The organism is Salegentibacter tibetensis, assembly GCF_020164485.1.
GTDB classification, from domain to species: domain Bacteria; phylum Bacteroidota; class Bacteroidia; order Flavobacteriales; family Flavobacteriaceae; genus Salegentibacter; species Salegentibacter tibetensis.
Window position 1 is genome coordinate 1 of record NZ_JAIQZA010000020.1, and the last position, 57,671, is coordinate 57,671.

A 57,671-nucleotide genomic window follows, 5' to 3' on the forward strand; every position below is an offset into this window, starting at 1 on the left:
CATACTCAGCAACAGGTATGAAACACTATACTTATATCGGTTAACTCGTGGTTCATTATATTTACCATTAAAATTACGTCAAAATCCTACGCTAGGTAATTTTTTTACCGCAGGTCTCAGCTTGACGGAAACTGAATAGTTCAAATAACCTTTATTAATAATTTTGTTAAAAGGGATGTTCTAAAAAAAAATAAGCAATAAACTAACCCCTCCTCCACTTACTGGTTTCTTCGAAAACGTGTTCCAGGATTTTTTTATCTTCTTCTGAGAATTCAATATTTCGACGTCCCAAAACGATTTCAGCAACTTCAAAAGCTTTTTGGGTTTTGTAAGTTGTCATTCCGGCGCTGCCACCCCAACTAAAGCTGGGAACAAAATTCCGTGGAAAGCCGGCCCCAAAGATATTAGCGCTTACACCTACTACCGTTCCGGTGTTGAACATTGTATTTATTCCGCATTTACTGTGGTCCCCCATCATTAATCCACAAAACTGTAATCCGGTTTTAGCAAAACCTTCAGTCTCATAATCCCAAATACGAACTTCAGCATAATTATTTTTCAGGTTGGAATTGTTGGTATCCGCGCCAAGATTGCACCATTCGCCTAAAACTGAATTCCCCAAATATCCGTCGTGACCTTTATTGGAATTCGCAAAAAGCACAGCATTATTAATTTCACCGCCACCTCGACATCCTGGGCCTAAAGTTGTAGGCCCGTAGATTTTAGCGCCCATTTTTACCAAAGCACCTTCGCAAACCGCCAAAGCACCTTTTATAAGGCTACCCTCCAGGACTTTCGCATTTTTTCCAATATAAATTGGCCCGGTGGAAGCGTTAAGGGAGCAGTTCTCTACCTCCGCACCTTCTTCCAGGAAAATCCTTTCCGGATTTTTAACGTAATTGGAACCGTGAATGGGTTGAGATTCTCTGTCTTTGGTTATAATTTCAAAATCAGCTTCTATAGCTTCACCGTTTTTTGAAAAAATATCCCACGAATTATTTATTTGAATCACCCCTTCAGCCAGTTCTATTTGTTCATAATCATCCAAAGCCACTTCCTGATCTTCGTAAGCGTGAAAAGCTACAATATCTTCCTTATGGAAAATCGCCTGATTGGGTTTCAGGTTTTGTATTTGCAGTAAAAATTCAGGATTTGGTAAAAAGGAAGCATTTATCATCACGTTTTCCTCCAGTTCTACCATTGGCCATTTTTCGGCTAAATAATCTTCAGTAACTGTAGAGGTGGTAGATTTTAAGAGGAATTCCCATTTTTCCCGTATAGTAAGGATCCCAATCCTTATATCGGCAACAGGCCGTGTAAAGGTGAAAGGAAGCAAGCGGTTCCTGGCAGAACCGTCAAATAATATATAATTCATCCGCACAAATTTAGGGTTCAAAAATACAAATAAACTGTCTTGGAGCAAGCTTACCGGGCTTTAAGTTGAAATATTCAAGACAATTTCGGCCCATTTGGCAAGAACAACTCAAAACCCTTAAGTGAATTTTTAAAAATTTTGCACAAAAAAAGTCGCCTTTAAAAAAGCGACTTTTTGAAATTATATATAACAAAAAACTTATTTCTTAAATTTCTTGTACTTGTTCTTAAACTTGTCAATACGTCCGGCGCTATCAACCAACTTGGTTTGCCCGGTATAGTATGGGTGAGAAGTTCTGGAGATTTCCAACTTGATAAGTGGATATTCTGTACCGTCTACTTCTATAGTTTCTTTAGTGTTTGCGGTAGATTTGGTAATAAATACGTCTTCGTTAGACATATCTTTAAATGCTACCAATCTATAATTTTCCGGATGGATTCCCTGCTTCATCGCTTTAGTTCTTTTAATTTTCGAGGTGCAAATTTAAGTAATTCAATTATAAAAACAAGGGATAGACAAAATTATTTTTAATTCTTCTGCAATGTAACGTTTTCTTATATTTGCTTACTAACCGGTTACAACTAAACAATCTTAATATATGGAAAATTCTACCTCAGTCAAATCGGTTGCCTATCCTTATGGGATGGTTCTTGCAATTTATTCTATCTTAGTCCTTGTTCTTATTTATGCTTTTAATGTAGCCCAGGATAATTGGATAGTTGGAGTTATAAACACTCTTGTCTCAATAGCTATATTTGTCTTAGCGATTAAAAAATTCAAGGAAGACAACAATGGTTTTTTAAGTCTCAAGGAAGCCTTAAAAGTTGGTTTAGCGGTAGCGGTAATAAGCGGAGTAATTACTGCAATTTATTCATTGATTCATTATAACTTTGTATACCCTGAGTTTTCAGAAATGATGTATGATAAAGCAGTTTTGGAAATGAGCGAACAAGGCGTCCCTGAATCTCAGCAATCCCAGGCTCTGGAAATGACAAAAATGTTTACTAGCCCCTGGTTTTTCGCCACTATGGCCCTTGTAGGAAGTTTATTCTTCGGGTTTATAATATCATTAATTACAGGGTTAATTCTAAAAAGAGAAAATCCTGCACATCAATAGAAATAAAATAATGCAGATTTCCGTCGTTATTCCTCTTTTAAACGAAGAACAATCTTTAACCGAATTATATAATTGGATCGCAAAAGTAATGCGATCCAATTCCTTTTCATACGAGATCATTTTTATTGATGATGGCAGTACCGACGATTCCTGGAAAACCATTGAAGCTCTGCAAGAGAACGACAAGGCGGTTAAAGGAATAAAATTCAACAGAAACTATGGGAAATCCCAGGCACTTCATGCTGGTTTCCTTAGAGCTCAGGGCGATGTCATCATCACTATGGACGCCGATCTACAGGATAATCCTGAAGAAATCCCCGATCTCTACAAAATGATTACCGAAGAAGATTACGACCTGGTTTCGGGATGGAAAAAGAAACGATACGATTCTGTGGTTTCTAAAAATATACCTTCAAAGATTTTTAACGCTGCGGCGCGTAAAACTTCTGGAGTAAAATTGCACGATTTTAACTGTGGTTTAAAAGCCTACCGACAGGCAGTAGTAAAGAATATAGACGTTTATGGCGAAATGCATCGGTATATTCCGGTATTGGCAAAAAACTCGGGTTTCACTAAAATCACCGAAAAAGAAGTACAACATCAAGCCCGTAAATACGGAAAAACAAAGTTTGGCGCCGAAAGATTTATCAACGGTTTTTTAGATTTAATAAGCATTTGGTTTCTTTCCAAATTTGGTCGCCGGCCTATGCACCTTTTTGGAGCTTTAGGCGTGTTGATGTTTATTTTCGGTTTTCTTTCCGCAGGCTGGATTGGTGTCTCCAAACTTTACAAACTCTATAATGGTTTACCCAACGTTCTGGTAACCTCAAACCCCTGGTTCTATATCGCCCTGGCGGTAATGATTATTGGTACACAACTTTTCCTCGCCGGTTTTTTGGGGGAACTCATTTTACGTTCTAAACGCGAAAAGGACCGCTACCTCATCAATAAAACCACCCCAAATTTATAATGCTATTAAGGCATTAATCCTTATTTTTGTTTATCTAAAACTATAATTATGGCTAAAAACAAACCAGAAATCATGGCTAAGGCTCAAGCCTGGCTTACCGATATTTTCGACGTAGACACCCATAAAGAGATTAACCGCCTTATAGAAAATAACCCAAAAGAGCTGGAAGAATCCTTCTACAAAAATGCCGATTTTGGAACCGGTGGTATGCGCGGCATTATGGGCGTAGGCACCAACCGGATTAATAAATATACCCTCGGAAAAAACACCCAGGGACTTTCAAACTTACTGAAGAGTGAATTTAAAGGCGAAAAGCTTAAAACTGCCATCGCTTATGATTGCAGAAAAAACTCCAAAGAATTAGCACAAATGGTGGCTGAAGTATTTTCAGCAAACGATATTGAAGTCTACCTTTTTTCTGAGCTTCGTCCTACCCCGGAACTTTCTTTCGCGGTAAAATATTTAAATTGTCATGCGGGCATTGTACTTACCGCAAGCCACAATCCGCCGGAATATAATGGTTACAAAGTTTATTGGCAGGATGGTGGTCAGTTGGTGCCGCCACAAGACACTAAGCTTGTAGATATTATCAATAATCTTGAATTTGATGAAGTTAATTTTAAAGCCCAGCCAGATTTAATTCACAGTATCGATAAAGAAGTTGATGAAGCTTTTCAAAATGACTCAGTTAAAAACGGAAGCTTTGATACCCCGACTTCAGCAAAAGACAATTTAAAAATAGTTTTCACTTCTTTGCACGGGACTTCCTCTACTACCAATCCACAAGTTTTAGAAAAAGCCGGTTATAAAAATGTATTTATAGTAAAGGCACAGGAAAAACCAGATGGGCAGTTTCCAACTGTAAAATCTCCAAACCCTGAAGAACCGGAAGCATTGAAAATGGCGCTTAAACTTGCCGAAGAAAAAAATGCCGATATCGTAATTGGCACCGACCCCGATGGTGACCGTTTAGGTGTTGCCGTTCGTGATTTAAACGGAAAAATGATTCTCCTTAACGGAAACCAGACTATGCTGGTAATGACCTGGTTCTTGCTGGAACAGCATAAAAAACAGAATAAACTTTCTGATAATTCTTTCGTGGCTTCTACGATTGTTTCCACGCCAATGCTTAAAAACATTACCGAAGATTTCGGCGCCCAATATCACGAGGTCTTAACCGGATTTAAATGGATAGCGAAATTAATAAAAGACAATCCTTCATTGGATTTTGTTGGTGGTGGCGAAGAAAGTTTCGGCTATATGGTTGGGGATTTTGTTCGCGATAAAGATGCTGCAACCGCTACCCTTCTGGCATGCGAGATCGCAGCACAAATGAAAGCGAAAGGAAGTTCTTTCTACGAGCAACTTCTAAAACTTTATACCGAATATGGCCTTTACCGGGAAGAGCTTATTTCTTTAGTTAAGAAAGGCATTGAAGGCGAAGCTGAAATAAAGCAAATGCTCATCGATTTAAGGGAAAATCCGTGGAAAGAAATCGACGGGGAAAAAGTTGTTTTAATTGAAGATTATCATACTTCTAAGGCAAAAAATCTGCAGGAAAAAATTGAAGAAGAAATTCATATTCCTAAATCTAACGTGCTTATTTATTATACCGAAAACGGAACTAAGATCGCCGCAAGACCAAGTGGTACCGAGCCAAAGATCAAGTTTTATATCAGTGTGAACTCTCAGTTAGATAAAATTGAAAATTTTGATGCCGAAAATGCTAAACTTGCAGAAAAGATTAAGCGCATTAAAAACGAATTACAACTGGGCTAAGGCGCTCTAATCTATGACGTATTTAAAGAAGATTCTTCAGTTTGCAAAACCCTACAAACGTTTTGCAATACTAAACATCATCAGTAATATATTTTACGCCCTCTTTAGCACCCTGGCGTTTATTTCATTTATTCCAATGCTTAGGGTGCTTTTTCAGGAAGAAGAGCCTATTAGCACAAAACCGGTGTGGAATGGAGAATTTGGCGGATTAAAAGATTTCGCAAACGATTATTCTAATTACTTTCTTAACCAACAGGTAGAAGAACACGGCCAACTTGCGGCGCTGGTGAGTATTTGCATCACGGTAATCGTTCTCTTCTTTTTAAAAAACCTTTTCAATTATCTGGCGTTATATTTTATAGCCAATCTCAGAAACGGAATGCTTAAAGATATTCGAAACCGTATCTACGACAAGATCGTGGATCTACCTATTTCCTTTTTTTCTGAAAAACGAAAGGGAGACTTTATTTCAAGAATTACCAGTGATGTTCAGGAAATACAGACTTCCTTTTTAAGTATGCTCGAGCTTTTTGTAAAAGAACCGCTTACCCTAATTTTCACATTAGCAGCAATGATCGCACTTAGTCCGAAATTAACGCTGTTTGTTTTGGTTTTTTTACCGCTTTCTGGTTTATTAATATCCACCATAGGAAAAAAATTAAAATCGCAATCTACCCGGGCGCAACAGGAAAATGCAAATTTTCTAACTATTGTAGAAGAATCACTTTCAAGTTTAAAAATTATTAAGGGTTTTAATGCTGAAGAAAAATTTAAATCTAAATTCTACGATAGCACCGGTCGTTTAAACCGAATTTTAAATACACTCTTACATCGCCAGAACTTAGCTTCTCCCATGAGTGAGTTTTTAGGTGTGGTTGTAATCACTATAATTTTATGGTTTGGCGGAAGAATGGTCTTGATAGATAATACTATGGATGCTTCAACTTTTATAGGATTCCTGGTATTGACCTACAATATTTTAACTCCGGCCAAAGCGATTTCAAAAGCTACCTATTCCATCCAAAAAGGAAATGCCAGTGCAGAGCGTATCCTGGAAATCCTGGAAACAGAATCCACAATTCAGGATCATAAAAACGCGATAAAGAAGCAAAGCTTTGATGAAAATATTGAAGTAGAAAACATCAACTTTAGGTACGAAAAGGAGAACGTGCTTAAAAATTTTTCCATGCAGGTAGAAAAAGGAAAAATGGTTGCGCTTGTTGGCCAGTCAGGTAGCGGGAAGTCTACTATCGCTAACCTTATAACCCGTTTTTACGATGTTAATGAAGGTATGATTAAACTTGACGGACACAATATTAAAAGAATTACAAAAAAATCCCTTCGTAATTTAATGGGACTCGTAACTCAGGATTCTATACTTTTCAACGATACGGTAAAAAACAATATTGCGTTAGGAAAAAATAATGCAACCGAAGAAGAAATAATTGAAGCCTTAAAAATCGCCAATGCCTGGGAGTTTGTAAAGGAGCTTCCTAATGGACTTGAAACTAATATTGGTGATAGTGGTAACAAATTGAGCGGTGGACAAAAACAGCGCCTTTCAATTGCCCGTGCAGTGCTTAAAAACCCACCCATTATGATTCTTGACGAAGCTACCTCTGCCCTGGATACCGAAAGTGAAAAACTGGTACAAAAAGCCCTGGAGAATATGATGAAGAACAGAACTTCTATTGTGATCGCTCACCGACTTTCCACTATTCAAAATGCCGATAAGATTATCGTACTTCACCGAGGCCAAATTGTAGAACAGGGAAAACATTTGGAGTTGCTCGCTAAAAAAGGTACTTATCAGAAACTCGTAGAAATGCAGTCTTTTGAGTAAAGAGCTAAAATAATGCCTCTCGGGGCAAGCCCCAAGAGGCATTATTGGAAAATATATCTTGATTTCAAGGCTAGCCCGCCTGATTAGGGCAGTCCTCGGAACTCCCGATATTTATCGGGATAAATCTGGATTATCGGGTAAATAACAAAACATAAAATCTCATTAAATAAAAATGCCTTTATTAAACGGATATTTCCGCAGTAAAGGCATTTTCAATAATAGTAACTTAAAAAGACTATTCTTCTACAATAAATTTACCTTTCATCACAGAATAGTGACCTGGGAAGCTACATATAAATTCGTATTCTCCGGCTTCTGGAGCTTCAAATTCTATGGTTACTTCTTCTCCGCCACCAATCATTTTAGTGTGCGCGATAACTGCATCAGTTCCTTCAGGAATATAATCGTTATCCTTTGCCTGAACCGCTTTTTGTCCAAATTCATTAATTACGGTACCCTGAGTTAATAAAACCCAGTTGTGACCCATAACGCTTTTTTCCATCTCCCCAACGTGTTTTAAAGTAAGTCGAACGGTTTTCCCAGCCTTTACTCTAATCTCGTCTTTGTTAAAACGCATCTGGTCGTTTCCTTCAATAGTAACTTCAACCACATCCTCATCTGCAGAAGTACCGCTTTCCGAAGATTTAGTGGTAGTTTGCGATTGTGGGCTGGCGCCATCACCAATCGTGATTTTATCTTCTTTTTCTTCTTTTTTATCTCCGCAGGCAATCATTGCCACGGCTCCCAAGACCAAAATAGATTTACTTAAAAATTTCATTCTTAATTATTTAATGTTTGTATTTAGTTTTTATGCTTTATCAAAGATAAATTAATTTTACTTGTTAAATGATTTCAGTAACGTTTTTTCATAAAAGCGCAATAATCAAAATGCCTATTATACCCTCATTTTGCTAAAATCCATTATCTTCATAGATTGAAAACAAAACCACATTCAATGAAAAAAGGAATTATAAAAAGCCTGGGGATCTTTGCGCTGGTAGCAGGATTTCAAACAAATGCCCAGGAACAAACCGAAGACTTAAAAACTATGGATAATATTTTACTTGCCGAATGGACCGGACCCTATGCCGGAGTTCCCGCTTTTGATGAAATGAAGGTAGATCTGGTAAAACCGGCTATGCTTAAAGCGATGAAAATGCACCTGGCGGAAATTGATGAAATCACCGGCAATCCAGAACCGGCAACTTTTGAAAATACCATCGTGCCTTTTGAAGATTCGGGCGATCTTCTAGATCGTGTTTTCACTTACTATGGAATCTTTAGTAGCAATGTTTCCAGTCCCGAATTCAGGGAAGTTCAACGGGAACTTTCTCCTGAAATTTCTGAATATAGCTCAAAGATTTCACAAAATTCTAAACTTTTTCAAAGGATTAAAACAGTGTTTGAAAATTCACAGGAAAATCCTTTACCGGCACCCGAACAACGTGTAATTAATCTTATTTATGAAGAATTTGCAATGGAAGGTGCAAATCTTAATGAAGAGGATAAAAAGCGTTATGCTGAAATAAATAAAGAGCTTTCTGAATTATATACCAAATTCTCCAATAATGTCCTGGCGGAAGAAGAAAACTACATTGTTTATTTAAACGAAGATCAACTTAACGGGCTTCCGGAATCTTATGTAAAAGCTGCAGCCAGCACCGCTGAAGCCAACGGCGAAGCAGGAAAATATGCGGTAACCAACACCCGCTCTTCTATGGATCCGTTTTTAACCTATTCTGACGAAAGGGAATTGCGGGAGAAAGTATGGAATAATTATTATTCCCGTGGAGATAATGATGATGAGTTTGACAATAATGATGTCATAAAGAAGATCCTGAAACTTCGCGACGAACGTGTAGAATTATTAGGTTACGATAATTACGCCCAATGGCGCTTACAAAACCGAATGGCCAAAAATCCTGAAAATGCCATGGAGCTTATGGAAGCTGTTTGGCCTGCCGCACTGGCCCGGGTTGAGAAAGAAGTAAAAGATATGCAGGCAGTAGCCGATCGTGAAGGCACAGATATTACTATAAAGCCCTGGGATTATCGTTATTATGCTGAAAAAGTAAGAAAAGAAAAATACGATCTTGACAGTGAGGAAGTAAAACAATATTTAGAACTTGGCAACCTAACCGATGCACTTTTCTATACCGCCGGGGAACTTTTTAATTTCTCATTTAAACCGGTAGAGGAAGGCAGTGTTCCTGTTTTTCACGAAGATGTAAAAGTTTGGGAAGTAAACGATAAAGACTCAGGGGAACTTATCGGGCTTTGGTATTTAGATCCTTTTGCCCGCCAGGGAAAACGTTCCGGGGCCTGGGCAACTACCTATAGAAGTTATTCGGAACTGGAAGGAGCCAAACCTGTTTTGTCTTCCAACAATTCCAATTTTATTAAACCAGCACCGGGAGAACCCGTTTTGGTTTCCTGGGACGATGCTACCACATTCTTTCACGAATTCGGACATGCCTTACACTTTTTAGCGGCAGATATTAAATATCCTACCCTAAACAGCGGCGTTCGTGATTATACTGAATTCCAATCGCAATTACTCGAGCGCTGGTTATCCACAGATGAAGTGATAAACCGCTTCCTGAAACACCACGAAACCGGCGAGGTCATTCCTGAAGAATTAGTAGCTAAAATTAAAAAAGCTTCTACTTTTAACCAGGGATTTGAAACTACCGAATTTTTAGCCTCGGCTTTAATGGATATGAAATACCACACTACAGATCCTGATAAAATTGAACCCAGAGAGTTTGAAAAAGAAACTTTGGATGAACTTGGCATGCCAGATGAAATTGTGATGCGCCACCGTTCCCCACATTTTGGGCACGTATTTTCGGGTGAAGGTTATGCAACCGGATACTACGGTTATTTATGGGCAGATGTATTAACCTCTGATGCCGCCGAAGCTTTTGTTGAATCTCCCGGAGGATTCTACGATGAAAATATGGCAGAAAAACTGGTTAAATACCTGTTCGCTCCGCGAAACGCAATGGATCCGGCTGAAGCTTATCGTAAGTTTAGAGGCAGAGATGCTAAAATTGATGCTTTAATGCGCGATCGAGGTTTTCCTGTTCCTGAAACACAAGAATAGACTATTCAAACAAAGATTGAAAAAAACCTGCCAGGAAGATCTTTTCCCAGGCAGGTTTTTTTATACCCAAAAAGACTCTCCTAATTATTTTATGTTGCTCATTTTTTCCGTTGATGAAGAAACGACTGCATTCCTCTCGTTTTTACTCGTCGGATGCAATATAAATCAAGGCTTACGAAACTTTATCTAAATTTATCGCTCGATACCTAAATTTTAGGAACTCGTTTCTCTAAATTAATAAGATGAAAATTATAAATGTATATATAACAACATATTACCCTCACAAAGGCACAAAAAAAGCCATCAGCAAAAAACTGATGGCTTTAGTATAAAATAAAATTTGTTGCTTAGAACATCTCTCTTCCTGAGAAATGGAAAGCAGCTTCAATCTGTGCGTTTTCGTCGCTGTCACTTCCGTGAACGGCGTTTTCACCAACAGATTTCGCGTATTTCTTTCTTATTGTACCTTCAGCAGCATCTTCTGGATTCGTCGCTCCAATTAAAGCTCTGAAATCTTCTACAGCATTGTCTTTCTCCAATACAGCCGATACGATTGGCCCGCGAGTCATAAACTCTACCAACTCTCCAAAGAAAGGACGTTCGTTGTGTACTGCATAAAATTCCTCAGCATCAGTGGTAGTCATTTGAGTCATTTTCAAAGCTACGATTCTAAATCCTGAAGCGGTAATCTGCTCTAATATCGCACCTACATTCCCGGCTTCTACAGCATCGGGTTTTATCATGGTGAATGTTCTTTTTCCTGCCATTGTTTGGTTTTTTAAATTTCGGCAAAATTAATTAAATAAGCTGCAATTACAAGCTCCTTTAGGTTTTATATAAATTTAGCTCTCAGGCAGCTGCAGTAATAGAGCTTTTTTAATTTAATCTTTATACTTTACCGAATATTCCTGCTGAAGTTTATTACCTACACCACGCATTTCCATCTTAACTTCTCCTGAACCAAAATCAAATTTCAGCAAACCAAAACTCAAATTGCTTACCACCTCTCCTACTCTGTATTGGTTGGGTTCCCCATTAAAATTAGTATAAGAATGAGTCATCCCGCTGGAAGTAAAATCTACCAGCTTATAGTCCAATCCTTCCATTTTCTTTTCTGAAAATTCTGAAATATGCCGATCGCCGCTAAGGATAATCACATTTTTAGCTTCTGAAGTTTGCAAAAGCTTTTCCAGTTTTTCTACTTCTGAAGGAAAATTTCCCCAGGTTTCCCATCCGTGTTCTGCTGAAAGTACCTGGATTGAACTTAAGACCAAATTATAATCGGCGGTACTATTTAATTCATTCTCCAGCCATTCCCATTGCACAGCTCCTAAAATCGTTCCCGAAGTATCGGGATCGTATCTTTTGTTAGCATCTTTACTTTTTTGTAAATCTGATCTAAAATAACGTGTATCTAAAACAATTACTTTTAAAGTCTTTCCGGCTTCTTCAAAATCTGCTGAATGGTAAATACCTTTTCTCTCACGCCGGATATCATCTTGTGGGACATCAAAAAAATCAAGAAACAACTGCTGACTTTCTTCTTTATATTCCCAGTCTTTCCCGGCATCATTCTTACCATAATCATGGTCGTCCCAGGTTCCTATAACTGGAGTGTTCGCTAATAACTTTTTATAATCGGGATGGTTTTTCTGCGTTTGATAATCGGCTTCCAGCTTGGCCATATCATCTGTATCGGCATAAATATTATCGCCGCCCCAAATAAAAAGGTCAGGCTTTTCTTCTATGATTGCTTCCCATAATGGCTGGGGTTCACCCTGCCGGTTACAACTTCCGAACGCGATTATATAATCATAAGCTTCAGAAGCATTATTCGTTATATTTTGAGAGGCTTTTTGATTACTTCCGCAGGAAATAAATAGAAAAAAGCTTAAAAAGAGCGATAAAATTACCTTCATTTTTTGTTGATTTGTTGAATACAAAAATACAGATTGGTTTATTAACCGGGTATTATTAAATTGTATCTTTACTCAATGCTAGCTAAGCGAGGTTTTAGTATTTCTAAGCTTTGTGTGCCAATGTTATGAGTATTTAACTCAAAACCCTGGGGATTTACTCTAGGTAAATTATACTAAGTGAGATTTGAAATATTCTAACGAATACGTTGCTATATTTCATTTTTTCAACTTAATACCTTGAGAATATGCCTCAGGTGTTTTACATTACGATATGATAGAACAAGCAATTTTAGAGATCACCGCCGAACTTTCCCAGGCAAAAAACATAGTAATTGTACCGCATAAAGGACCCGATGGTGACGCCATGGGCTCTACTTTGGCACTTATGCATTTTTTAAGAAATAAAGGCCATAAGGTGCACGTGATCACACCGAACGATTATCCGAAATTTTTAAAATGGTTGCCCGGAAATGACGAGGTAATTATTTATGAAAAAGATAAAAGCAAAGCCGAAAACCTTATAAATGAAGCCGATCTTGTCTTTGCGCTGGATTTTAATCATTTAGACCGTTCTGGCGATATGCAGGAGATTTTAACAGCCTCTGAGGCAGTTTTCATCATGATAGATCATCACCGCGAACCTTCCGATTTTGCAAATTATACTTACAGCGATGCCGAAATGAGTTCAACCTGCGAGATGGTATATCATTTTATAGATAAATTGCGGGCAGTACCAAAAATTACTTCGGAAATCGCGACCTGTCTTTATGTAGGGATCATGACGGACACCGGATCTTTTAGGTTTAGCGCTACCAGCGCCAAAACCCACCGCGTGATCGCCGATCTTATTGATAAAGGAGCTGTGAATTATGAAATTCATAATAATGTTTTCGATACATTTAATGAAAGCAGGTTGCAACTTCTGGGAACTGCATTGCAAAATTTAAGGGTGAAGCCAGAATATAAAACAGCTTACATTAGTTTAACCCAGGAAGAACTGGATAAAAATAACTTTCAGAAAGGCGATACCGAAGGTTTTGTAAATTACGGCCTATCTATAGAAGGCGTGGTTTTTGCTGTTATTTTTATCGAAAATAAACAGGAAGAAATCATAAAAATTTCATTCAGATCCAAAGGTGAATTTAATGTGAATAAATTTGCCAGGACCCATTTTGGTGGAGGGGGGCACAACAATGCAGCCGGCGGAAAAAGCGACCTTTCTATGGAAAATACCATAGTAAAATTTAATAGTATCCTTCCAGAATATAAGGAATTACAAAAATGAAACCAGCATGATGTTAGACGCTAATAATTTGGCTACGTACAATTAGAATTTATTTTTCTGTAGTTAGATTATTATAAGCCTGTGACGAATTCCACATTGGGATAAAATAATAAACAGATGACAAGATATTTAGTCTTTATCGCAATTTTTACTTTGGGAGCCTGTAAATCTCCTGAAGCTCGGTATCCCGTAACCCAAAAATCGGGTTCGCACATCAGTGAGTCTATTGTAAAAAATCAGGAATTACTGGATAAAGAAATAAACCTTATCGAGGGTGTGATGAACGAAGATTCTACGAGCGAATACCAATCTTCGCAAGATGGATTTTGGTATACTTACAACAAAAAAAGCGAAGATACTGCTAACACAATCACTCCTGAATTTGGGGATATTGTAGAGTTCGATTACAGTATCTCCACATTAGACGGCCAGGTAATTTATGCCGAAGGTGAAAAGGCGACAAAAACTTATGCTATAGATCAGGAGCAACTTTTTAGCGGCCTGAGACAAGGTGTTAAACTAATGAAAGAAGGAGAAACGGTAACCTTTCTATTTCCTTCTTATAAAGCTTATGGATATTATGGTGATAAAAATAAAATAGGCACTAATTGGCCTATAAAAACCAAAGTCACGCTTAATAAGATTACAGAAAAAGAAGAAATACAAAATCAACAATAAGTTAAACCCAGGGCCAGAAAGGGCCTTTTAATTTTTATACTAAATGAGAACCAGTAAATTTCTATTACTTTTTGCCATGGCATTTACCATGATTTCGTGTAATGACGAATATCCCGATTTACAAGATGGGATGTATGCTGAATTTAAAACCAATTACGGAACTTTTGTAGCCGAGCTCTATCACGAGCAAACTCCAATTACCGTTGCCAGTTTTGTTTCCCTTGCTGAAGGCACAAACAAAATGGCAGACAGTACCCACAAAGGAAAAAATTATTATGACGGACTTACATTTCATAGAATTATAGACGGTTTTGTAATTCAGGGGGGCGATCCTACCGGTACTGGTAGCGGCGGCCCGGGTTATAAATTTCCCGATGAAATTGTAGACAGTTTAAGTCACGATTCTAAAGGAATTTTATCTATGGCCAATGCTGGTCCCGGCACTAACGGAAGTCAGTTTTTTGTAACTCTTGCTCCAACCCAAAATCTTGATGGCAGGCATACTGTTTTCGGTAAGGTTGTAGAAGGACAGGATGTTGTAGATTCTATTGGAAAAGTGGAAACCGGTCCCCGCGATAAGCCCGTAAAAACGGTTACCATGGAAGAGGTAAATATCATTAGAAAAGGAAAAGCTGCAAAGAATTTTGAGGCGCCAAAAGTTTTTGAAGCTGAATTGCAAGCAATAAAAGATAAGGAAGATGCTGAAGCTAAAAAACGCCAGGAAGCTAAAACTACTATGGCTCAGGAATTTGAAAGTCATGAAGATGAAGCTGAAACCTTAGATAGCGGATTAAAAATTTATTACGAAGAGGAAGGTGACGGCGAAAAGCCAAAAACCGGCCAAATGGTAGAAGTTATTTATGAAGGCTATTTTAGCGATGGTGATATCTTCGATACAAATAAAGAAGAATTAGCTAAAGACATGGGCTTGTTTAATGAAGCTAGAAAAAGCCAGGGCGGTTATGGTCCCATGACTGTAGTTTACGGTCCGGATGCGCCAATGATCCCAGGTTTTAAAGAAGGTATTCAACAACTTAAAGTTGGTGATAAAGTCCTGCTTTACATTCCAAGTCATTTAGGTTATGGTGAAAGAGGCGCCGGTGGCGTTATTCCTCCAAATACCGACCTTGTTTTTAGAGTTGAGTTGGTAGGAATACAGGAATAATTTCCTAATTAAAAATAAGAAAGGCTGTTTGAATTGTTGTCTCTTTCGTCATCCTGAATTTATTTCAGGATCTAGTTTCAAGAACTTAGAAGCTGAAATAAATTCAGCTTGACGTTAGAAAATGACTACTCAAACAGCCTTTTTACTTTTCAAATATTCCGTGTTATTTCTTCGGAATATTCTTTAAAACTTCAATTAAGAATTTCCAGTATTTTTGGGCTGAAGTAATACTTGCGCGTTCATCGGGGGAATGCGCTCCCCTAATTGTAGGTCCAAAAGAAATCATATCCATCTCCGGGTAATGATTTCCAATTATTCCACATTCCAATCCAGCGTGACAGGCAGCAACATCTGCTTTTTCATTATGCAGCTTTTGATACAACTCATCTACCACTTTTAAAATAGCCGAATTAGGATTTGGCGCCCAACCGGGATATTCCCCAGATAATTTCACCTTAAACTTTGCCAGTTCAAAAGTCGCCTCCAAACTATTGGCCAAATCGTCCTTAGAGGATTCTACCGATGATCTCGTAAGGCAATTGATCTTAACTTTCCCATCTCCAACTTTTACACTGGCGATGTTATTGGAAGCTTCAACTAAACCTTCAATGTCAGGACTCATTTTGTAAACGCCATTATGCGCTGCAGAAATCGCCTTAATAACCTCTTGCTGATCCTCAACTTTCATCACCTTATTTGGAACTTCGCTTTCAGAAATTTCAATATCCATATTGGGTTCCAGGGAAGCAAATTCGGCTTTAAACTCCCGAACCTGTTGAATAATTTCGGTTAAAAAAGTTTCGGTATTCGACTTATCTACAACCACAATAGCTTCACTTTCGCGTGGAATGGCATTTCTTAATCCGCCACCTTTTATGCTGGAAACCCGCAAACCGAAATCCCGGTTAGAATCAAAAAGCACCCGAGCCATAATCTTATTGGCATTAGCCAGACCTTTTATAATATCCATCCCTGAATGCCCGCCTTGCAAACCTTTCACTTTTATGATATAACCAACAGAGTTATCGGGTGTATGTTCTTCCTCATAATCCCTAACTGCAGTAATATCTACACCGCCAGCACATCCAATTCCTATTTCATCATCTTCTTCGGTATCCAGATTTAAGAGAATATCTCCCTGAAGTAAATTAGAATCCAAACCTTTGGCTCCGGTCATCCCGGTTTCTTCATCTATAGTAAATAAAGCTTCAAGAGCCGGATGCTCAATATCTTTACTTTCCAGGATTGCCATCATACTGGCAACTCCAAGACCGTTATCGGCACCAAGGGTTGTTCCTTTAGCACGCACCCAATCACCATCTACATACATATTAATCCCGCTGGTTTCAAAATCAAAATCGGTATCGTTGTTTTTTTGGTGCACCATATCTAAATGGGCCTGCAACACAATGGGCTTTCTATCTTCCATCCCCGAAGTGGCTGGTTTTTTTATTACCACATTTCCGGTTTCGTCTACCAGGGTCTCCAGGTTAAGATCGTTCCCAAACTTTTTCATAAACTCAATTACCCGCTCTTCTTTTTTAGAAGGTCGTGGTACTTCATTTAGATCAGTAAATTTATTCCATAAGATTTTCGGCTCTAATTCCCTTATTTCTTCGTTCATTGTTTTATATTTTGGTCTTTCACAAAGGTATTGGTAATAAACAAAGAAGGAAAATTTACAGGCTTTTTAAAACTTATTTAACCAAATGGAGAACAGTTATTTAAGATTTTAAGTCGTGTTTTGCTAATAATTGTATTTTTAAAAAGTAAACTACCTAGGAGAAACTCCTGAGGCATTTATAGGAAATAATGTTATTAATTTCGAGGCAAGCCTCGGAGAATCAAATCTCGATTATCGAGTGAAGAAAAAAGGACTTTATATTTTAGCATTACTGCTACCGGTGCAGATTGTTTTTATCATTTTCCTGGCAGGATATCCCGAGCTTGTTGAAAACTGGTATAGCCGACTCCTGTATCCTGAAATATCCAAATTAATGCGCTACGGGCACGGCTTTTTGCCGTTTTCACTTGGAGACCTTCTATATACTCTCTTCGGAATTTTATTAATTCGTTGGTTAATAAGGCGTATTCAACAAAAATTTAGAAATCCCAGGTATTGGGTGATAGACAGCCTTGCCGTTTTATCTGTAGTATATGCCTGTTTTCATATTTTCTGGGGTTTTAATTATTACCGCCTACCGCTTCACGAAACTTTGGAAATTGAGAATGATTACACTACTGAAGAACTCTACCTGCTTTCTGGAATATTAATTACCGAATCCAACAAACTCCATAGCCAGCTTGCCGAAAATGATTCGGTTAGCGTAATTATCCCCTATTCTAAACATGAAATCTTTGAAAAAACCATCACCGGTTATTCGAATATCAGCAAAGATTATCCGGAGCTCACGTACAAAGGTGAATCCCTTAAACGTTCTTTATATAGTGTGCCTCTTTCTTATATGGGATTTAACGGTTACCTCAACCCGCTTACCGGTGAGGCCCAGGTAAATACTCAAATTGTATCTTATAAAATTCCCACGACGGCCAGTCACGAAATTGGGCATCAACTGGGATTCGCCAAAGAAAATGAGGCTAACTTTATTGCCTGTCTAAGCACTATGAACCATCCCGATGCTTATTTCAGGTATTCCGGTTATACTTTTGCCCTGCGATATTGTTTAAATGAATTATACCGAAGGGAACCCCAAAAATTTGAAACCTTAAAAGCCAGGCTTAATCCAGGAATTTTGGAAAATTACCGCGAAGTAGAAGACTTCTGGCTTGCCCACCAGAATCCTTTTGAACCCATGTTTCAGGCAATTTATAATCGCTTTTTAATAGTAAATAATCAAGCGGACGGGATGAAAAGCTATAGTTATGTAGTAGCACTTTTGGTTAATTATTTTTCCGAAGAGAGAGATAAACTTTAAAATAAGAAAATCAATTTCAGTTATAGAAAAAATTAAATCTAACATAGCTTAAAAATCAATTCCTGCTTTGTTATAATTTTCTTAATTTACCACCCTTAAGAACAAAACCACATTTAATCCAACTACAATCTATGAGAGTAAGACTTTTACTATGTCTGGTATTTCTGGTCAGCTTACAGGCAAAAGCCCAGGAATACTTTCCAAAAAACGACGGGGTAAAAAATCCCCAAACCAATTACACAATATTCAAAAATGCTAAAATTCACCTAAGTCCGCAAGAAACTATTGAAAGCGGAATGTTTGTAGTGAAAGATGGCAAGATCACCGCCATAGGTAAATCGGTTGATGAGCCTACCAACAGTGTGGTCATAGATCTAGAAGGGAAAGAAGTTTACCCTTCATTTATTGATCTCTACAGCAGTTTTGGGATAAAAGAACCCGAAGAAGCCGGAAGCGGGAACGGCCAGCCGCAATACGAAGCAAGTCGCGAAGGTTATTACTGGAATGATCATATTAGACCAGAAACCGATGCCGTACAAACTTTTAATTATGACGAAAAAGCAGCTTCTTCACTTCATAAGGCCGGATTTGGTGCTGTAAACACACACGTCCCCGACGGAATTATTCGAGGCACCGGTATGCTTGTTGCCTTAAACCCTGAGGGCACCGAAGGTGATCGTATTTTAAAAGATCGTTCGGCACAATATCTTTCTTTTGATAAAAGCAAACAATCCAGGCAATCTTACCCCACTTCAATTATGGGGGCAATGGCGTTAATTCGCCAGGCATACCTGGATGCCGACTGGTATGGTAAAGGAAAATCTAAAAACAAGGATTTAGCTTTAGAAGCTTTAAACCGAAATAAAAACCTTACCCAAATCTTTGCTACAGACAATCTATTGGATGCATTAAGAGCGGGAAAAATTGGAAACGAATTCAATATAGATTATGTGATCCTGGGGGATGGAAAAGAATATGAACGTTTGCAGGAAATAAAAGAAACCGGAAGCACTTTTATCGTTCCGCTTAATTTTCCTGATGCTTTCGATGTGGAAAATCCTTTTATGGCCGAAAAGCTTACTTTGGCCGAAATGAAGGCCTGGAACCAGGCACCGGCCAATCTTAAAATGCTTGCCGAAAATGACATTCCGTTTACCATCACTGCCCACGATCTTGGTGATGAGAAAGATTTCAGGGATAATTTAATTAAAGCCGTTAATTATGGTTTAAGTAAAGAAGATGCGCTTGCAGCTTTAACTACTACTCCGGCACAAATACTGGGTGAAGGAAATCGTTTGGGAACTTTAAAAGAAGGTGCCTGGGCGAATTTTATAATAACATCAGGAGATTATTTTGATAAGGAAACTAGCGTTTTCGAAAACTGGATCCAGGGAGAAAGAACCGTAATCAACAAAATGAACACTACCGATATCACCGGAACCTATGATCTTAATTTAGAAGGCACTACTTATGAATTAAAAATTTCAGGAAAACCAGAAGCACCGAAAGCAAGCGTAAAATCTGGCGATACAAAACTGGGTGCCAAACTTAGTTTTTCAGATAACTGGATCAATTTATTGCTTTCTCCGGCCGATACCACAAAAACCGGTTTCACCCGTTTAGTGGCCAAAACCGATGAAAGTACAGAAGTGATTTCGGGCACAGCCTATTTAAGTGATGGTTTAGAAACCGATTTCAGCGCGACTAGAAAAGCTACAACTGAAATTGCCGAATCAGAAGAAGACGAGGAAGAAAATGGAGAAGAGGAAGAGGAAGAGGAAAAAATCCGCGAAATTATGCCGGTAAGTTTTCCGAATAAAGCTTACGGATTTTCAGAAATGCCGGAAGAAGAAACTATCCTTTTTCAAAACGCCACGGTTTGGACTAACGAGGAAGAAGGAATTTTAGAAAATACCGATGTATTGGTGAGAAACGGGAAGATTTCCAGGATTGGAGAAAACCTTAACGCTGGGAATGCACGGGTGGTTGATGCCACTGGAAAACACCTTACTTCTGGAATTATTGATGAACATTCTCATATTGCTGCTTCAGCAATTAACGAGGCCGGACATAATTCTACCGCCGAAGTAACTATGGAAGATGTGGTTGATCCTACTGATATGAATATCTACCGGAACCTTGCCGGTGGAGTAACCACTGTTCAGCTTTTACACGGTTCCGCAAACCCTATTGGTGGGCGTTCTGCTATTTTAAGGTTAAAATGGGGGGAAAACGCTGAGGATATGATCTTTGAAAATTCCCCGAAATTTATAAAATTCGCACTAGGGGAAAATGTGAAGCAATCTAACTGGGGAAGCCGTTCCAGGTTTCCACAAACCAGGATGGGTGTAGAACAGGTTTTTACCGATTATTTTACCAGGGCGAGAGAATATGAAGAAGCGAGAGAAAACGACAAGGATTTTAGAAGAGATCTTGAAATGGAAACCCTTCTGGAAATAATTAACAGCGAACGTTTTGTTTCAGCACATTCCTATGTTCAAAGTGAAATTAATATGCTGATGAAAGTTGCTGAAAATTTTGATTTCCGGATCAATACTTTCACCCATATTTTAGAAGGTTATAAAGTTGCCGATAAAATGAAAGAGCACGGCGCCGGGGGTTCAACTTTTTCTGACTGGTGGGCTTATAAATATGAGGTAAATGATGCCATTCCTTTTAATGCACCAATTATGCACAGCCAGGGCATTGTAACTGCAATAAACAGTGACGACGCCGAGATGAGTAGAAGGTTAAACCAGGAAGCAGCAAAATCTGTTAAATACGGAGGAGTTTCTGAAGAAGATGCCTGGAAATTCGTAACATTGAATCCGGCAAAATTATTGCATATAGACGATCGGGTTGGAAGTGTGAAAACAGGAAAAGACGCAGATCTTGTATTGTGGTCAGATAACCCGTTATCCATTTATGCTAAAGCCGAAAAAACCTTAATCCAGGGAAAAGTATTTTTTGATATTGAAAAGGACAAACAGTTGAGGGAAGAAATCCAGCAGCAAAGAAGTGAACTCATTACCCAGATGCTGGAGGCTAAAAATAAAGGCCTAAAAACGCAACCGGTAACGAAGAAAGAAGAACAACATATCCATTGTAACACCCTGGAGGCAATCAAATAAAAAAGAAAAATGAAGATGAAATATTTAGTAATACTTGCACTATTTACCTGTATAGGAAATTCTTTTGCACAGCAGACTCCGGCTTCAAAACAATCTGAAGCGATAACTATTGTTGGCGCCACAGCTCATCTGGGAAATGGTGAAATTATAGAAAACAGTTTAATTATTTTTAAAGACGGTAAAATCACCCAGGTAATGGATGCTACCGCTACAAAGATGCAATACCGTGGCCGCATTATTGAAGCCGAAGGAAAACACGTTTACCCGGGATTTATCGCTCCAAACGCTACTTTAGGTTTGGTAGAGATCGATGCTGTTCGTGCAACAGACGATGAGGATGAAATAGGATCTATGCTTCCCCATATTAGAAGTGTGATTGCTTATAATGCAGAAAGCAAAATTGTAGAAAGTATGCGGCCAAACGGAGTTCTTATGGGACAAATTGTTCCCCGTGGTGGCACGATTTCCGGAACATCTTCTATCGTGCAGTTTGATGCCTGGAACTGGGAAGACGCGACAATTAAAGAGGACGATGGTTTACATATTAATTGGCCAAGTAGCTTTAAAAGAGGCCGCTGGTGGGCCGGTGAAGATCCCGGTGTAAAACCAAGCGAAGATTACAAGGAAGATCTCTTAAAACTTGAAGAGTTTTTCGCTTCAGCTAAAGCTTATTCAGAAGGTAACAACGAAAAAACCAACCTGGCTTATGACGCGATGAAAAACGTTTTTACCGGTGAGAAGCGTGTTTATGTTCACGTAGACGGCAAAAAAGAAATCCTGGATGTTATAGACTTTAAGAAAGACCACGATTTAGAGCATTTGGTTATTGTTGGCGGTTATGAGGCACATAAGGCCATTGATGATCTAAAACAGAATAATATCCCGGTTTTGGTACAACGCCCACACGATCGGCCAAACAATGAAGACCACGATTATGATTTTCCTTATAAATTAGCCGGAATACTACATAATAAAGGTGTGTTGGTAGCCCTTGAAGGTAGTGGTAGTATGGAACGTATGAACACCAGAAACCTTCCTTTTTATGCAGGAACTACCGGGGCCTACGGATTGGGTAAAGAAGAAGCTTTAAAGTTAATTACTTCCAACACCGCGAAAATTTTAGGTATTGATGATATGGTTGGTACTTTGGAAAAAGGAAAAGTAGCTACTTTGTTTATAAGCGAAGGGGATGCGCTGGATATGCGCGGAAACATCCTAACACACGCCTTTATTCAGGGCCGTGAAGTAAGCTTGGAAACCCACCAAACCGAACTTTATAAGCGCTATATGGAGAAATACGATAGCGCCAGTAAATAGGAACAGCTATACAAGATTTAAAAGAGGTTAACATTTCTACCGGCCTGGTATTTTGTTAACCTCTTTTCTTTGCAATAGGTTTAAACTCCCTATTTTTACACTTATGGTTAAGCAAATTAGCAGTACACAAAACAAAGAGATAAAACACCTGCTCCAACTACAGGAAAAATCACGGCTACGGCGAAAAGAAGGTGTTTTTCTGGTTGAAGGTAAACGGGAAATTCAACTGGCTTTAAAGGGTGGATTTGAACTACAAACGGTTTATTTTTGCCCGGATTTGGTGAATTTTGAAGAAATCGAAAGATTAATTTCAGACGAAGTTCAAATCACTGAAATTTCTTCTGAAGTGTATGAAAAACTGGCCTATAGAAGTAGTACTGAAGGAGTTTTAGCGGTTTTTAAAACCAGGAAAAATAGCTTGGAGACCATTAAATTTCAAACTAAAAATCCACTGATTCTAATTGCTGAAGCCCCCGAAAAACCCGGAAACATAGGTGCGATCTTAAGAACTGCAGATGCTGCCAAAGTAGATGCTGTTTTTATCGCAAATCCAAAAACCGATCTTTACAACCCGAATATTATCCGCTCCAGTGTGGGCTGCGTATTTACTATTCAAATCGCTACGGGTAACACTTCAGAAATTATTGAATTTTTAAAAGAAAATAGTATTTCAATTTATGCTGCTGCTTTGCAGGCTTCAAAACCATATCACGAGATAGATTTCACAAAAGCTGCAGCTATTGTAGTGGGAACTGAAGCCACCGGCTTAAGCGAAGAATGGCGACAAAATTCAGCACAAAATATTATTATCCCTATGAGTGGCGAAATTGATTCTATGAATGTTTCAGTTGCAGCAGGAATACTTATTTTTGAAGCCAAAAGACAACGCGGTTTTTAAAACACAAAAGTTAGTAAGTATAATTCAGTAAAAATACCAGCATTTGAGCCCCGAAACCCTATTTTATATCATAATTGCCATTATTGTAATCGATTTTATAATCGATAAGATATTGGACACTTTAAACGCGAAACATTTTGATGATCCTGTGCCACCGGAACTCAGCGATGTTTACGATAAAGAAGAATACGAAAAGTCGCAACGCTACAAAAAGGAACGCTACCGCTTTGGAATAATCACTTCCACTTTTTCGGTTTTGCTCACCCTCGGTTTTATCATTTTTGACGGATTTGCCTGGGTAGATGGGATCTCGAGAAATTTTACCAATAATGCGATTCTGGTCGCCCTTATTTTCTTCGGAATTATAATGATTGGCAGTGATATTCTTACTTCGCCTTTTTCCTGGTACAGCACCTTCGTGATCGAGGAAAAATACGGTTTCAATAAAACCACGAAAAAAACTTTTTTCCTGGACAAATTAAAAGGTTTGCTAATGATGGCGATTCTTGGTGGCGGAATTTTAGCACTTATCGTCTGGTTCTATCAATTTGCCGGGAATGATTTCTGGTGGTATGCGTGGATTCTGGTAGCTGTTTTCTCTATAATCCTAAATATGTTTTACGCAAAACTCATCGTTCCCTTATTCAATAAGCAAAGTCCGCTGGAAGAAGGTTCCCTGCGCTCCAAAATCGAAACTTACGCCGAAAGCGTAGGTTTCACCTTAGATAATATTTTTATTATAGATGGTTCTAAAAGAAGCACAAAAGCTAATGCATATTTTTCAGGATTTGGAAAGGAAAAACGCATTACCCTTTTTGATACTTTGGTAAAAGATCTGGAAGAAGAGGAAATTGTAGCTGTACTTGCGCACGAGGTTGGGCATTATAAAAAAAATCATATCATAGTAAATTTGGTCGCTTCAATTTTAACCACCGGTTTTACATTATGGCTTCTTTCATTATTTGTAGGCAGCCCTGCCCTATCACAAGCTTTAGGAGTAGAAGAACCCAGTTTTCATATTGGCTTGATTGCATTCGGAATTTTATACAGCCCAATTTCAGAAATTACAGGTTTATTAATGAATTATTTATCCCGAAAATTTGAATATCAGGCCGATAACTATGCTAAAAACACTTACGGGGCAGAGCCTTTAATTTCGAGTTTAAAAAAACTTACAAAAAACAGCCTAAGCAATCTTACGCCGCATAAAGCTTATGTTTTTATGCATTATTCGCATCCAACACTTTTACAAAGATTCCGGAACTTAAAGCGCGGCTTGTAGTTGTTTCTTTACAATCTTAATTGTACTTTTAAATTATGACAGAAGCAGCTATAGAAGAAGAAAACAAGCAAATTGCAAGGCAGTATAAAGAACTCCTGCGCATAAGTTACCGCAGCTTAAGTGACGATGATAAAAAGCAAATTAGAAAAGCTTTTGATACCGCTGTAGATGCCCATAAAGACCAACGTAGAAAATCTGGGGAAGCTTATATCTTTCACCCAATCGCTGTGGCAAAAATCGTGGCTTCAGAGATTGGTTTGGACGCCACTTCTATAGTTGCAGCGCTTTTGCACGATGTTGTTGAAGACACTATTTATACGCTAGAGGATATTCATAAGATGTTTGGGGAAACCGTGGCAACGATTGTAGACGGACTCACAAAAATTTCCAGTTTAAAAAAAGATAAGGATGTTTCGCTACAGGCCGAAAACTTCCGGAAAATGCTGCTTACTTTAAATGATGATATCCGGGTAATTATTATCAAAATTGCCGATAGGTTGCACAATATGCAAACTATGGATGCGATGCGGCGTGACAAGCAGGAAAAGATTTCTTCAGAAACGCTTTATATTTATGCTCCGCTTGCTCATAGGATTGGGCTTTACAATATAAAAACCGAACTTGAGGATCTTGGTCTGAAATATACCGAACCCGAGGTTTACAATGAAATCCATACTAAAATAAAAGAAAGTAAGGAGGAACAGGATGCTTACATTAAAGAATTCTCCAGGATTATTGAAGACTCTCTAAACAAGGAAGATCTTAAATACGATATTAAGGGAAGACCAAAATCTATCTATTCAATAAATCGTAAAATGAAAGCTCAGAATGTGAGTTTTGATGAAGTTTACGACAAATTTGCAATTCGAATTATTTATAAAAGTGACCAGGCCAATGAAAAATTCCTTGCCTGGAAGATCTATTCTATAGTTACCGATCACTTTAGACCCAACCCTACCCGACTTCGGGATTGGATTTCTTCGCCAAAGTCTACAGGTTATGAAGCTTTACACATTACTGTAATGGGTCCAAAAGGCCGATGGGTAGAAGTTCAGATTAGAAGTCAGCGAATGAACGAGATCGCTGAAAAAGGATATGCGGCACATTACAAATACAAGCAAGGTGATGCCCAGGAAGACCGCGGAATTGAAGAATGGTTAAACAGGCTTCAGGAAGCTTTGGAAAATCCAGATGTAAATGCGGTAGATTTCGTAGAGCAATTTAAGCTGAACCTTTATTCAAAAGAAATATTCGTTTTTACCCCTCAGGGAGATTTGAAATCTTTACCAAAAGGTTCTACTCCTTTAGATTTTGCTTTCAGTATTCATACCGAAATTGGTTTAAAGACCCGTGGTGCCCGTGTTAACAACAAACTGGTACCATTGAGTCACGAGTTAAAAAGTGGGGATCAGGTAGAAATAATTACTTCAGAAAATGCTCAGCCAAATGTAAACTGGCTGGATTACGCCACAACTGCGAGGGCACGAGGCAAGATAAAATCTTCTTTAAAAGACGAAAAACGGGAAATTGCCGAAGAAGGAAAAGCAATCCTTACCAGAAAATTACGTGCGCAAAAAATACCTTTTAATGAGAAGGTGATCAATGAGCTTGTTGTTTATTTTAACCTAAAAACCAGCCTGGATCTATTTTACCGGGTAGGAATTGGTAAAATTGACAATCAGAAACTCAAGGAGTTTGCTTCTTCCAGAAGCAATGCACTGGTAAGTTATATTAAACGTAAGATCACTAAACCGGTTATAGCTGAAGATCTTAATAAAGATGAAATTACTTCTAAATACGATCAGCTTGTTTTTGGAAGGGATGAAGATGAAACTTTAGAATATAAACTGGCGAATTGCTGTAACCCAATCCCCGGAGACCAGGTTTTTGGTTTTGTAACGGTAAATGATGGAATTAAAGTCCATAAGAAGAACTGCCCTAATGCGCTTCAACTTCAAAGTAATTATGCCTATAGAATTATTCCTGCAAAATGGATAGATTCTTCACAGCAGGACTTTAAAGCAGTGGTAAAATTAACAGGAATTGATAATTTAGGCCTGGTAAGCGAGATCACTAAAGAGATCTCCAGCAACCTGAACGTGAATATGCAAAAGATTAATTTTGAAAGTGTAGATGGTGTCTTTAGCGGGCAAATAACGCTCAGGGTAAAGAACAATGCGATACTTACAAAAATCATAAACAGACTCAAAAAAATTAACGGCATCGATAAGGTTAGCCGTGAATAATCCTATACCTTTGTAAGGTACAAAGAACTATGAGCAAAAAAGTTGTAAATAAAAACGATCAGGCAGTAGTTAAAAACGTTTTCACCAAGTATTTGGAAGAAAAAGGGCACAGAAAAACTCCCGAGCGTTTTGCGATACTTCAGGAAATCTACAATAACGACGATCATTTTGATATAGAATCACTCTACATTAAGATGAAAAACAAGAAATACCGGGTAAGTCGTGCAACCCTCTATAATACCATAGAATTATTACTGGAATGCGGGCTTGTTAGAAAGCATCAATTTGGGCAAAATCAGGCACAATATGAGAAATCATATTTTGACAGGCAGCACGACCATGTTATTCTCACCGATACCGGCGAAGTGATAGAATTTTGCGACCCGCGTATCCAATCTATTAAAAAAACAATTGAAGAAGTGTTTGATATAGAAATTACCAAACATTCTTTATATTTTTACGGCAACAAAAAAACAACCAACTAACTTACTAACTTAAGATTTCAATGGCGGTAGATTTACTACTCGGTCTCCAATGGGGTGACGAAGGCAAAGGAAAAATCGTTGATGTGCTCACCTCTAAATACGATATTATTGCAAGATTTCAGGGCGGGCCAAATGCAGGACACACCCTCGAATTCGACGGGCAAAAACACGTACTCCACACCATCCCTTCCGGAATTTTTCACGATGAAACCATTAACCTTGTAGGAAATGGCGTAGTGATAGACCCCGTGATTTTTAAAAAGGAACTGGATAACCTCAGCAAAAACAATATAGACTACCTATCTAAATTGCTGATTTCCAGAAAAGCACATTTAATTTTACCAACACACCGGCTGTTAGATGCTGCTTCTGAAGCTTCCAAAGGAAAAGCCAAAATTGGCTCTACCTTAAAAGGTATTGGCCCAACTTATATGGACAAAACCGGAAGAAACGGAATTCGTGTAGGTGATTTAGAGCTGGACAACTGGAAAGAAAAATACAGAACCCTGTCTGATAAGCACGAGAAAATCATAAAATTTTACGATGTAGATGTGCAGTATGATCTTGCCGAATTGGAAAAGGAGTTTTTTGACGCGGTTAAAACGCTAAAATCACTAACCTTTATAGATAGTGAAGCTTATTTGCACGCAGCTCAGAAAGAAGGAAAAACTATTTTAGCCGAAGGTGCCCAGGGATCTTTACTTGATATTGATTTTGGAACCTATCCCTTTGTAACTTCATCTACTACCACTGCTGCAGGAGCCTGCACAGGTCTTGGAGTTGCACCGAATAAAATTAAAGAAGCCTACGGTATTTTCAAAGCGTATACCACCCGTGTTGGAAGCGGTCCCTTCCCTACCGAACTTTTTGATGAAGACGGTGAAACTATGGGACGTGTTGGTAACGAATTTGGTGCTACCACCGGTCGTGCGCGTAGATGTGGCTGGCTGGATCTAGTAGCTTTAAAATATGCAGTTCAGGTTAATGGGATCACCCAGTTAATTATGATGAAAGGTGATGTACTTAGCGGATTTAAAACCTTAAAAGTATGTACAGCATATAATTATAAAGGAAAAGAAATTTATCACTTACCTTATAATATTGAAGCGGAAAATGTAACCCCAATATATACCGAAATTAAAGGCTGGGCGGCAGATCTTACAGGAATGACCAAGGCTGATGAACTTCCGAAGGAATTTAATGAATATGTAGAGTTTTTGGAAAAAGAACTGGAAATACCAATTAAAGTGGTTTCAGTAGGACCCGATAGAACACAAACTATAGAACGCTAAATTAATCGTACAGATTATAAAAATCAAAAAGCCGTTTCCAAATGAAACGGCTTTTTCAATAACAAAAACTAAAAATCAATCATCAATCTAATCGTTAGAAACTATAAACAGGCTTGCAATAGCAACGGCTTCATCTCCGGTTAAAATTTCATCAAAAGCTTCGGTTGCAGCATCTGTAGCATTACCAACAAGTCCAGAACTAATAGAACTTACGTCTACCCCACCCTGAATTACATTTTCTTCTCCGTTGTAGACGGGTTGAGTAGCTTCAGGCATTCCTTCTCCACGTTGGTCCCGCACTATCCATCCTTTTAAGCCTCGTATTCTTCTAATTTCAGAAGCATGCCTGGCTTCTACAGAGTGTATTCTAAGAGCAGGTTCTAAAAATGGAGTTCCCATTAAATTTGCTGCCTGACCTTTATAAGCTCTTACCCCTGTATCTTCAAAAGCCTGGGCTAGTGCAAGCATTTGAGCCATAGCATCCATTTGGCCAATTCCATTTTCATTAAAGGGATCAAATGCACCTCCTGCAGTAAAATCAAATTCAGGAGATTCAACCGCATCATCACCAAGATTTTCCACTAAAAAATTAACATGTTGATCTTCGTGCTTAAAAAGTTGCATAAAGACTGTCTCCTCACGGCTTCCCCCTTCTAATACCCCAGAATCCAGAGCACGTCTGTAAAATGCTGCTTCTAAATATTCTAAGGTAAGCGCCAGGTTTAAAGAAGAAATTGGGCCTCCATTATCCTGAAACATAGCCGCTGCGTTTGCTTTAGACCCGGCTGCCATACCAAAAGGAATCGCTGCCAATGCAGCCTTTTTACCAAACGAACCCAATGTTCCAAACATCTCGCGCCTGGAAGTAGATTTCGTGACTAATTTTTCAGATGTAAATTCATCTAATAATTTTATAATACTCATAATTTTTTGCTTTAGAAGTTAGTAAGTAGTTTACGATCCTGTATTAGGCTCCGGCAATTCGTTTGCAGTGAATTCAGTTTCAATAAATGGCCCTGCAATTTCAAAAACCTCTGCTGGATCATATTCTATATCCAACCCATTTTCATCAATAATATCATCTCCAGCAAAATCTGCAGAATCAGGATTCAGTAACGATCTAATTGCAGATGCATGCCTTGCTTCTACAGAAACAATTTTACCGGCAATAGTTAGATAGGTTGCTGATTCCAAACGGTCTCCAGCACCATTGTAGGCACCAACACCGGTATCTTCTAATGCCATTGCAGTTTGCAAAACAGAATCTCTACTACTAAGGTCTACCGAATCCAGATTGAATTCCAGTTCTGGTAACACCTGGCTTTCGTCTCCCCCTACGGCTTCTAAAATAGCAGCTCTCAAGAAATCTCTGTGTATTACTTCGTGGTTATATAGATCGTCTATAACTTGCTGTTCCTCATCGGAGGCTCCTGCATAGTAATCTCCTTCTCTTACTGCTGTGTAAAATGCGGCTTCCAGTTGCTCCAAAGCCAGAGCATAATTAAGGATTCCAACATCCCCACTACCTAAATCGAAAGCCGTTGGCTCTTCCGGGTCTGGATCTGGTTCCGGTTCCGGCTCAGGTTCTGGGACCGGTGTTTCTCCGCCCGGATCAAAAACGTCATCAGTATCACAGGCCAGTAAAACACCCGAACCAGCAATGGCCAGTCCACTCATTTTAATAAACCTCCTACGAGATTTTGAATTTTTGTTTTTAGAAGTAGATTCCACCACTTCCATTTTTACGATTGGTTTTTTCATAATTTAATTTTTAAGCTGTTTCCCAAATTTACGCAGAATAAAGGGCTATGGTTTTTTGTCTGCAGTTAAAGTTTTCCAAAAAGAAACCCAAGTGCCTTAAATTATGTGAATTTTAATACAAATTTCACTTTTCATTATTATTTACTCAATTTTATTCATCATTTAGTATATATTTTTCTAAAAAAACAGTAATTTATACTTAATCAGATTCCTAAAAATTGATGGCAGAAATTTAATTACTTTTGAAAAAATTTTCAGTTTGAAAAAATTTACTCTTTTCGTTGTATTAGTCTTTTTGGTTTTTCCGGCTTTAACCCAGGCGCAGGATGCAAAAAAAATTGATTATGATTCCGATAGGAATATTCGGAACGAAAAATATCCGGGTGCTTTTGTTTTAAGCAAAGTAGAAAACCAGGTATATTTTAATCATGAAGGGATAGAAGTTTGGTGTGATCTCGCTATTCATTATAATGATGAAAATTTCTTTAGGGCTTTTGGGAATGTAAGGATGCAACAGGGTGATACTGTTACTCTAACTAGTAATTATGCCGAGTATAACGGAAACTCCCAGTTTGCCTTCGCCAGTGGAGATGTATTGATGAAACGCCCACAAACCACCCTGGAAACCGATAGTTTATTTTTTAATCGTTTAAAACAACAGGCCTATTATGTCAGTGGCGGTAAGGTTATAGATACCGGCGGCGTGATTACCAGTAACATAGGTCGTTATTTTATGGAGCAGGATAAGTATTCCTTCGTCTCAGATGTAGTACTTACCAATCCCGAATATATTATTAATTCTGAGCAACTGGACTTTTACGGAGAAACCGGCCACGCCTATCTCTACGGCCCTTCTACCATAGAGAGTGAAACCAGCACGGTTTATTGCGAACGCGGATTCTATGATACCCGCGGCGACACAGGGTACTTCGTGAAGAATTCAAAAATAGATTACGATAATAGAACGGTTAAAGGAGATAGCATGTATTTTAACCGGAATACCAATTTTGCTTCGGCCACCAATAATATTGAAGTTATAGATACCATCAATAAAAGTGTCGTCACGGGCCATTATGCTGAAGTTTTTAGGGATAAAGATTCGGTTTTTATTACTAAAAGAGCGGTTGCAACCAGCGTTCAGGATAATGATTCGCTGTTTATTCACGGAGACACAATAATGATCACGGGGAAACCCGATAAACGTATTATCCGCGGATTTTATGACGTTAGGCTTTATAAAAGCGATATGAGCGGGAAAAGTGATTCGGTTCACATCAACCAGGCTACAGGGCTTACAAAAATGATCAACATTATCAGCGGTCCGGTTACTTCTGTAACTAAGCGACGAAGTCCCGTACTTTGGAGTGGACTCAGCCAAATGACGGGAGATACCATCCATTTGCAAAGCAACAATAAAACCGAGCAGCTGGATTCTATGCGGGTTTTTAATAATGCATTTTTAATTCAAAAAGATACTATTGAGGGCTACAACCAGGTGAAAGGAATGGATCTGGTTGGTTTGTTTGAGGATAATGAATTACACCAGGTAGATATTAATAAAAATACAGAAACACTGTATTACAGTCGAAATAGCGAGCAGGAACTCATAGGAATTAATAAGACTCTGTCCAGTTCTATTAGAATCCTTTTTGAAGAACAGGAAATTGATGAGATATATTATTACCAGAATGTAGACGGAAATTTAACTCCGGAAGAGGATTTCCCTCTAAACGTCCGTGAATTAATTGGGTTCAATTGGCGTGGCGATGAAAGACTAATTACTAAGGAGGATTTATTTAAAGGCAAACCGGCTCCCGAACTGGTTAAAATTAACGGCATTCCGTTACCGGAAGATGATGAAGACTTTTTTGATGAACGTGAAGAAGGGGACGACTTGCTGCTGAATGATAAGTCCAGATTAAAACCAGAAGATCTACAAAACAGAGCAAAAGATAGCATTCCGCAATTAAGAGAACCCCAAACCCTGATTAATGCTGCTGAAGATAAAATTGAAAATGAAGAAGGGGACGAACTATTACCAAATGAAAAATCGAAAATAAAGCCCGAGGATATACAGAACAGGGTGAAAGACAGCATCCCACAATTAAAAGAACCACAGTCCCTGATTAAAGCTGCAGAAGAGAAGGTTAAGAATGAAGAGAAGCCTGAAGCTGAAGAAAATCAACCTGATGAATAAAGATTTTCTTAAATACCAGGCACAAACCACTCCGCACCCGCTAGGTCTGGAAGTAGAATCGGCCAAAGGCTCCTATATTTTTACTACCGATGGAAAAAAGCACCTGGATTTTGTAGCAGGAGTTTCGGCTTGTAGTTTGGGGCATTGCCATCCTAAGGTGGTAAAGGCGATCAAAGAACAGGCTGAAAAATACCTGCACGTAATGGTGTATGGCGAATACGTGCAGCAACCGGCCGTTAAACTAACCAAATTGCTGGCAAAACATTTTCCGAAACCCTTGGAAAAAACCTACCTCACCAATTCGGGTACCGAGGCCATAGAGGGTGCTTTAAAACTCGCCCGGCGTTATACAGGGAGAGCCGAAATTATTGCCGCCCACCAGGCCTACCATGGTAATACTATGGGATCCCTTAGTTTAATGGATTATGAAGAACGTCAAAAGCCTTTTAGGCCACTATTAGGCGGAATTTCCTTTATTAAGTTTAATGATGTAGATGATCTGCAAAAGATAACTAGAGAAACCGCAGCTGTTATTCTGGAAAGTATTCAGGGAGGAGCCGGATTTATACTTCCGAAGGATAATTATCTACAAAAAGTAAAACAACGTTGCGAGGAAGTTGGCGCTTTATTGATCCTGGATGAAATCCAACCCGGCTTTGGAAGAACAGGAAAACTCCTTGGATTTCAGAATTTTGATATGGTCCCCGATATCGTTGCCCTGGGAAAAGGAATGGGCGGTGGGATGCCAATTGGTGCTTTTTCTGCTTCAGCTAAAATGATGGATACGCTTTCTAATAATCCAAAAATGGGACATATCACTACCTTTGGGGGAAATCCTGTAATTGCTGCTTCCGCCTTAGCTACATTAGAAGAAATCAGTAGTTCCGGCTTAATGACAGAAAGTCTCGAAAAGGAAAAACTATTCAGGAAACTGCTGGTACATCCGCTAATTTCAGAAGTTAGGGGAATGGGCTTAATGCTTGCTATCATTGCTACTTCAGAAGAAATAGCGAACCAGTTAATCTTAAAATGTAAAGAAAAAAACCTTATCCTTTTCTGGCTTTTATTCGAGAAAAAAGCGGTTAGAATTACCCCACCGCTCACCATTTCAGAAGAGGAAATAAAAGAAGGCTGTGGCATCATTATTGACGTATTGGAGGATATAATGAAGCAACAGGAAACTGTTAATTAATTTGTTAACAACAATATTGATTTTTGGCCTTTTCATCCATATTCATTTTTAATTTTAGAAGAGTAGAAATCCCGTAATTACCTACGTATGCAATTAAGCCATAACGACGAAAACAATTTCTCACTTTCCCGATTTGAATCTATGCTTAAAACAAATGATGTTTTATTTTTTGATTCTGCCGAATTTGAGGATATCATTAACTACTATTTAGAGAACGGGAAATTTGCATTGGCTAAAAAGGCCGTTAAATTAGGCCTGGCGCAGCACCCAACTTCTACTAACCTAAAACTCTTTAAAATTGAGATTTTAGTTTTTGAAGATAAGCTGGATGTTGCTGAAGCAATGCTTACCGAACTACAACAACTGGAATCTTCTAACGAAGAAATCTACATACAAAAAGCTCAAATTCTTTCTAAACGCGATCGCCATGCCAATGCCATCCAGGTTTTAGAAATGGCGCTTGATATTACCCTTGATCCTGCTGAAGTTTATTCCCTTATTGGGATGGAACATTTATTTCTTGAAGATTTCGAGAATGCGAAATTCAGCTTTATGAAATGTTTGGAAGCCGATGAAGAGGATTATTCGGCACTTTACAACATTATGTATTGTTTCGATTTTCTGGATCAAAAAACTGAAGCCATTGAATACCTGAATATGTATCTGGATAAAAATCCATACTGTGAGGTAGCCTGGCACCAGGTAGGAAGACAATATTTTGACTTAAAAGATTACGACAAAGCATTATCGGCTTTCGATTTTGCCATAATTAGTGACGATTATTTTATAGGTGCTTATCTTGAAAAAGGAAAAGTACTGGAGAAATTAGGTCGTTATCACGAAGCCATAGAGAATTATCGTTTAACTCTGGAGTTAGACGATCCTACTTCCTTTGCTTACCTGCGCATTGGTAAGTGTTTCGAAAAACTGGGCTTAAACGAGCTCGCTCTTAAACATTATAAAGATTGCGTGCACGAAGATCCGCTTTTAGATAAAGGTTGGATTGCGATCACCGATTTCTATATTAAAAAGAAGAATTATCAGAAAGCTCTTTATTATATCAATAAGGCCATAAATATAGACGAGGAAAACGTTTTATACTGGAAGCGTTACGCCAAAATCAATAACCGCCTTAAGTTTTATGAAGAGGCTGAACGCGGCTATAAAAAAAGTCTTGATCTTGGAAACTACGAATTGGAGACCTGGATTAGGCGCTGCGATATTTTAATAGATCTTGGAGAATTCGAAACCGCTATTCAAAATCTTAATCAGGCGCTGGAATTTTATCCTGATACTGCAGAGGTTGAATTTCGTTTGGCCGGGCTTTATTTTAGCCATAATGAAGGAGAAAAGGCTTATTTTCACCTTAATAAGGGATTAAAGTTAGACGCCGAGTATTATATAGTAATCGAAGAATTATTTCCTCAAATCTTTAACCGAAAAAGCGTAAAGCAAATTATAAATTCCTTTATAAACCTCTCTTAGTTATTTTACTAACTTTGAGCTGGAATTTTAATTTGTACACATGCGAAAAACCTTTAAAGACTATCTCCCGGTTACCTTAAAAGGTATGGCGATGGGCGCGGCAGATGTTGTTCCCGGGGTATCTGGGGGTACAATTGCTTTTATTTCAGGAATTTATGAAGAATTAATCTCTACTATTAGTGGTGTTAATTTTTCTTTGATTACTACCTGGAAAGAGAAAGGCTTTAAAGCGATGTGGCAACAGCTTAACGGGCCTTTTATTTTAGCACTTTTTCTCGGAATCCTGATCAGTGTTTTTTCACTTATGCGGATTGCTAATTATTTACTTGAAAATCATCCGGTTTTGATCTGGTCTTTTTTTTTCGGTCTTGTGCTTGCCAGTATCTGGTATGTAGGCAAACAAATCCCCAAATGGAATTTTAAGATCGTGCTTGCCTTACTCATTGGTGCGGGAGTTGCCTTCTATATTGTTTCCCTGCCACCAATGGCTGCAAACGACAGCAATTTATTCATCTTTTTTTCAGGAGCCATCGCTATTTGTGCGATGATACTTCCTGGGATTTCCGGAGCTTTTATTTTAGTACTTTTAGGCGCTTATAAAAGAATTACCGAAGCCGCCAGTGATTTCGATTTTCAAACTTTGGGAATCTTTGCCATAGGAGCCGTAATTGGTTTACTTAGTTTTTCAAAAATTCTTAAATGGCTGTTTGTGCATTACAGCAGTATTACCCTGGCAGTGCTTACCGGTTTTATTGCTGGTTCCTTAAATAAGATCTGGCCCTGGAAACACGTTCTACAAACTGAAATGTACGGTGATAAGGAAGTAGTGCTAAAAGAAGCCTCGGTTTTGCCCTGGAATTTTGATGGCCAACCACAAACACTGTATGCAATTCTTTTAATGCTCGCCGGATTTATATTAATTCTAGGCCTGGAAATTTTCGCCTCAAAAAGTTCAGAAAATAGCAATGCAACAAACTAGAACCTTTACAGATAAAGTGCTTTTAGTACTCAAAGGTTTAGCTATGGGAGCAGCTAATAAAGTCCCCGGTGTGTCTGGTGGTGTTGTGGCTTTTGTAGCCGGTTTCTATGAAGAATTTATTTATTCCCTTCAAAAAATAAATTACAAGGCTTTTATTTTGCTTATAAACGGGCGATTTAGAAGTTTATACCATTATACCAACGGAAGATTCCTGGGCTTGCTTATCCTTGGAATGCTCATTAGTTATTTTAGCGTTTCGAAGTTACTGGATTATTTAATTCTGCAATATGAACTCTACGTTTGGGCAGCTTTCTTCGGAATGATCGTTGGTTCTATCTACTACATAAGTAAAGATTTTGATGAATGGAGCAAACGCTCCCTGGTTTTTGTTCTCCTTGGCATCATGGCCGGGGTGGCTATTAGTTTTTTGGAACCCGCCAAACAAAATGACAATCTCTGGTTTGTATTCTTTTGTGGAATGGTAGGTGTTTCAGGAATGACCCTGCCAGGGCTTTCCGGTTCATTTATCCTTATTTTATTAGGAAATTATGTCTTGTTATTAGTAGATTCTGTAAATGCCCTTTACGATACGATGGCAGATTTAGTGGTGCTGGATTTCAGCTTTATGAACAATCCAGATCGAATTCGCCTGCTTAAAGTAATCCTTGTGTTTGGCGCTGGCTCCCTTGCCGGTTTAGTGACGCTTTCCCACTTTCTTGGTTTTGTACTCAAGCATTATAAAAAAGACACCTTCGCCGCGATAATAGGCTTTATTACTGGATCCCTGGGTGTGGTTTGGCCCTGGAAAGAAAAGATTTTCAAATTAAGCGCAAACGGGGAGATGATCCTGGACAGTGAAGGAAATCAGATAATTGATTATTACGACCGGTATTTTCCAACTTTTAATTCTGCGGAAAACTGGCTCGCAATTTTCTTTATCTTTATAGGTATAATTATTGTACTGGGACTCGCCTGGTACGAAAAGAAAAACCAAAAAACCGCAAAGCGATGAAGAATTTTGGACTAATCGGAAAAAATATCAGCTACTCATTTTCGCGTAAATATTTTACTGAAAAATTCGAAAAAGAAAATATTGAAGCCAAATATTATAATTTTGACTTAAATAACATAAAGCAATTCCGCGACGTGATAAAGGAGACCCCTAACCTAAGCGGACTAAACGTTACAATTCCTTATAAGCAGGAGATCATTGCATTTTTAGACGATCTGGCTCCAGAAGCTAAAGAAATTGGAGCAGTAAACACCATTAAGGTTAACGGTAATCAACTTATTGGTTACAATACAGATTACATCGGGTTTTCGGAATCTTTTAAACCCTTTTTAAAATCTCACCATAAAAAAGCGCTTATTCTAGGTACCGGTGGTGCCTCAAAAGCGGTTGCATACGCCTTAAAGAAATTGGGTATCGAATATCAATTTGTTTCAAGATCTTCAGGAGAAGGTAAATTGAGTTATAATGATCTTTCAAAAGAAGTAATGGAAGAGTACAGCATTATTATTAACACCACTCCTGTAGGAACTTTCCCGGAGGTGGAAGAGAATCCGCAGCTTCCTTTTCAGCATTTAAACGAAAAACATTTGGTTTACGACCTTATTTACAATCCCGAAACCACCCAATTAATGGCCCGTGCAAAAAAACAGGGAGCAACAGTCACTAATGGCTTAAAAATGTTGCAATTACAGGCTGAAAGCGCCTGGAAGATCTGGAATAATTAGCCGCAACGTTTTCCGTTTTAACTTTACAAAAAAAAGCGAATTGTTTGCCCAATTTTAGTGGAGTTACTATCTTTCAGCCTAATTAATTCACAAGAACCCTAACATTGAAAGATATGTCTCAGCAAGAAAATGATAAAAATAAAGAGGAGTTTTCGAACGAATCGACTAATAATCCTGAAAAAACTCAGGCTGAAAAAAAGTTGACCGAAGAAAACAAGGAGGCTAATGCAGAGGAAAATTCATTTTCTCAAAAGTCTGAAACCGAAAAAGCTTCAGAAAAGAGAGATCCTGTTGTAGAACCGGCAGAAACTGCCTCTGAATTCAAATCTGAAGAAGACAGGCTGGAAGACGCGATGATTGCTGAAGCCGGAGACAAAAAGAATACTTCAGAAGAAAACAAAGCGAGCAGCGAAGAAGATGATGAGGACGATGCCATTCTCCAGGAAAGTCGCAAGAAAACTCGTATAGAAGAAGAAAAAATTCAGGCTGAAACCGGAGCTAAAGCTGAAGAAGATTCAGATAAAGCCAACCCAGATGAAGACCACGATGAGGGTGAAGATGAAGATGAAACTTCTGAAGAAGAAGGACGAACTTCAAAACATCACCAGGATCACATAGATGATTCAGTTGCTGAAGACAGCGAAGATGAAACCAAAGCTGAGCGTCACGATATTGCGAAGAAGGATTATCACGCAATGACCAAAGAGCAGTTGGTTGATGAATTTGAATCGCTGCTGAAAAAAGAAAAAGTACAGGCTATTAAAGATCACGTGATTGAAATTCGTGCTGAATTCAATGCGAAATTTAATGAAGAGGAAGAGGAGAAAAAAGAAGAATTCCTTGCCGATGGCGGGAATATTATAGACTTCCACTACTCTACTCCGCTTAAAAAACGTTTTAACTCCCTTTACTTCGATTATAGGGAAAAACGCAATAATTACTACAAGCAACTTAAACAGGACCTTAATAAAAACCTGGCTAAGCGCCTGGAAATAATAGAAGAACTAAAAGGCCTTATTGATGTTGAAGAGAATATAAACACCACTTACAAGCATTTTAAAGAGCTTCAGGATCGCTGGCGAGTTGCGGGGCCAATTCCTCGAGAAAAATATAACGATGTTTGGAATACCTACCACCATCACGTAGAGAACTTTTACGATTTTCTGCATTTAAATCGTGAATTCCGGGATCTTGACTTTAAACATAACCTCGATCAAAAGTTAAAGGTTATTGACCGTGCTGAAGAATTGGTACAGGAAAATGATATAAACCGTGCTTTTAGAGAATTGCAGATGCTCCACAAGATGTGGAAAGAAGAACTTGGCCCGGTAGCAAAGGAATTTCGGGAGGATATCTGGGAGCGTTTTAGCAGCGCTACCAAACAAATTCACGATAAGCGCCAGGAATTCTTCAACACCATGGATGAGCGTTACGAAGAAAACTGGAAAGCCAAGCAGGTTATAATCGAGAAGATCAGGGTAATTGCAGACGAAGAGTATACAAGCCATAATAAATGGCAGCAGAAGATCAAGGAAATTGAAGCACTTCGTGAAGCATTTTTCAATGCCGGGAAAGTTCCGCGTAGTAAAAATGAAGAAACCTGGACCGATTTCAAACAAACTGTTCGTCGCTTTAACCGGAATAAAAATGCGTTCTATAAGAATCTAAAAAAGCAACAATACGATAACCTCGAAAAGAAAAAGGAACTTATTAAAATTGCGGAAGACAATAAGGACAGTGACGATTTCAAGACGGTAACGCCTTTAATGAAGAAGATCCAGGCAGACTGGAAAAAGATTGGACACGTACCAAGAAAAGACAGCGACAAGGTTTGGAAACAGTTTAAAGCAGCCTGCAATCACTATTTTGAACGCATGCACGAAAGCCGTGACGATGAAAATAAAGAGGAATTTGAGGCTTTTGATAAGAAAAAGGAGTTGTTAGAGCAGGTAAAATCATTAGAGCTTAGCGGCGATAAAAAAGAAGATCTCCCTAAAATTAAAGAGTTTATAGAAGACTGGAAGAATCTTGGCAAGGTACCTTACAATAAGCGTTTTATTGAAGGGAAATTCAACAAGGCTTTAGATCAACTTTTTAATAAGCTGGATGTAGATCACACCAAAGCTGAAATGCTGAAATACGAAAATAAGGTACAGGCTTTAAATGATGCCGATGATGATAAAAAGCTTCGTAACGAGCATTATTTCCTTACCAAAAAGATAGAAGAAACAAAAGCTGAAATTCGCCAGTTGGAAAACAACCTGCAGTTCTTCTCTAATGTAGATGAAGACAATCCGTTGGTACGGGATGTACATAAAAACATAGCCGACCAAAAGGAACAGCTTGAAGTCTGGAAAGAAAAATTGCGTAAAATAAAATCTCTTTATTAATTAAGCATGCAATGCATTCTTTGCGCAGGCAGTACGAAGGAATTTTGGAAAAGTAAGAACCGGGAATTTGTTGAATGCAGCAATTGCGGTGGCATTCAACTTTTACCCGAATTTTATGTATCTGAAAATATAGAAAAAGAGCGCTACCTTTCCCATAACAACGATGTTGAAGATCCCAGGTACCAAAATTTTGTGAGCCCAATTACTTCAAGGGTTCTAAAAGATTTTTTACCTGAACAAAAAGGTCTGGATTACGGCTGTGGCACCGGTCCTGTAGCTACCACCGAACTGGAAAAAGAAGGTTATACTGTTGCCCTTTATGATCCTTACTTCCATCCCTATACTGAAGTTTTAAACGCTAAATACGATTTTATAATTTGCTGTGAAGTGATGGAGCATTTTTACGAGCCAAAACGAGAATTCAGTGAATTGGCGGGACGCCTAAATCCCGGCGGAAAACTCTATTGTAAAACCTCTATTTATTCTGAAGAAATCAATTTTGATAACTGGTATTACAAAAACGATCCTACCCACGTTTTTTTCTACACCGCAAAAAATTTGGAATGGATAAAAGACAACCTGGGTTTTTCAACACTGGAAATTTACCCGAAGTTGATTGTTTTTAGTAAGTGACTTTAATCCTCTTTTTGTATTGAGTCAATACTCCTGAACTGAAATCTGTTTTCAAAACGATTTCATTAAAAATCACATTCTTCAATTTTCCTAAGATTCTGAGCCTGAAAATTTATATAAGTGGTATGAAACAACAGTTGGCCAAATCACTAACAAAGAACAGACTATCCTTTCGTAGGCACCGTCCAGGCTATCTGGGATTAAAGTTAGTACTGGAGCAAAAATAAGCCATAGAGCAGCAATCCAAAACGAGAATCTTTTTAAGAATGGCTTCAGATATTTTAGATCAAAACTGATTAAAATAGTTAACACCAAGAACAAGCCGGCTAATATATAAACCAGCTCCCTGTGAATGTTATAACCGGGTCTTCCAGCATATTGGTTGTGTTCAGCAATAAAAACAAGGTTTATACTTATTAATACTAAAATAATCAGGCTAATAATCCATTTTGTGCCACTACGTTTCCAGGTAAAAAGTCCCACAGCAAGTGCAAAATACCCCAATGCCAGTATATCCAAACCCCAATCCTGTATCCAGCCATACTTCCCTATTGCCAGCATGCTAATGGTATCACTAATGGGGTCATGCTTTTCATGAAGGGCTATTCCTATTAAATCAGCAGCTATCACAACAAAACAACCAAAGATGCCAAGGGCTCCGCAGATTTTATAAATTAAAGATTTTTGCATTTTTCCAAGTATTTTAATTAAGTACGGCTGTTTTTATGGTTATTTCGCAATCACAAAATGCAGAAATGCTGATAAATTTTCAGCTTAAGTTTTGTCAAGCTTTTTGTACACTAGGGTATAGCTCATTTTCATCGACAGAGAAAATAAACGAGAATAACTGTTTATAACAATTTAGCCTCATTCCAAAAAACATCCATTTCGGCTAAGGTCATATCTTTTAAGGCTTTATTTTGCCCTTTTGCTTTGCCCTCCAAATACTGAAATCGGGTAATAAACTTCTTATTGGTACGCTCTAATGCGTTTTCAGGATTTATACCGAGGAAACGGGCATAATTGATCATGGAGAACATCACATCGCCGAATTCGGCTTCTATTTTATCTTTGTTTTCAGTGTTTATTTCGCGCTGTAATTCGCCTAATTCTTCCTGAAGTTTTTCAAAAACCTGTTCCGGTTTTTCCCAGTCAAAACCTAAACCGGCTACTTTTTCCTGGATCCTGCTTGCTTTCACAACTGCCGGTAAAGATCGTGGCACCCCTTCTAAAACACTTGTTTTACCTTCTTTCAGCTTCAGGTTTTCCCAGTTCTTTTTTACTTCTTCCTCATCGGCAACCTCAACATCGCCATAAATGTGTGGGTGCCGATCTATTAACTTATCGCAAATTCCGTTAGCTACATCAGCAATATCAAAGTCTTTGGTCTCACTTCCTATTTTTGCATAAAAAACCAGGTGAAGTAATAAATCGCCCAATTCCTTTCGCACTTCTTCCAGGTCTTTATCTAAAATCGCATCGCCAAGCTCGTAGGTTTCTTCAATTGTCAAATGGCGTAAGGATTCCATCGTTTGTTTTCTATCCCAGGGGCATTGTTCCCTGAGTTCATCCATTATAGTCAATAGTCGATCAAATGCTTTTAGTTGCTCTTCTCTGGAGTTCATAGTAGGAATTTTGGTGTCGTAAAAATAAGGATTGATTTTAGGCTTTTGGAAGCTTGAGCAGAAAAAATAATGGTTTATTAAATTCAACTTAGATGCTGAAACAATCACAATTAACTATAGAGGTTTCGTCACCCTGAGACCCGTGATAAAAAATTTATCTAGCGTAGGAAAATGACAGATAAATATGATATTATTGAATTTATTAATGTGGCTGAAATAGATTGGTGTTCTGTTCTTTTTCCATTGATGAAAAAGAACCAAAAAATCTAGGCTTACGAAAATGGATCTAAATTTTTCGTTCGATGTCTAAATTTTCTGAACTCGCGGGGAAAATATGAATAATTAGAAAAAGAGGTGTCGCTCAAACAGCAGAAAATTTAAACGACATCTCACTTCAAATTTCACGATCAATTTTCGATAGGCCACTTAAATTTTCTAAAAAGTATTTTATACCTACTCCTATAATTCTCTAATAAATAATGAAATCTACCTCCGTCAATGGTAATTTATTTCAGGGTCAAAAATGTTCGGACTTAACACATATTAGATATTGAAACAATCCCGAAGGTTCGGGACAGCATGACGTGGGTTATAAAATAACCTCATAAAAAAAGCCTTCAGCGAACTGAAGGCTAGAATAAAGGGGTGGAAGACCGGTTTTCCCGATATTCCGTCTTAACCGACTCCAATCGGGACATGCCATGCTTCTCAACAGGTATTTGTGAATCATCAAATTAAGGCAATAAAAAAGCCCCTCGTTTCCGAAGGGCTGAATAAAGGGGTGGAAGACCGGTTTCGAACCGGCGACCTCCGGAACCACAATCCGGCGCTCTAACCAGCTGAGCTACAACCACCATTTTAATTGCGGTTGCAAATGTAGTTTATTTTAGCAATTTCCCAAAGAAAAATTTCTAATATTAGAACGAATTTTAGCGCTATTCCCCGGATAACAAGCTAAAAAGCTTCAATTGAATTAATTAGCAAATGCTAAATTTCAACCTAAATCAAATCGAAAATTGAATCCACCGCCGGGTACCGCTCTACGGTGAAACCTTCGGCGTGTTCTGTATTAATCAGCCTTCCAAGATCTCTTGCTCTGTAGTTTATACTATCTAAAAAGTTGTTGCTGGAAATTGGGGTTTCCGGTTCTTTAGAGTTTTCATCGTAAAATTGGGTTTTATAAGCCAGAACTGATTCCATTTTTTTATCCATATATCCCGAAATATCCACCACCACATCTGGTTTTAAATTTTTCCACTGGATATAATGATAAACGTGTTTTGGTCTCCAGGCCTCCTGACTCTCACGACCGTGAATGGTTTCAATTTTACGTAATCCGCTTAAAAAACAGGCATCGCTAACGAGTTTTGCACCTTTCCCATGATCTATATGCCTATCGTCTACTGCGTTGCACAATACAATTTCCGGACGGTACTTTCGCAATACTTTTATGATCTCCAGCTGATGCGAGGTGTTATTCTCGAAAAAAGCATCACTAAATTCAAGGTTTTCCCGAACGGAAACTCCAAGGATTTCAGCAGCATTTTTAGCTTCTCTGTCACGGGTTTCTGCAGTTCCCCGCGTTCCCATTTCACCACGAGTAAGATCTAAAATTCCTACTTTTTTCCCTCTGTCAACTTCTTTTGCAATAGTGCCCGAGCAGCTTAATTCTACATCATCGGGATGAGAGCCTACAGCCAGTATATCTAGTTTCATAATTAATTTTTAGTCATTTCCGCGCAGGCGGAAATCTAATTTGTCATTTCCGTCCCGATAAAATATCGGGATAAATTGCGACGGAAATCTTAATTTTGTTCAAACTCACCTTAGGTTAAGTTTATTCAGGAAATTCTTTTCTTGTACGAGTTAGATCTCCGATAAAATTCGGAGCAAGCTCTGAAATAAATTCAGGATGACGTTTCAAAATGAAATTTACCATTTGATATTTTTCACCTTCAAACTTCACACCTCGTACTTCTAACCTTTAACTTCCTGTAATGCCTGTTCCAGGTCTTCCATCAAATCCTCTTTCTCCTCTATTCCCACCGAGAATCGCATTAATCCGTCTCTAATTCCCTGGGCTTCCCTTTCTTCAGGAGAAAGCAAACCGTGGGAAGTTTTTGAAGGAGATAACACTGTAGATTCCACACCTGCCAGGCTCATAGAGGATTTTATCAGTTTTAATTTCTTCTGAAAAAGATCAAAATCCAATCCTTCTTTTAATTCAAAAGACATCATTCCGCCAAAACCTTTCATTTGTGATTTTGCAAGTTCGTGATCTGGATGCGAAGCTAAACCGGGATAATAAACCCTGGAAATATCTTCGTGTTTTTCAAGAAGACAGGCTAATTCCAGTGCATTTTCATTTTGCGCCTTCACCCGTAATCCCATAGTCTTTAAACTGCGCTCCAGCATCCAAACTGTGAAATCGCTTAAACTTCCACCGAAATTCTTAGCCAGCTGAAAAATCTTATCTATATGTTCTTCGGATGCTATGGCGGTTCCAGCCAGGATATCACTATGCCCGCCCATATATTTGGTAGCCGAATGCAAGACAATATCTATCCCAAAATCTATAGGATTCTGGTTCACCGGGGAAGCAAAAGTATTATCTATCATACTCACCAGCTTGTGCTTTTTAGCAATCTCGACAATCGCTTTGATATCGGTTATTGTAAGCAGCGGATTTGAAGGTGTTTCTATATAAATTACCTTTGTATTCTCTTTTATTTCAGCTTCAAAAGATTCCGGTTTGGAGTCTTTTGTAAACGAAAATTCTATTCCGAATTTCTCAAACTCTTCGGTAATTAAATTGCTTGTTCCTCCGTAAAGGGTATTCTGAAAAACCACATGGTCTCCTTTCTGTGCGAAAGCCATAAGTGCTGTACTTACTGCGGCCATTCCGCTTCCAAAGATCAGAGCGGCTTCTCCATGTTCCAGAGCGGCCATTTTTTGAGCCAGGGCCACCTGGTTAGGCGTATTAAAGTATCTTGGATAGCGCTTTACCTCTACATCTTCAAACGCATAAGAGGTCGCCATATATAACGGCGAAACTGCGCCTTTAAATTGTTTGTCTTCAAGTTCACCACTATGGGTGCAAATAGTATTTATTCCGGGATGTCTTTTCATCATTTTTTAATGCTTTCAAAATTCGCCCTAATGTAAAAATAAATATTCTAAATGTCCCGCTTTCGGGCGGTTTCCTGTTTTATTCCAACAATTCTTACAAACAGAAGTTAAATTAAGTTAAACCAAAACCAACGATTTAAAATACTCATACAATTCTTTATCTTTAAGAAAAACAAATTGAGATGAATGAAGTAAAAGCATACGGTGCGCAGTCCAGCGATGCCAATTTAAAATCATTAAACATTGAACGTAGAGAAATTACTGCAGACGATGTGCAAATTGAAATAGAATACTGTGGCGTTTGCCATAGTGATATTCACCAGGTTAGAAACGACTGGAAGAACTCTAAATATCCCGTGGTACCGGGCCACGAAATTATAGGCCGGGTAACCCAGGTTGGGAAAAACGTACATAATTTTAACGAAGGTGATCTTGTGGGCGTGGGTTGTATGGTAGATTCCTGCCAGGAATGTGATTCCTGTAAAGAAGACCTCGAGCAATTCTGTGAAAATGGCGCTACACTTACCTACAACAGTAAAGACAAACATTTAGGCGGACATACCTTTGGAGGTTATTCCGAACAAATAGTAGTAGATAAGGAATTTGTTCTTAAAATTCCCGAAAATATAGATGCAAAAGCCACCGCTCCCCTGCTTTGTGCTGGAATTACTACCTGGTCTCCACTAAGACACTGGAAGGTAAAAAAAGGCGATAAAGTTGGTGTTATTGGTCTTGGGGGACTCGGCCATATGGGTGTGAAATTTGCCCACGCTTTGGGTGCACACGTGGTGATGATCACTACTTCGCCTTCAAAATCTGAAGACGCAAAAAAACTGGGCGCCCATGAAGTACTGATTTCGAAAAACGAAGATGACATGAAAAAACAGGCCGGAACTTTCGATTTTCTTTTGAATACCGTTCCGGTGGGTCACGATATGAATCCATATATAGCTTTGCTTAAAAGGGATGCTACCATGGTTTTGGTTGGCGCAATAGAACCTCTGGACCCCGTTCACGGTGGCGGATTAATTGGAGGTCGTAAAAGTATTGCCGGTTCGGTGATTGGCGGCATTAAAGAAACCCAGGAAATGCTGGACTTTTGCGGCGAGCATAACATCGTTTCAGATATTGAAATGATAGATATGCAAAACATCAACGAAGCTTTTGACCGCGTGGTAAAATCTGATGTGAAATATCGTTTTGTGATTGATATGAAATCCTTGAAGAAGCAGAATTAAGACCTTCAGTTAAATTGAACGGATAAACTTTTAAAAAGGTTGACTGAAAATACTTGGTTTCGTCAAGCTGGACTTGTTTCAGCTTCTAAATATGATACTTGCTATAATCATGTTAGATCCTGAAATAAATTCAGGATGACACTAAGCAAATCATATTTCAGTCAGCATTTTTTGTTTTTCTGAAAAAGCAGGTTTTCCCGGCTTAGTTTTTATCTTTGTTTGGCTGATGTTTTCAGCAGAATACAGACACAAAAACTAACCAAAATGAAACAATTGTTTATCAATATAAAAGAACTAATACAGGTAAGGGACAAACCGGTAGAAAAACTTTCCGGTGCTGAAATGATGGAGTTGCCTACCCTAAAAAATGCCTGGTTGCTTATTGAAGATGATAAGATTGCAGATTATGGTGAAATGAATTCCCTGCCGGAAATAAATGCTGATAAAACCATTGATGCTGAAGGAAAAATAATCCTGCCTACCTGGTGTGATTCTCATACGCACATCGTATATGCCGGAAACCGGGAACTGGAATTTGCCGATCGCATCAACGGACTTTCCTACGAAGAAATCGCTAATCGTGGGGGCGGAATTTTAAATTCTGCTAAAACTTTGCAGGAAACCCCCGAAAAAGAAGTTTACAACCAATCAGCCAAACGCCTTGAGGAAGTAATGAAACTTGGTACCGGCGCAGTAGAAATCAAATCGGGTTACGGTTTAACTGAAGAAGGGGAGTTGAAGATGCTCCGGGTAATAAAAAAGCTTCAGCAGAATTATGAGCTTCCTATCAAAGCCACATTTTTAGGGGCGCATGCTATTCCAAAGGAATACAAAGAAAAGCCTGATGCCTATATGGATTTGGTAATCGAAGAAATCTTACCAAAAGTAGCCGAAGAAAACCTGGCAGAATACATTGATATTTTCTGCGAAAAAGGATATTTCAGCGTGGCTGATACTCATAAATTACTTTCCGCAGCTAAGAAATTTGGTTTAAAGCCAAAAATTCACGTGAACCAATTTAACGCTATTGGCGGCATTCAGGCAGGAATTGACCACGATGCATTAAGTGTGGATCACCTGGAAGTTATGCGCCCCGAAGATATTGAAAGTTTAAAAGGCAAGGCCACAATGCCGGTCGCGCTTCCCTCCTGCTCCCTGTTTTTAAGCATACCTTATACACCCGCCCGGGAAATGCTGGACGCCGGACTGCCACTTGCTTTAGCTACCGATTTTAATCCAGGAAGTACCCCCAGCGGAAATATGAATTTGGTAGTCTCACTTGCTTGCATAAAAATGAAAATGACACCCGAAGAAGCTATAAATGCAGCAACTATAAACGGTGCTTACGCGATGGATCTCAGTAAAACCCACGGAAGCATCACCAAAGAAAAAAAAGCCAATTTCATATTGACTAAAGAAATTCCGTCTTACACCTTTTTACCTTATGCCTTTGGTACAAATTCCATAGAATCGGTTTATATTAATGGTAAAATGGTTTAATAATGGAAGGATTAAAAATTTATAATTATAAGTCGGTTGAGAAACTTATTTCAGTACGTGATGGCGAAACCCGGTTTGGAGAGAAGATCGCTTTTATTGAAAGTCTTGATAATCTAATGGAATCTAAAGCCAAATATGTGCTTTTTGGAATTCCGGAAGATATTGGTGTCAGAGCCAACCATGGTAAATCCGGTGCTTCAAAAGCCTGGGAAGCTTGTTTAAGTTCACTGCTAAATATTCAAAAAAACGAATTTACTGCTCCTGAGAATATAATATTACTTGGGGAAATTGATTGTAAAGCCGAAATGCAAAAAGCGGCTAATATCGATGAGGACGACCCAAATTATTATCCGAAACTAGGCGACCTTATTGAAAAAATCGATGAGAAAGTAAGCTTTTTGGTTGAAAAAATAGCTTCAGCAGGGAAAATCCCGATCATTATCGGCGGGGGGCATAACAATGCCTACGGAAATATAAAAGGAACTTCTAAAGCAATAAAAAAGCCACTGAATATTTTAAATATCGATGCACATACCGATCTTCGAAAACTGGCACATCGTCACAGCGGGAATGGTTTCAGCTTTGCCCAACGTGACGGGTTTTTAGGGAAATATGCAATATTTGGTTTGCATAAAAATTATACACCACAATATATATTTGAAGAGATAAAGTCGGTTTCCAATATTAAATTTCATCTTTTTGAGGACCTTATTTTGCAAACCCACCAGGGAAAAATGGCAGCTTTTAATTCGCAACTGGAATTTGTAAATAAACAGGCTTTTGGTTTAGAGCTGGACTGTGACGCGATTATAAATTTTCCATCGAGCGCGCAATCACCTTCAGGATTTGCCTTGAATATGGTGAGGAATTTTCTTCAGATTACTTCCGAAGAAAAAAATTGTAAATATTTGCATATATGTGAAGCGGCCCCTACCCCTGAAAGTACTGGACAGGTTGGAAAAGCATTATCGTTTTTTATAACAGATTTTATGAAAGCCGACTATGGAAGATAAGGTAAAAGAGCTTATTGAAATAACTGCTCTGGTAATAGAAGTAATAGGGATAATGGTCCTGGTGATCGGTATATTTCTCGCATTGGGCCGGTATACCTTTAAGCTTCAGGGAAGAAATATTAGAAGTTTTCAACAAATTAGGGAGGAGTTAGGTCGTGCCATTCTTCTTGGTTTGGAAATCCTAATCGCTGCTGATATTATCGCTACGGTAGTTTACGATGCGAAAATGGATCAAATTCTTAAGCTCGGACTCATAATCCTGATCCGAACCTTTTTGAGCTTTACTCTGGAGGTAGAAATAGAAGGAAAATTGCCCTGGAAACAAGAAAAGAACAGAACCACAGGCCAGAAGTAACCTACCCGGAATCTTTATTCTCCTTTTGACAATTTCTGGTATACTCCGTTTGTCCAGCCGAAGCCATCCTGGGTGGGATATTCCCCACCCCCGCTCTCTTTACTCAGGTCTTCCACATTATATTTTTCCAGCAATTTATAAGTCTTTTGATATACATTCTGGTTAAGGTTTAACCAACGCTGCTTAATTTCACTAGCAAGCTGGTCTTTGCCATAATTCCGCAGCCCTTCAATGCTCATATATTGCAGCGGCGCCCAGCCATTTGGCGCATCCCATTGTTGTCCGGTATTATGTGGGGTACTTACCAGTCCGCCCGGCCTTAGAAAAACCTGCTCCAGCGTATTAGCCACCTTGCTAGCCTGCTCTTTCGCTGAAATCTCAAAAAATAGTGGATAAACTCCCGCCAGCGAATAGATGCCCGTGGTATTACTATTTTTAAAATTATAATCGAAATAAAAGGCGGTCTCTTCTTCCCAAAGATATTTCTGAATAGCAGCCTTTCGGTTTTCTACTTTTCTCTGGTAAACCTCAGCCTTTTCAGGATCTGCTTCCAGTTCGTAAGCCCGGGCAAGTGTTTGTTCCAGGTTATAAAGCAGGCTGTTAAGATCTACCGGAATAATTTGCGTGGTATGAATACTGTAAAGATTAAAATCCCCATTTCCATTTATACTAAGCCATCGGCTGGAAAAATCCCAACCTGATTCGGCGCCGGCCCTTAGATCTCGATAGACTTCCTCCCTTGTACGGTCTGGATTTTTAGCAATGGCCTTTTCGGCAGTTTCTACATCCTCGCGGTAGCTCTCTGGTCTTGGGGTGTCTTTATCATCCCAGTACCGATTTAAAATCTCACCATCGGGAAGCCTTACCACTCTTTTATAAGCCACCAAATTTGCATTATCGCTGCCATTCATCCAGAAATCATATTCTTTTTGTAAAGCAGGTAGGTATTCTGAATAAACTTTTTCTCCCTCGATCTCGGCGAGTAGTTGTACCATCATCGCAAAAAATGGCGGCTGGGAACGGCTTAAATAATAAGTGCGATTTCCATTAGGAATAAAGCCATAATTTTCGATTAACCAGGCAAAATTATCTACCATATTCCTTATGGTTTCAGTTTCTCCGTCTTCCTGCAGACCAAGCATGGTGAAATAACTATCCCAGTAATAAATCTCACGAAATCTCCCACCTGGAACTATATATGGATTGGGTAAAGGAATTAAGGTACCCGAAACCTGTTCATCTGAGGGACGCTTGAGTACGTCCCATAATTTATTTATGTGTACGTTAATTGATGAAGAATCAGTTTCATAATCGCTATTTGCTTCCGGAATATGGAAGTTTTCATTTAAAAAAGCTTTTATTTCAGCATTGGTATCCGGTTGTTCTTCAGAATATTTTTTTCGAATATCCTCCGGAGCGATACGCGGCACTGCATCTACAAAAGTTTTGCTATCAGAAAATAATGATTCATTCTCCTGAACCTCGAAAAACAAATCCCCGTAAAGATCTTCGGGAGGCAGAATGCTTAGTAATTTCTCTTCGTTTTTTTTCTCTTCTGTCTTCACAGCTGAAGAGCAGGCGTTCAATAATAAAAAGGAACACAGAATCAGGAAATTAACTGAAAGCTTTTTCATAAAATTCAATTTTTGATTAGTCAGGCAGCTGTGAAAGTAAAAAATAATTTATAAATCAGAGTTTTGGACTTTAAGTCAATCTGGGAAAACAGCATTATTTTCTATTTTAGCCAAAAATTCAGAATAAGAAAATGGAAATAATCTCGTACAAACCAAGATACGCCGAAGACTTTAAGGAATTAAACATAGCCTGGCTGGAAAAATATTTTTGGGTAGAACCCCATGATGAAGAAGTATTAGGAAAACCTGGGAAATATATTATTGACCCCGGCGGGAATATCTTTTTCATAAAAGAAGATGATAAAATTATTGGCTGCGTGGCCTTAATGAAAATTGAAGACGGAGTTTTTGAACTTACCAAAATGGCCGTAACCCCGGAATACCAGGGAAAGAAGATAGGCCAGAAATTAATGGAACATACCCTGGGTTTTGCAAAAAAACAGGGCTGGGATCACCTGATTATTTTTTCTAACAGAAAGCTTGAAAATGCGATCTATATTTATAAAAAATACGGTTTTAGGGAAATTCCTATTGGAGGAAACAATCCCTACACCCGTGGAGATATTAAGATGCGGCTTGATCTTTCTTAAATTTTTACAAAAGCTAAGTTATTCTATTTCCTGTTCCTTAATTTTAATGCAAAACAACCAATAATGAAATATTTATTTACTTTACTGGCAGCGGGAATATTATTTACCGGATGCAAGAATGAAGGAAAAGATAGTAAAACCGAAGATGCGACCAATAAAAACCCCTATGGTGAGGCAAAAAACGTTCTGGAACCTGATTCAGCATCTATAGACATTCAGCCTATCTCCCATGCTACTGCAGTTGTAAACTGGAGCGATGCTACTTTCTATATAGATCCCGTAGGCGGGGCTGAAGCTTTTGAAGGCAAAGAAAAACCCGATTTTATCCTAATTACCCACACTCACGGGGATCATCTTAGTGTAGAGACCTTAGAAGCAATGGATCTTGATGGGGTTTATATTATCGTTCCACAATCTGTAAGAGATGAAATGCCGGATGAAATGAACGATATTATAAGAACCCTGGAAAATGGCGCCACAACGCGAGTACTAGATTTCTATATTGAAGCTGTCCCAATGTATAATTTACCTGATGATGCGGATTCCAGACATCCAAAAGGCTGGGGTAATGGCTATGTAGTTGAGAGAAACGGGCAACGACTTTATATTGCCGGTGATACAGAAAATATCCCTGAAATGAAGGAACTACAAAACATTGAGATCGCTTTAATTCCAATGAACCAGCCTTACACTATGACGGTAGAAGACGCTGTAAATGGAGTTTTGGCCTTTGCGCCGAAAAAAGTGATCCCATTTCATTTTAGAGGCCAGGACGGCTATGCCGATGTTGAAAAATTCAAAGAATTGGTAAACGAAGGCAATAAGGATATTGAAGTAGAACTCCTGGAATGGTATCCAGAAAGGGAAGAATAAAAATTCCATTTATAAAAAATGAAGAAGCTGTCTAAAAAGTTCTTGTTTACGTCAAGGAACTTGTTTCAGACTTTATCCCGAATTTCTTCGGGATTCTAACATGATTTCAATTCTCATTAGATTAGAGCCTGAAAATAAATTCAGGATGACGATGAAAAATTTTTAGACAGCCTCTTTTATTTTTTACATTTTTTGCTGAAGAAAAATTTAGGATTTCAATCTTATTGGGAGCTTATATTTCTCAATGGAAGGATCTAAAATCGTTTTGATCCTTTTGTGATTCAAATGTTTTTTAATCAGTTTACCGGCTTTGGCATTTACTGTCCCCACATAAAGCACCTGCATTTCGTTTTCCTCATTAAAGCGTATCAATATATTGGCAACTACATCCTCTTCGATTTCAATATCCATATTCTTTAATAATTGCTGAATTTCCTTATTAAAGGCATTGGTAGTTTCAGGGGAGTTTTCAGGAGCTGCGTGAAGTAAACTTCCGGCGCTAATTGCTAAGGCAAACAAAACTAATTTTAAAGTCTTCATAATAATAAAATTTAAAGGTTATACATTATAAAGACTCCGTTAAGTGACTAATTGTTACAGACTTAAAATATTTTAACCACTTTTACCTATTTTAAATTAGCGCATAAAAAAACTGTCTAAAACTTATCCTAATACGTCACCCTGAACTTGTTTCAGGGTCTAACAAGATAAACTTTAGACAGTCTTAATTCTACAGGAATAAATTCCTATAAAGATTTATTTTTTAAGTACTTCCTGTACTTTATCTGCTGCTTCCTGGAATTGTACTGCAGAGTGGATTTTAAATCCGCTATCATCAATTAATTTCTTTGCGATATCTGCATTGGTTCCCTGTAAACGCACAATAATTGGTACATCTATGGTATCTCCAAGGTTTTTGTAGGCATCTACAATTCCCTGCGCCACACGGTCACAACGAACAATTCCTCCAAAGATATTTACCAGGATGGCTTCAACTTTATCATCTTTTAAAATTAAACGGAAAGCTTCTTCAACTCGCTTCGCATCAGCCGTACCACCAACGTCAAGGAAGTTAGCCGGCTCACCACCTGCTTGTTTAATAAGGTCCATTGTTGCCATTGCAAGTCCGGCACCGTTAACCATACAACCAACGTTTCCGTCCAGGGCTACATAGTTAAGTCCAACTTCTTTAGCTTCAACTTCAGTTTGATTTTCTTCACGAATATCACGCATCTCAGCATAGTCTTTATGACGGAAAAGCGCATTATCATCAAGTGTTACTTTAGCATCTACTGCAAGAATTTTATCGTCACTGGTTTTTAAAACCGGGTTGATTTCAAAAAGTGAAGAATCAGATTTCTCGAAAGCAGTGTAAAGAGACATTACAAACTTGGTCATTTCTTTAAATGCAGTTCCGCTAAGTCCGAAATTAAAAGCGATTCTTCTTGCCTGGAAAGGCATTATTCCTGTAGAAGGATCTATTTCTTCGGTAAAGATTAAATGTGGAGTTTCTTCAGCCACGCTTTCAATATCCACACCACCTTCTGGAGAATACATAATCATATTACGACCGGTTGCACGGTTAAGCAATACAGACATATAATATTCTTCTGGCTCGTTGTCTCCTGGATAGTAAACATCCTCAGCAACTAACACCTGGTGGACTTTTTTACCTTCAGCAGAAGTTTGCGGAGTTACCAGGTTCATCCCAATAATGTTTCCAGCTACTTCCTCTACCTCTTTAAGGTTTTTTGCAAGTTTTACACCACCGCCTTTTCCACGGCCACCCGCGTGTACCTGGGCTTTTATAACGTGCCATCCGGTACCGGTTTGTTCGGTTAGTTCTTTGGCAGCATCTACGGCTTCTCTTGCATTATGGGCAACTAAACCACGTTGAATGCGTACGCCAAAACTGCTTAAAATCTCTTTTCCTTGATATTCGTGTATGTTCATAATCAGCTATTTCTTCAATATTTATTACGGTTAGCAAAAGTAGCAAATGTATAGCTATTGTACCAATCTTTTTTAAGATATCCCCAGCCCTGCCATAATCTAATCCCGCTTAAAAATTTAGCATTTCATTAAGGATTATAAATTTTTAAAATCCACGCTATTACTACGATTTTCAAAACTATAAGCTTATCGTAGGTTTTTGCTCATTTTCTATGTTATTAGAATTATCCATTTTAATTTTATCCCTTGCTTAAAATTTAACATGAAAATGAAGAAAGCGCTTATTGCCCTGGCTATTGGAGGCTTTGGAATTGGAATGACCGAATTTGTAATTATGGGAATTCTTCCAGATGTAGCTTCGGCTTTAGATATCAGTATTCCACAGGCCGGGCATTTTATCTCGGCTTACGCTTTAGGCGTGGTGGTAGGCGCTCCCCTGCTTACCGCTTTCGGCGGAAAATGGCCTGCGCATAAAACCCTGCTCCTACTTATGGTATGGTTTACGGTTTTTAATTCGCTTTCTGCTTTTGCCAATTCTTACGAGTTATTACTTGTTTCCCGTTTTCTTTCTGGTTTACCACACGGAGCTTTCTTCGGAATTGGCGCAGTAGTTGCCGGCCAGCTGGCACGGCCAGGGAAATCGGCACAGGCCATCGCTATGATGTTTACAGGGCTTACCCTGGCCAATGTGTTTGGAGTACCACTTGGCACTTACTTAGGCCATAATTATAGCTGGAATGTTTCTTTTATGCTGGTGGGAGTAATTGGCTTACTGGCGATAGCCAGCGTAAAATTCTGGATGCCGGAATTGCCTAAATCTTCTTCTGAAGGAATTAGAAAAGATCTCAACGTGCTAAAACGCGGCGAACTTTGGATGGTGGTTTTACTTACCACAATTGGTACCGGTGGTTTTTTTGCATGGTATAGTTATATCGCGCCGTTAATCACCAATGTAGCGGGCCATCCTGAAGGGATTGTAAGTTATGTAATGATTCTCGCCGGAGTTGGAATGGTAATCGGGAACCTGATTGGCGCTAAACTCGCCGAAAAATTTTCTCCTATATATGCAGTGATTATGAGTATGGTCCTTATGGTTTTTGCTCTAATTACCAATGCTTATATAGCCGACAGCAAAATTGCCATTCTGGTCATGACCTTTCTTATCGCTACCATTGCTTTTTGTCTTTCTACTCCTATTCAAATGGTGATGATCAACTCAGCAAAAGGCTCGGAAAGCCTGGGCTCCTCTATGAATCAGAGCGCCTTTAATATGGGAAATGCTTCCGGGGCTTATTTTGCAGGCTTACCCATCGCTTTTGGCTATAGTTTTACTTCGGCCTCATTAGTCGGTGCAGTTATGGCCGGATTGGGCGTTTTCATTGCTTTGGCAATCATTCTAATCAGGAAGCGGAAAGAAAATGCTATTGCTGCCACGACTTAAGCAAACTCCGGAGCATTAAAATCTCGATTATCGAGTAGAAAGATGTTTTCTTTAAATATTAACAATTTAAAGGAATTCGTTATTTTTGAGACTTGCACTTGCGGGAGTTGAAATTTCTCCTGTTTTTTGCCACTTAAATTTTTCACCTGTTATGACCAATCAAGATCTGCTTGCTGTTGCCAAAGAATTTGGAAGCCCCATATATGTTTATGATGCCGAAAAAATCGCTTTTCAGTATAACCGACTAAAAAATGCATTTTCTGAGATTAAAGACCTGCGTATTCATTATGCGGTAAAAGCGCTTTCCAATATTTCTATTCTAAAATATTTGAATTCCCTGGGAAGTGGGATGGACACAGTTTCGGTGCAGGAAGTAAAACTTGCCCTGGAAGCAGGAGTTGCTCCTAAAGATATTATTTATACACCCAACGGAGTTTCTTTAGAGGAAATTGAACAGGTGGTGCGATTAGGTGCTCAAATTAACATTGATAACCTTTCTATTCTGGAGCAATTTGGCGCCAAGCACCCAGATGTTCCGGTTTGTATTCGTATTAATCCCCATATTTTGGCCGGCGGAAATTCTAAAATTTCTGTAGGTCACGTAGATTCCAAATTTGGGATTTCTATTCACCAGATGCCGCTTTTACTGCGTATTGTTGAAAATACCGGGATGAACATTAACGGAATCCATATGCACACCGGAAGCGATATTCTAGATATTGAAGTTTTTCTGCGTGCTTCTGAAATTCTTTTTGATTCGGCTAAAAACTTTAAAAACCTTGAATTCCTGGATTTTGGCAGCGGATTCAAAGTGCCTTATCGCGAAAATGATATTGAAACCGATATTGAAGAACTCGGAGAAAAACTTACCGAACGTTTTAAAAATTTCTGCAAAGAGTACGGGCGTGAACTTACCCTTGTTTTTGAACCGGGGAAGTTTTTAGTAAGTGAAGCCGGTAAATTCCTCACTAAAGTGAATGTGATAAAACAAACGACTTCAACCGTTTTCGCCGGAGTTGACACCGGATTCAATCACTTAATTCGACCAATGTTTTACGGATCGCACCACGATATTAAAAATGTTTCCAATCCAGAGGGAAAATTCAGGTTTTACTCTGTGGT

The 57,671-nt window shown here is 38.6% G+C and carries 47 protein-coding genes and 1 tRNA gene (1 of these 48 running past the window's edge); 32 read left to right on the plus strand and 16 right to left on the minus strand.

All coding sequences use genetic code 11. The annotated features are described in order from the left end of the window. Nucleotides 1–202 precede the first annotated feature (202 nt). Together LB467_RS11330 and LB467_RS11335 are read right to left on the minus strand one after the other, a co-directional pair. Nucleotides 203–1,375: a GlmU family protein gene (locus tag LB467_RS11330; protein WP_224474154.1), complete on the minus strand. Its 1,173-nt coding sequence runs from the start codon at nt 1,373–1,375 to the stop codon at nt 203–205. A 198-nt stretch (nt 1,376–1,573) separates the two neighbouring features. Beyond that, nucleotides 1,574–1,825, minus strand: coding sequence for a type B 50S ribosomal protein L31 (locus LB467_RS11335; protein WP_079722006.1), 252 nt, complete (start codon nt 1,823–1,825; stop codon nt 1,574–1,576). Nucleotides 1,826–1,973: 148 nt separating this feature from the next. Between LB467_RS11335 and LB467_RS11340 the strand changes: the two genes are divergently transcribed. The 4 genes from LB467_RS11340 to LB467_RS11355 are packed head-to-tail and all read left to right on the plus strand — an operon-like array spanning nt 1,974 to nt 7,084. Then, nucleotides 1,974–2,492 carry a DUF4199 domain-containing protein gene (locus LB467_RS11340; RefSeq protein WP_224474155.1) on the plus strand — a complete coding sequence of 173 codons (519 nt, stop codon included), beginning with the start codon at nt 1,974–1,976 and terminating at the stop codon, nt 2,490–2,492. Between the two features lie 10 nt (nt 2,493–2,502). Beyond that, nucleotides 2,503–3,462: a glycosyltransferase family 2 protein gene (locus LB467_RS11345; protein ID WP_224474156.1), complete on the plus strand. Its 960-nt coding sequence runs from the start codon at nt 2,503–2,505 to the stop codon at nt 3,460–3,462. Between the two features lie 48 nt (nt 3,463–3,510). Then, the gene (locus tag LB467_RS11350; protein WP_224474157.1) at nt 3,511–5,241 is read left to right on the plus strand and encodes a phospho-sugar mutase; all 1,731 of its coding nucleotides are present in this window, start codon (nt 3,511–3,513) and stop codon (nt 5,239–5,241) included. A 13-nt stretch (nt 5,242–5,254) separates the two neighbouring features. Next, nucleotides 5,255–7,084, plus strand: a complete 1,830-nt coding sequence (locus tag LB467_RS11355; RefSeq protein WP_224474158.1) for an ABC transporter ATP-binding protein — start codon at nt 5,255–5,257, stop codon at nt 7,082–7,084. Between the two features lie 235 nt (nt 7,085–7,319). On the opposite strand, the gene azu is transcribed toward LB467_RS11355, so the two are convergent. Then, entirely contained in the window at nt 7,320–7,862 is a 543-nt protein-coding gene (gene azu, locus LB467_RS11360) for an azurin (RefSeq protein WP_224474159.1), read from the minus strand. A 177-nt stretch (nt 7,863–8,039) separates the two neighbouring features. On the opposite strand from azu, the gene LB467_RS11365 reads away from it, so the two are divergent. Continuing rightward, nucleotides 8,040–10,190: a M3 family metallopeptidase gene (locus tag LB467_RS11365; RefSeq protein WP_224474160.1), complete on the plus strand. Its 2,151-nt coding sequence runs from the start codon at nt 8,040–8,042 to the stop codon at nt 10,188–10,190. A 347-nt stretch (nt 10,191–10,537) separates the two neighbouring features. Here the strand turns inward: LB467_RS11365 and LB467_RS11370 are convergent, their stop codons facing one another. Further along, nucleotides 10,538–10,957, minus strand: a complete 420-nt coding sequence (locus LB467_RS11370; protein WP_224474161.1) for a nucleoside-diphosphate kinase — start codon at nt 10,955–10,957, stop codon at nt 10,538–10,540. 114 nt (nt 10,958–11,071) lie between these two features. Further along, nucleotides 11,072–12,109 (minus strand): alkaline phosphatase D family protein, encoded by a 1,038-nt coding sequence (locus LB467_RS11375; protein ID WP_224474162.1) that lies wholly within the window; start codon nt 12,107–12,109, stop codon nt 11,072–11,074. Between the two features lie 271 nt (nt 12,110–12,380). Between LB467_RS11375 and LB467_RS11380 the strand changes: the two genes are divergently transcribed. The 3 genes from LB467_RS11380 to LB467_RS11390 all read left to right on the plus strand — a co-directional run bounded on the left by LB467_RS11380 (nt 12,381) and on the right by LB467_RS11390 (nt 15,237). Beyond that, nucleotides 12,381–13,394, plus strand: a complete 1,014-nt coding sequence (locus tag LB467_RS11380; RefSeq protein WP_224474163.1) for a DHH family phosphoesterase — start codon at nt 12,381–12,383, stop codon at nt 13,392–13,394. A gap of 117 nt (nt 13,395–13,511) precedes the next feature. Continuing rightward, a complete protein-coding gene (gene gldI / locus LB467_RS11385) occupies nt 13,512–14,072 on the plus strand; it encodes a gliding motility-associated peptidyl-prolyl isomerase GldI (protein WP_224474164.1) in 561 nt (186 codons plus the stop codon). A gap of 43 nt (nt 14,073–14,115) precedes the next feature. Next, on the plus strand, nt 14,116–15,237 hold the full coding sequence (locus LB467_RS11390) for a peptidylprolyl isomerase (RefSeq protein ID WP_224474165.1): 1,122 nt from the start codon (nt 14,116–14,118) through the stop codon (nt 15,235–15,237). A gap of 163 nt (nt 15,238–15,400) precedes the next feature. On the opposite strand, the gene LB467_RS11395 is transcribed toward LB467_RS11390, so the two are convergent. Next, nucleotides 15,401–16,861: an aminoacyl-histidine dipeptidase gene (locus LB467_RS11395; RefSeq protein WP_224474166.1), complete on the minus strand. Its 1,461-nt coding sequence runs from the start codon at nt 16,859–16,861 to the stop codon at nt 15,401–15,403. A gap of 238 nt (nt 16,862–17,099) precedes the next feature. Here LB467_RS11395 and LB467_RS11400 point away from each other — a divergent pair, with 238 nt between their 5' ends. The 8 genes from LB467_RS11400 to LB467_RS11435 all read left to right on the plus strand — a co-directional run bounded on the left by LB467_RS11400 (nt 17,100) and on the right by LB467_RS11435 (nt 28,824). Beyond that, nucleotides 17,100–18,173, plus strand: coding sequence for a DUF3810 domain-containing protein (locus tag LB467_RS11400; RefSeq protein WP_224474167.1), 1,074 nt, complete (start codon nt 17,100–17,102; stop codon nt 18,171–18,173). 131 nt (nt 18,174–18,304) lie between these two features. Then, nucleotides 18,305–21,304 (plus strand): amidohydrolase family protein, encoded by a 3,000-nt coding sequence (locus LB467_RS11405; RefSeq protein ID WP_224474168.1) that lies wholly within the window; start codon nt 18,305–18,307, stop codon nt 21,302–21,304. Between the two features lie 15 nt (nt 21,305–21,319). Further along, the gene (locus LB467_RS11410) at nt 21,320–22,621 is read left to right on the plus strand and encodes an amidohydrolase family protein (protein ID WP_224474169.1); all 1,302 of its coding nucleotides are present in this window, start codon (nt 21,320–21,322) and stop codon (nt 22,619–22,621) included. A gap of 103 nt (nt 22,622–22,724) precedes the next feature. After that, nucleotides 22,725–23,519, plus strand: a complete 795-nt coding sequence (locus LB467_RS11415) for a TrmH family RNA methyltransferase (RefSeq protein WP_224474170.1) — start codon at nt 22,725–22,727, stop codon at nt 23,517–23,519. Between the two features lie 43 nt (nt 23,520–23,562). Next, nucleotides 23,563–24,801 carry a M48 family metallopeptidase gene (locus LB467_RS11420; protein ID WP_224474171.1) on the plus strand — a complete coding sequence of 413 codons (1,239 nt, stop codon included), beginning with the start codon at nt 23,563–23,565 and terminating at the stop codon, nt 24,799–24,801. A 35-nt stretch (nt 24,802–24,836) separates the two neighbouring features. Beyond that, a complete protein-coding gene (locus LB467_RS11425) occupies nt 24,837–27,047 on the plus strand; it encodes a RelA/SpoT family protein (RefSeq protein WP_224474172.1) in 2,211 nt (736 codons plus the stop codon). 29 nt (nt 27,048–27,076) lie between these two features. Continuing rightward, the gene (locus LB467_RS11430) at nt 27,077–27,532 is read left to right on the plus strand and encodes a Fur family transcriptional regulator (RefSeq protein WP_057481434.1); all 456 of its coding nucleotides are present in this window, start codon (nt 27,077–27,079) and stop codon (nt 27,530–27,532) included. Between the two features lie 20 nt (nt 27,533–27,552). Next, nucleotides 27,553–28,824: an adenylosuccinate synthase gene (locus LB467_RS11435; protein ID WP_224474173.1), complete on the plus strand. Its 1,272-nt coding sequence runs from the start codon at nt 27,553–27,555 to the stop codon at nt 28,822–28,824. 87 nt (nt 28,825–28,911) lie between these two features. Here LB467_RS11435 and LB467_RS11440 read toward each other — a convergent pair whose 3' ends face one another. Both LB467_RS11440 and LB467_RS11445 read right to left on the minus strand, forming a co-directional pair. Then, nucleotides 28,912–29,748 (minus strand): ferritin-like domain-containing protein, encoded by an 837-nt coding sequence (locus tag LB467_RS11440; protein ID WP_224474174.1) that lies wholly within the window; start codon nt 29,746–29,748, stop codon nt 28,912–28,914. Between the two features lie 30 nt (nt 29,749–29,778). Beyond that, nucleotides 29,779–30,585 (minus strand): ferritin-like domain-containing protein, encoded by an 807-nt coding sequence (locus LB467_RS11445; protein ID WP_224474175.1) that lies wholly within the window; start codon nt 30,583–30,585, stop codon nt 29,779–29,781. Between the two features lie 259 nt (nt 30,586–30,844). On the opposite strand from LB467_RS11445, the gene LB467_RS11450 reads away from it, so the two are divergent. From LB467_RS11450 to LB467_RS11485, 8 genes are all read left to right on the plus strand, one after another. Continuing rightward, complete coding sequence (locus LB467_RS11450; RefSeq protein WP_224474176.1) at nt 30,845–32,782, plus strand: OstA-like protein; 1,938 nt, start codon at nt 30,845–30,847, stop codon at nt 32,780–32,782. Beyond that, a complete protein-coding gene (locus tag LB467_RS11455; RefSeq protein WP_224474177.1) occupies nt 32,775–33,974 on the plus strand; it encodes an aspartate aminotransferase family protein in 1,200 nt (399 codons plus the stop codon). The genes LB467_RS11450 and LB467_RS11455 overlap by 8 nt, the downstream gene beginning before the upstream one ends. 87 nt (nt 33,975–34,061) lie before the next feature. Next, nucleotides 34,062–35,459, plus strand: a complete 1,398-nt coding sequence (locus tag LB467_RS11460; protein WP_224474178.1) for a tetratricopeptide repeat protein — start codon at nt 34,062–34,064, stop codon at nt 35,457–35,459. A gap of 40 nt (nt 35,460–35,499) precedes the next feature. Then, on the plus strand, nt 35,500–36,438 hold the full coding sequence (locus LB467_RS11465; RefSeq protein ID WP_224474179.1) for a DUF368 domain-containing protein: 939 nt from the start codon (nt 35,500–35,502) through the stop codon (nt 36,436–36,438). Continuing rightward, entirely contained in the window at nt 36,425–37,450 is a 1,026-nt protein-coding gene (locus LB467_RS11470; RefSeq protein WP_224474180.1) for a DUF368 domain-containing protein, read from the plus strand. The genes LB467_RS11465 and LB467_RS11470 overlap by 14 nt, the downstream gene beginning before the upstream one ends. Next, nucleotides 37,447–38,175, plus strand: a complete 729-nt coding sequence (locus LB467_RS11475) for a shikimate dehydrogenase family protein (RefSeq protein WP_224474181.1) — start codon at nt 37,447–37,449, stop codon at nt 38,173–38,175. Before LB467_RS11470 ends, LB467_RS11475 begins: the two co-directional genes overlap by 4 nt. Before the next feature lie 113 nt (nt 38,176–38,288). Continuing rightward, nucleotides 38,289–40,565: a DUF349 domain-containing protein gene (locus LB467_RS11480; RefSeq protein ID WP_224474182.1), complete on the plus strand. Its 2,277-nt coding sequence runs from the start codon at nt 38,289–38,291 to the stop codon at nt 40,563–40,565. Nucleotides 40,566–40,571: 6 nt separating this feature from the next. After that, entirely contained in the window at nt 40,572–41,198 is a 627-nt protein-coding gene (locus LB467_RS11485; RefSeq protein WP_224474183.1) for a class I SAM-dependent methyltransferase, read from the plus strand. A gap of 90 nt (nt 41,199–41,288) precedes the next feature. Here the strand turns inward: LB467_RS11485 and LB467_RS11490 are convergent, their stop codons facing one another. The 5 genes from LB467_RS11490 to LB467_RS11510 form a co-directional block, all read right to left on the minus strand. After that, entirely contained in the window at nt 41,289–41,888 is a 600-nt protein-coding gene (locus LB467_RS11490) for a DUF998 domain-containing protein (protein WP_224474184.1), read from the minus strand. Between the two features lie 161 nt (nt 41,889–42,049). Then, nucleotides 42,050–42,823 carry a nucleoside triphosphate pyrophosphohydrolase gene (mazG, locus tag LB467_RS11495; RefSeq protein ID WP_224474185.1) on the minus strand — a complete coding sequence of 258 codons (774 nt, stop codon included), beginning with the start codon at nt 42,821–42,823 and terminating at the stop codon, nt 42,050–42,052. 779 nt (nt 42,824–43,602) lie between these two features. Next, nucleotides 43,603–43,678 (minus strand) — tRNA-His (locus LB467_RS11500). A gap of 144 nt (nt 43,679–43,822) precedes the next feature. Further along, entirely contained in the window at nt 43,823–44,539 is a 717-nt protein-coding gene (gene bshB1, locus LB467_RS11505; RefSeq protein ID WP_224474186.1) for a bacillithiol biosynthesis deacetylase BshB1, read from the minus strand. A gap of 261 nt (nt 44,540–44,800) precedes the next feature. Then, a complete protein-coding gene (locus LB467_RS11510) occupies nt 44,801–45,955 on the minus strand; it encodes a trans-sulfuration enzyme family protein (protein ID WP_224474187.1) in 1,155 nt (384 codons plus the stop codon). Between the two features lie 179 nt (nt 45,956–46,134). Between LB467_RS11510 and LB467_RS11515 the strand changes: the two genes are divergently transcribed. The 4 genes from LB467_RS11515 (at nt 46,135) to LB467_RS11530 (ending at nt 50,058) form a co-directional block, all read left to right on the plus strand. Then, nucleotides 46,135–47,190 (plus strand): NAD(P)-dependent alcohol dehydrogenase, encoded by a 1,056-nt coding sequence (locus LB467_RS11515; protein WP_224474188.1) that lies wholly within the window; start codon nt 46,135–46,137, stop codon nt 47,188–47,190. A 264-nt stretch (nt 47,191–47,454) separates the two neighbouring features. Further along, nucleotides 47,455–48,690: an imidazolonepropionase gene (hutI, locus tag LB467_RS11520; protein ID WP_224474189.1), complete on the plus strand. Its 1,236-nt coding sequence runs from the start codon at nt 47,455–47,457 to the stop codon at nt 48,688–48,690. A 2-nt stretch (nt 48,691–48,692) separates the two neighbouring features. Continuing rightward, complete coding sequence (locus LB467_RS11525; protein ID WP_224474190.1) at nt 48,693–49,703, plus strand: formimidoylglutamase; 1,011 nt, start codon at nt 48,693–48,695, stop codon at nt 49,701–49,703. Next, entirely contained in the window at nt 49,693–50,058 is a 366-nt protein-coding gene (locus LB467_RS11530) for a DUF1622 domain-containing protein (RefSeq protein WP_224474191.1), read from the plus strand. The genes LB467_RS11525 and LB467_RS11530 overlap by 11 nt, the downstream gene beginning before the upstream one ends. Nucleotides 50,059–50,072: 14 nt before the next feature. Here the strand turns inward: LB467_RS11530 and treF are convergent, their stop codons facing one another. Continuing rightward, entirely contained in the window at nt 50,073–51,692 is a 1,620-nt protein-coding gene (gene treF, locus LB467_RS11535; RefSeq protein WP_224474192.1) for an alpha,alpha-trehalase TreF, read from the minus strand. Nucleotides 51,693–51,823: 131 nt separating this feature from the next. On the opposite strand from treF, the gene LB467_RS11540 reads away from it, so the two are divergent. Next, nucleotides 51,824–52,282 (plus strand): GNAT family N-acetyltransferase, encoded by a 459-nt coding sequence (locus tag LB467_RS11540; RefSeq protein ID WP_224474193.1) that lies wholly within the window; start codon nt 51,824–51,826, stop codon nt 52,280–52,282. A gap of 63 nt (nt 52,283–52,345) precedes the next feature. Next, nucleotides 52,346–53,155: an MBL fold metallo-hydrolase gene (locus LB467_RS11545; protein ID WP_224474194.1), complete on the plus strand. Its 810-nt coding sequence runs from the start codon at nt 52,346–52,348 to the stop codon at nt 53,153–53,155. Nucleotides 53,156–53,362: 207 nt separating this feature from the next. On the opposite strand, the gene LB467_RS11550 is transcribed toward LB467_RS11545, so the two are convergent. Both LB467_RS11550 and sucC read right to left on the minus strand, forming a co-directional pair. Further along, entirely contained in the window at nt 53,363–53,695 is a 333-nt protein-coding gene (locus LB467_RS11550; protein WP_224474195.1) for a hypothetical protein, read from the minus strand. Nucleotides 53,696–53,911: 216 nt separating this feature from the next. Beyond that, nucleotides 53,912–55,108 carry an ADP-forming succinate--CoA ligase subunit beta gene (gene sucC / locus LB467_RS11555; protein WP_224474196.1) on the minus strand — a complete coding sequence of 399 codons (1,197 nt, stop codon included), beginning with the start codon at nt 55,106–55,108 and terminating at the stop codon, nt 53,912–53,914. Between the two features lie 268 nt (nt 55,109–55,376). On the opposite strand from sucC, the gene LB467_RS11560 reads away from it, so the two are divergent. Together LB467_RS11560 and lysA are read left to right on the plus strand one after the other, a co-directional pair. Then, a complete protein-coding gene (locus tag LB467_RS11560) occupies nt 55,377–56,549 on the plus strand; it encodes an MFS transporter (RefSeq protein WP_224474197.1) in 1,173 nt (390 codons plus the stop codon). Between the two features lie 151 nt (nt 56,550–56,700). Next, nucleotides 56,701–57,671, plus strand: partial view of a diaminopimelate decarboxylase gene (lysA, locus tag LB467_RS11565; RefSeq protein WP_224474198.1) — the 5' portion only. 253 nt of this gene lie beyond the right edge of the window; the window shows 971 of its 1,224 coding nt (coding positions 1–971); the start codon lies at nt 56,701–56,703; its stop codon lies off the right edge, out of view.

Bases quoted from the DNA above. Each gene is read 5' to 3' on its own strand.
- LB467_RS11390 (WP_224474165.1), top strand. From the start codon at position 14,116: ATGAGAACCAGTAAATTTCTATTACTTTTTGCCATGGCATTTACCATG.
- LB467_RS11475 (WP_224474181.1), top strand. From the start codon at position 37,447: ATGAAGAATTTTGGACTAATCGGAAAAAATATCAGCTACTCATTTTCG.
- LB467_RS11345 (WP_224474156.1), top strand. From the start codon at position 2,503: ATGCAGATTTCCGTCGTTATTCCTCTTTTAAACGAAGAACAATCTTTA.
- LB467_RS11405 (WP_224474168.1), top strand. From the start codon at position 18,305: ATGAGAGTAAGACTTTTACTATGTCTGGTATTTCTGGTCAGCTTACAG.
- LB467_RS11515 (WP_224474188.1), top strand. From the start codon at position 46,135: ATGAATGAAGTAAAAGCATACGGTGCGCAGTCCAGCGATGCCAATTTA.
- LB467_RS11335 (WP_079722006.1), bottom strand. From the start codon at position 1,825: ATGAAGCAGGGAATCCATCCGGAAAATTATAGATTGGTAGCATTTAAA.
- LB467_RS11410 (WP_224474169.1), top strand. From the start codon at position 21,320: ATGAAATATTTAGTAATACTTGCACTATTTACCTGTATAGGAAATTCT.
- LB467_RS11530 (WP_224474191.1), top strand. From the start codon at position 49,693: ATGGAAGATAAGGTAAAAGAGCTTATTGAAATAACTGCTCTGGTAATA.
- LB467_RS11485 (WP_224474183.1), top strand. From the start codon at position 40,572: ATGCAATGCATTCTTTGCGCAGGCAGTACGAAGGAATTTTGGAAAAGT.
- LB467_RS11525 (WP_224474190.1), top strand. From the start codon at position 48,693: ATGGAAGGATTAAAAATTTATAATTATAAGTCGGTTGAGAAACTTATT.
- LB467_RS11540 (WP_224474193.1), top strand. From the start codon at position 51,824: ATGGAAATAATCTCGTACAAACCAAGATACGCCGAAGACTTTAAGGAA.
- LB467_RS11455 (WP_224474177.1), top strand. From the start codon at position 32,775: ATGAATAAAGATTTTCTTAAATACCAGGCACAAACCACTCCGCACCCG.
- LB467_RS11430 (WP_057481434.1), top strand. From the start codon at position 27,077: ATGAGCAAAAAAGTTGTAAATAAAAACGATCAGGCAGTAGTTAAAAAC.
- LB467_RS11465 (WP_224474179.1), top strand. From the start codon at position 35,500: ATGCGAAAAACCTTTAAAGACTATCTCCCGGTTACCTTAAAAGGTATG.
- LB467_RS11435 (WP_224474173.1), top strand. From the start codon at position 27,553: ATGGCGGTAGATTTACTACTCGGTCTCCAATGGGGTGACGAAGGCAAA.
- LB467_RS11560 (WP_224474197.1), top strand. From the start codon at position 55,377: ATGAAGAAAGCGCTTATTGCCCTGGCTATTGGAGGCTTTGGAATTGGA.
- LB467_RS11330 (WP_224474154.1), bottom strand. From the start codon at position 1,375: ATGAATTATATATTATTTGACGGTTCTGCCAGGAACCGCTTGCTTCCT.
- LB467_RS11380 (WP_224474163.1), top strand. From the start codon at position 12,381: ATGATAGAACAAGCAATTTTAGAGATCACCGCCGAACTTTCCCAGGCA.
- azu (WP_224474159.1), bottom strand. From the start codon at position 7,862: ATGAAATTTTTAAGTAAATCTATTTTGGTCTTGGGAGCCGTGGCAATG.
- LB467_RS11340 (WP_224474155.1), top strand. From the start codon at position 1,974: ATGGAAAATTCTACCTCAGTCAAATCGGTTGCCTATCCTTATGGGATG.
- LB467_RS11550 (WP_224474195.1), bottom strand. From the start codon at position 53,695: ATGAAGACTTTAAAATTAGTTTTGTTTGCCTTAGCAATTAGCGCCGGA.
- gldI (WP_224474164.1), top strand. From the start codon at position 13,512: ATGACAAGATATTTAGTCTTTATCGCAATTTTTACTTTGGGAGCCTGT.
- LB467_RS11460 (WP_224474178.1), top strand. From the start codon at position 34,062: ATGCAATTAAGCCATAACGACGAAAACAATTTCTCACTTTCCCGATTT.
- hutI (WP_224474189.1), top strand. From the start codon at position 47,455: ATGAAACAATTGTTTATCAATATAAAAGAACTAATACAGGTAAGGGAC.
- LB467_RS11480 (WP_224474182.1), top strand. From the start codon at position 38,289: ATGTCTCAGCAAGAAAATGATAAAAATAAAGAGGAGTTTTCGAACGAA.
- LB467_RS11440 (WP_224474174.1), bottom strand. From the start codon at position 29,748: ATGAGTATTATAAAATTATTAGATGAATTTACATCTGAAAAATTAGTC.
- LB467_RS11370 (WP_224474161.1), bottom strand. From the start codon at position 10,957: ATGGCAGGAAAAAGAACATTCACCATGATAAAACCCGATGCTGTAGAA.
- LB467_RS11365 (WP_224474160.1), top strand. From the start codon at position 8,040: ATGAAAAAAGGAATTATAAAAAGCCTGGGGATCTTTGCGCTGGTAGCA.
- LB467_RS11355 (WP_224474158.1), top strand. From the start codon at position 5,255: ATGACGTATTTAAAGAAGATTCTTCAGTTTGCAAAACCCTACAAACGT.
- LB467_RS11445 (WP_224474175.1), bottom strand. From the start codon at position 30,585: ATGAAAAAACCAATCGTAAAAATGGAAGTGGTGGAATCTACTTCTAAA.
- LB467_RS11470 (WP_224474180.1), top strand. From the start codon at position 36,425: ATGCAACAAACTAGAACCTTTACAGATAAAGTGCTTTTAGTACTCAAA.
- LB467_RS11350 (WP_224474157.1), top strand. From the start codon at position 3,511: ATGGCTAAAAACAAACCAGAAATCATGGCTAAGGCTCAAGCCTGGCTT.
- sucC (WP_224474196.1), bottom strand. From the start codon at position 55,108: ATGAACATACACGAATATCAAGGAAAAGAGATTTTAAGCAGTTTTGGC.
- bshB1 (WP_224474186.1), bottom strand. From the start codon at position 44,539: ATGAAACTAGATATACTGGCTGTAGGCTCTCATCCCGATGATGTAGAA.
- LB467_RS11375 (WP_224474162.1), bottom strand. From the start codon at position 12,109: ATGAAGGTAATTTTATCGCTCTTTTTAAGCTTTTTTCTATTTATTTCC.
- LB467_RS11490 (WP_224474184.1), bottom strand. From the start codon at position 41,888: ATGCAAAAATCTTTAATTTATAAAATCTGCGGAGCCCTTGGCATCTTT.
- LB467_RS11510 (WP_224474187.1), bottom strand. From the start codon at position 45,955: ATGATGAAAAGACATCCCGGAATAAATACTATTTGCACCCATAGTGGT.
- LB467_RS11415 (WP_224474170.1), top strand. From the start codon at position 22,725: ATGGTTAAGCAAATTAGCAGTACACAAAACAAAGAGATAAAACACCTG.
- LB467_RS11395 (WP_224474166.1), bottom strand. From the start codon at position 16,861: ATGAACGAAGAAATAAGGGAATTAGAGCCGAAAATCTTATGGAATAAA.
- LB467_RS11425 (WP_224474172.1), top strand. From the start codon at position 24,837: ATGACAGAAGCAGCTATAGAAGAAGAAAACAAGCAAATTGCAAGGCAG.
- mazG (WP_224474185.1), bottom strand. From the start codon at position 42,823: ATGAACTCCAGAGAAGAGCAACTAAAAGCATTTGATCGACTATTGACT.
- LB467_RS11545 (WP_224474194.1), top strand. From the start codon at position 52,346: ATGAAATATTTATTTACTTTACTGGCAGCGGGAATATTATTTACCGGA.
- treF (WP_224474192.1), bottom strand. From the start codon at position 51,692: ATGAAAAAGCTTTCAGTTAATTTCCTGATTCTGTGTTCCTTTTTATTA.